41 protein-coding genes (2 of these 41 running past the window's edge) are annotated in these 57,671 nt (G+C 52.6%); 12 read left to right on the forward strand and 29 right to left on the reverse strand.

Features of this window, described 5'->3' with window-relative positions:
• From gnd to wbaP, 24 genes are all read right to left on the reverse strand, one after another.
• Positions 1–1,066 carry the 5' portion of an NADP-dependent phosphogluconate dehydrogenase gene (gene gnd, locus AC6I8V_RS13210; protein WP_497842697.1) on the reverse strand. Its footprint begins 344 nt before the window's first position, so the window shows 1,066 of its 1,410 coding nt (coding positions 1–1,066); it begins with the start codon at positions 1,064–1,066; its stop codon lies beyond the left edge, outside the window.
• 134 nt (positions 1,067–1,200) lie between these two features.
• Positions 1,201–2,316 (reverse strand): glycosyltransferase family 4 protein, encoded by a 1,116-nt coding sequence (locus tag AC6I8V_RS13215; RefSeq protein ID WP_497842698.1) that lies wholly within the window; start codon positions 2,314–2,316, stop codon positions 1,201–1,203.
• Positions 2,313–3,479 (reverse strand): glycosyltransferase family 4 protein, encoded by a 1,167-nt coding sequence (locus AC6I8V_RS13220; RefSeq protein ID WP_497842699.1) that lies wholly within the window; start codon positions 3,477–3,479, stop codon positions 2,313–2,315. Before AC6I8V_RS13220 ends, AC6I8V_RS13215 begins: the two co-directional genes overlap by 4 nt.
• Positions 3,455–4,357 (reverse strand): GDP-mannose 4,6-dehydratase, encoded by a 903-nt coding sequence (locus AC6I8V_RS13225; RefSeq protein ID WP_497842700.1) that lies wholly within the window; start codon positions 4,355–4,357, stop codon positions 3,455–3,457. Before AC6I8V_RS13225 ends, AC6I8V_RS13220 begins: the two co-directional genes overlap by 25 nt.
• 1 nt (position 4,358) lies before the next feature.
• Entirely contained in the window at positions 4,359–5,393 is a 1,035-nt protein-coding gene (gene gmd / locus AC6I8V_RS13230; RefSeq protein WP_497842701.1) for a GDP-mannose 4,6-dehydratase, read from the reverse strand.
• An 18-nt stretch (positions 5,394–5,411) separates the two neighbouring features.
• Complete coding sequence (locus AC6I8V_RS13235; RefSeq protein ID WP_497842702.1) at positions 5,412–7,952, reverse strand: glycosyltransferase family 4 protein; 2,541 nt, start codon at positions 7,950–7,952, stop codon at positions 5,412–5,414.
• A 6-nt stretch (positions 7,953–7,958) separates the two neighbouring features.
• The gene (locus AC6I8V_RS13240; RefSeq protein WP_497842703.1) at positions 7,959–10,196 is read right to left on the reverse strand and encodes a methyltransferase domain-containing protein; all 2,238 of its coding nucleotides are present in this window, start codon (positions 10,194–10,196) and stop codon (positions 7,959–7,961) included.
• Positions 10,197–10,210: 14 nt separating this feature from the next.
• Complete coding sequence (locus tag AC6I8V_RS13245; RefSeq protein ID WP_497842704.1) at positions 10,211–11,503, reverse strand: ABC transporter ATP-binding protein; 1,293 nt, start codon at positions 11,501–11,503, stop codon at positions 10,211–10,213.
• Positions 11,500–12,285 carry an ABC transporter permease gene (locus tag AC6I8V_RS13250; protein ID WP_497845840.1) on the reverse strand — a complete coding sequence of 262 codons (786 nt, stop codon included), beginning with the start codon at positions 12,283–12,285 and terminating at the stop codon, positions 11,500–11,502. Before AC6I8V_RS13250 ends, AC6I8V_RS13245 begins: the two co-directional genes overlap by 4 nt.
• Before the next feature lie 15 nt (positions 12,286–12,300).
• The gene (cpsG, locus tag AC6I8V_RS13255) at positions 12,301–13,677 is read right to left on the reverse strand and encodes a phosphomannomutase CpsG (protein ID WP_497842705.1); all 1,377 of its coding nucleotides are present in this window, start codon (positions 13,675–13,677) and stop codon (positions 12,301–12,303) included.
• A gap of 15 nt (positions 13,678–13,692) precedes the next feature.
• Positions 13,693–15,108: a mannose-1-phosphate guanylyltransferase/mannose-6-phosphate isomerase gene (locus AC6I8V_RS13260; RefSeq protein ID WP_497842706.1), complete on the reverse strand. Its 1,416-nt coding sequence runs from the start codon at positions 15,106–15,108 to the stop codon at positions 13,693–13,695.
• Between the two features lie 545 nt (positions 15,109–15,653).
• Positions 15,654–16,667, reverse strand: a complete 1,014-nt coding sequence (galE, locus tag AC6I8V_RS13265; protein WP_497842707.1) for a UDP-glucose 4-epimerase GalE — start codon at positions 16,665–16,667, stop codon at positions 15,654–15,656.
• Between the two features lie 48 nt (positions 16,668–16,715).
• Positions 16,716–17,612: a UTP--glucose-1-phosphate uridylyltransferase GalF gene (gene galF / locus AC6I8V_RS13270; protein ID WP_497842708.1), complete on the reverse strand. Its 897-nt coding sequence runs from the start codon at positions 17,610–17,612 to the stop codon at positions 16,716–16,718.
• 292 nt (positions 17,613–17,904) lie between these two features.
• Positions 17,905–19,245: a lipopolysaccharide biosynthesis protein gene (locus AC6I8V_RS13275; protein ID WP_497842709.1), complete on the reverse strand. Its 1,341-nt coding sequence runs from the start codon at positions 19,243–19,245 to the stop codon at positions 17,905–17,907.
• A complete protein-coding gene (locus AC6I8V_RS13280) occupies positions 19,242–20,465 on the reverse strand; it encodes a glycosyltransferase (RefSeq protein ID WP_497842710.1) in 1,224 nt (407 codons plus the stop codon). Before AC6I8V_RS13280 ends, AC6I8V_RS13275 begins: the two co-directional genes overlap by 4 nt.
• Before the next feature lie 4 nt (positions 20,466–20,469).
• Entirely contained in the window at positions 20,470–21,732 is a 1,263-nt protein-coding gene (wcaK, locus tag AC6I8V_RS13285; protein WP_497842711.1) for a colanic acid biosynthesis pyruvyl transferase WcaK, read from the reverse strand.
• 166 nt (positions 21,733–21,898) lie between these two features.
• Entirely contained in the window at positions 21,899–24,109 is a 2,211-nt protein-coding gene (locus AC6I8V_RS13290; protein ID WP_497842712.1) for a phage tailspike protein, read from the reverse strand.
• Between the two features lie 65 nt (positions 24,110–24,174).
• Positions 24,175–25,209: a glycosyltransferase gene (locus AC6I8V_RS13295; RefSeq protein ID WP_497842713.1), complete on the reverse strand. Its 1,035-nt coding sequence runs from the start codon at positions 25,207–25,209 to the stop codon at positions 24,175–24,177.
• Between the two features lie 49 nt (positions 25,210–25,258).
• A complete protein-coding gene (locus AC6I8V_RS13300) occupies positions 25,259–26,011 on the reverse strand; it encodes a glycosyltransferase family 2 protein (RefSeq protein WP_497842714.1) in 753 nt (250 codons plus the stop codon).
• 83 nt (positions 26,012–26,094) lie between these two features.
• The gene (locus AC6I8V_RS13305) at positions 26,095–27,012 is read right to left on the reverse strand and encodes a glycosyltransferase family 2 protein (protein ID WP_497842715.1); all 918 of its coding nucleotides are present in this window, start codon (positions 27,010–27,012) and stop codon (positions 26,095–26,097) included.
• 218 nt (positions 27,013–27,230) lie between these two features.
• Positions 27,231–29,414, reverse strand: a complete 2,184-nt coding sequence (gene wzc / locus AC6I8V_RS13310; protein WP_497842716.1) for a tyrosine-protein kinase Wzc — start codon at positions 29,412–29,414, stop codon at positions 27,231–27,233.
• A 12-nt stretch (positions 29,415–29,426) separates the two neighbouring features.
• Positions 29,427–29,861: an arsenate reductase/protein-tyrosine-phosphatase family protein gene (locus tag AC6I8V_RS13315; RefSeq protein WP_497842717.1), complete on the reverse strand. Its 435-nt coding sequence runs from the start codon at positions 29,859–29,861 to the stop codon at positions 29,427–29,429.
• 9 nt (positions 29,862–29,870) lie between these two features.
• Positions 29,871–31,010, reverse strand: a complete 1,140-nt coding sequence (locus AC6I8V_RS13320; protein ID WP_497842718.1) for a polysaccharide export protein — start codon at positions 31,008–31,010, stop codon at positions 29,871–29,873.
• Between the two features lie 297 nt (positions 31,011–31,307).
• Positions 31,308–32,741, reverse strand: coding sequence for an undecaprenyl-phosphate galactose phosphotransferase WbaP (gene wbaP / locus AC6I8V_RS13325; protein WP_497842719.1), 1,434 nt, complete (start codon positions 32,739–32,741; stop codon positions 31,308–31,310).
• A 55-nt stretch (positions 32,742–32,796) separates the two neighbouring features.
• On the opposite strand from wbaP, the gene AC6I8V_RS13330 reads away from it, so the two are divergent.
• Entirely contained in the window at positions 32,797–33,126 is a 330-nt protein-coding gene (locus tag AC6I8V_RS13330) for a hypothetical protein (protein ID WP_497842720.1), read from the forward strand.
• Positions 33,127–33,534: 408 nt separating this feature from the next.
• A complete protein-coding gene (locus AC6I8V_RS13335; RefSeq protein WP_497842721.1) occupies positions 33,535–35,100 on the forward strand; it encodes a TerC family protein in 1,566 nt (521 codons plus the stop codon).
• Positions 35,101–35,134: 34 nt separating this feature from the next.
• Here the strand turns inward: AC6I8V_RS13335 and asmA are convergent, their stop codons facing one another.
• From asmA to udk, 3 genes are all read right to left on the reverse strand, one after another.
• Positions 35,135–36,943 (reverse strand): outer membrane assembly protein AsmA, encoded by a 1,809-nt coding sequence (gene asmA, locus AC6I8V_RS13340; RefSeq protein WP_497842722.1) that lies wholly within the window; start codon positions 36,941–36,943, stop codon positions 35,135–35,137.
• A gap of 21 nt (positions 36,944–36,964) precedes the next feature.
• Positions 36,965–37,546: a dCTP deaminase gene (gene dcd, locus AC6I8V_RS13345; RefSeq protein WP_497842723.1), complete on the reverse strand. Its 582-nt coding sequence runs from the start codon at positions 37,544–37,546 to the stop codon at positions 36,965–36,967.
• 81 nt (positions 37,547–37,627) lie between these two features.
• Positions 37,628–38,269, reverse strand: coding sequence for a uridine kinase (gene udk / locus AC6I8V_RS13350; protein ID WP_497842724.1), 642 nt, complete (start codon positions 38,267–38,269; stop codon positions 37,628–37,630).
• Positions 38,270–38,507: 238 nt separating this feature from the next.
• Here udk and AC6I8V_RS13355 point away from each other — a divergent pair, with 238 nt between their 5' ends.
• The 3 genes from AC6I8V_RS13355 to yegD all read left to right on the forward strand — a co-directional run bounded on the left by AC6I8V_RS13355 (position 38,508) and on the right by yegD (position 43,266).
• Positions 38,508–39,122, forward strand: a complete 615-nt coding sequence (locus AC6I8V_RS13355; RefSeq protein WP_497842725.1) for a phosphatase PAP2 family protein — start codon at positions 38,508–38,510, stop codon at positions 39,120–39,122.
• Positions 39,123–39,282: 160 nt separating this feature from the next.
• Entirely contained in the window at positions 39,283–41,847 is a 2,565-nt protein-coding gene (locus AC6I8V_RS13360; RefSeq protein ID WP_497842727.1) for a diguanylate cyclase, read from the forward strand.
• Between the two features lie 66 nt (positions 41,848–41,913).
• Positions 41,914–43,266 (forward strand): molecular chaperone, encoded by a 1,353-nt coding sequence (yegD, locus tag AC6I8V_RS13365; protein WP_497845841.1) that lies wholly within the window; start codon positions 41,914–41,916, stop codon positions 43,264–43,266.
• A gap of 102 nt (positions 43,267–43,368) precedes the next feature.
• Here the strand turns inward: yegD and AC6I8V_RS13370 are convergent, their stop codons facing one another.
• Both AC6I8V_RS13370 and AC6I8V_RS13375 read right to left on the reverse strand, forming a co-directional pair.
• Positions 43,369–44,706, reverse strand: coding sequence for a carbohydrate porin (locus AC6I8V_RS13370; protein WP_497842728.1), 1,338 nt, complete (start codon positions 44,704–44,706; stop codon positions 43,369–43,371).
• Positions 44,707–44,924: 218 nt separating this feature from the next.
• Complete coding sequence (locus AC6I8V_RS13375) at positions 44,925–45,887, reverse strand: aldo/keto reductase (protein WP_497842729.1); 963 nt, start codon at positions 45,885–45,887, stop codon at positions 44,925–44,927.
• A gap of 240 nt (positions 45,888–46,127) precedes the next feature.
• On the opposite strand from AC6I8V_RS13375, the gene AC6I8V_RS13380 reads away from it, so the two are divergent.
• From AC6I8V_RS13380 to trhP, 7 genes are all read left to right on the forward strand, one after another.
• Positions 46,128–47,366: an MdtA/MuxA family multidrug efflux RND transporter periplasmic adaptor subunit gene (locus AC6I8V_RS13380; protein ID WP_497842730.1), complete on the forward strand. Its 1,239-nt coding sequence runs from the start codon at positions 46,128–46,130 to the stop codon at positions 47,364–47,366.
• A complete protein-coding gene (locus tag AC6I8V_RS13385) occupies positions 47,366–50,488 on the forward strand; it encodes an MdtB/MuxB family multidrug efflux RND transporter permease subunit (RefSeq protein ID WP_497842731.1) in 3,123 nt (1,040 codons plus the stop codon). The genes AC6I8V_RS13380 and AC6I8V_RS13385 overlap by 1 nt, the downstream gene beginning before the upstream one ends.
• Positions 50,485–53,562 carry a multidrug efflux RND transporter permease subunit MdtC gene (mdtC, locus tag AC6I8V_RS13390; protein WP_497842732.1) on the forward strand — a complete coding sequence of 1,026 codons (3,078 nt, stop codon included), beginning with the start codon at positions 50,485–50,487 and terminating at the stop codon, positions 53,560–53,562. Before AC6I8V_RS13385 ends, mdtC begins: the two co-directional genes overlap by 4 nt.
• Positions 53,563–53,577: 15 nt before the next feature.
• Positions 53,578–54,987, forward strand: coding sequence for an MFS transporter (locus AC6I8V_RS13395; RefSeq protein WP_497842733.1), 1,410 nt, complete (start codon positions 53,578–53,580; stop codon positions 54,985–54,987).
• Positions 54,984–56,369: an envelope stress sensor histidine kinase BaeS gene (baeS, locus tag AC6I8V_RS13400; RefSeq protein ID WP_497842734.1), complete on the forward strand. Its 1,386-nt coding sequence runs from the start codon at positions 54,984–54,986 to the stop codon at positions 56,367–56,369. Before AC6I8V_RS13395 ends, baeS begins: the two co-directional genes overlap by 4 nt.
• A gap of 9 nt (positions 56,370–56,378) precedes the next feature.
• Entirely contained in the window at positions 56,379–57,086 is a 708-nt protein-coding gene (gene baeR / locus AC6I8V_RS13405) for an envelope stress response regulator BaeR (RefSeq protein WP_497842735.1), read from the forward strand.
• Between the two features lie 143 nt (positions 57,087–57,229).
• Positions 57,230–57,671, forward strand: partial view of a prephenate-dependent tRNA uridine(34) hydroxylase TrhP gene (gene trhP / locus AC6I8V_RS13410; protein ID WP_497842736.1) — the start only. The gene runs 932 nt beyond the window's last position; the window shows 442 of its 1,374 coding nt (coding positions 1–442); its start codon is at positions 57,230–57,232; its stop codon lies beyond the right edge, outside the window.

Raw genomic sequence — 57,671 nt, forward strand, 5'->3', positions numbered from 1 at the left:
CACCGTAATGCAGATCCCAGTTGTACTGTTCAGACGCCGCACGCAGCTGAGAGAAGCCCTGCGCATAAGAAACGATTTTGCCCAGGTACAGAGCGCGACGTACTTTCTCTACGAATTCGGCTTTATCACCAGTGAACGCTTTCGCCTGCGGGCCGCTCAGAACTTTTGACGCCGCCACACGCTGAGACTTCAGAGAAGAGAGGTAACGCGCAAACACAGATTCGGTGATCAGAGACAGCGGCTCACCGAGATCCAGCGAGCTCTGGCTGGTCCATTTACCGGTGCCTTTGTTTGCTGCTTCATCCAGAATCATATCAACCAGGTATTTACCGTCTTCATCTTTCTTAGTGAAGATATCTTTGGTGATGTCGATCAGATAGCTGCTCAGCTCACCGTTGTTCCAGTCGGTGAAGGTTTTCGCCAGCTCTTCGTTGGTCAGGCCAAGCGCGCCTTTCAGCAGTGCGTAAGCTTCTGCAATCAGCTGCATATCGCCGTATTCGATGCCGTTGTGAACCATCTTCACATAGTGACCTGCACCGTCCGGACCGATATAGGTCACACAGGCTTCGCCATCTTCGGCGCGTGCAGCGATTTTATCCAGAATCGGTGCAACCAGTTCGTAGGCTTCTTTCTGGCCACCAGGCATGATTGAAGGGCCTTTCAGCGCGCCCTCTTCACCGCCGGAAACACCGGTACCGATGAAGTTGAAGCCCTGCTCAGACAATTCTTTATTACGACGGATGGTGTCTTTGTAGAAGGTGTTACCGCCATCGATCAGAATATCGCCTTTATCCAAATGCGGCGTCAGAGAAGCGATAGTCTTATCGGTTGCTTCACCCGCCTGAACCATCAGCAGGATACGACGCGGTTTTTCCAGCGAGTCAACGAATTCTTCAATGGTGTAGTAAGGCGCGAGCTTCTTGCCCTGGTTCTCAGCGATGACTTCATCAGTCTTCTCACGCGAACGGTTGAAGATAGAAACAGTGTAACCGCGGCTCTCGATGTTAAGAGCCAGGTTGCGGCCCATAACCGCCATACCTACAACGCCGATCTGTTGCTTGGACATTACATACTCCTGTCTGTGGTCTCGCATGGTGTTACCAGTAACACCATTCAATAAGTGACCGATATGTTAACTCAGGATAGCCGATTAGAGGTAATGATTGGTGCGATAGTCCGATGAATTTATCTGAAAAAAAATCACACATTTAACAAGGATTTATAGAGCCTTGAGTAACTTTCAATCATCTTGTCTGCGGTAAAAAGTGCTTCAAAGCGTTTGAATGCAGCCTGTCCATAGCTTTTAGCCTGTGCGGGATTGTGCCAAATACAATCCATCGCCTGGCGCAGGGCTTGAGGGTTTGAAGGGGGAACCACTAACCCGGTCAGTTTATCAATATTGATATAGGTTGTTCCGGTACCAATTTCACTTGAGATTAATGGTTTTGAATACAGCGCCCCTTCCAGCAGAGAGATACCAAATGCTTCAGAACGCAGATGGGAAGGAAATACCAGGCTGGTGCAGAGCTGGAGAAGTGCAGACTTGTCACTATCGCCAAGCGCGCCAGGGAAATGAATATTATCCACACCTAAACGCTGTGCCTGAGCTTTCAGCTCCGCCTCTATTGGCCCTGCCCCTACTACGACAATCGGATAGTGACTGTTCTGGGCTGCTTCAATCAGGATATGCAGCCCTTTGTAATAGCGGAATGTGCCGATAAATAGAAAGAAGCCCTCTGGAAATTGTGCCCGCCACTTTTCCAGCACGCTGGGATCATTATTTTGGTAAAAACGCTGATCAAGTCCGTAAGGAATGACTTCAACCTTATCTTTGAAATGCTGTAATACCGGGCTGCTCTCCACATAATTCGGGGAGGCCGCAACAATACGATCCACACTGGAAAGGAAACGGTTCATCAGTGGTGAGTAGAGCCGTAACAACGCCTTCTGTTTGACGATGTCTGAGTGATAACTCACCACGGACGGTTTTTTGATACCCGCAGCAAAATGCATGAAATCCATAAAAGGATAGGGGAAATGGTAATGAATAACATCAGCCTGCTGCGCTAATAGCTTGAATTCTTTAACCGCGGAAAGCGAAAAAGGGGTAGAAGCGAATTCACAGAGTGTCTTTACCCGATAAATTGAGTGATGATCTAATGTGGTGATTTTTTTCTCAAAACTGGGGCTATGGGTAAAAATTGTTGATTCGATATTCTGTTTAAGCCCCCCCTCTGAGAGCTGATAAATAACCTGCTCTATACCACCAAAAGTGTCGGGATAATAGGTCTTATAGCAGTGAAGAACTTTAATCATATAAATTTAGCAACCTGTTCATAGGCCTCTATTGTCTTATCTGCGCAATGTGACCATGAAAAATTTCGGGCGCGAGTCAGCCCCGAATAAATCATCCTCTCTTTCTGAGAGGCATCGTTTATCATCATTTGAATATATTTCGTCAAAGTCTCATCATCTTCAGGGTCGTGCATCAAAGCAGAATCACCAACAACTTCAGGCAACGATGTCGCGTTTGAACAGATTACCGGCGTACCTGAAGCCATCGCTTCAAGCACTGGCAGGCCGAACCCTTCATAGATTGAAGGAAATACAAAACTGGTGGCTGCGCTAAAGAGAACAGGCAGGTTTTTTCCGGGTACGAAGCCAAGATATTTTAACCAACCCTCGCGCTCACCTTTATGAAACAGGCGAAATAACTCTTCGTTTTCCCAACCTTTATAGCCACTGATTACCAGTGGATAAGATTGTTTGTCGTTGAGAGAAAGGCGATCATAGGCTCTCAGCAGAGTAAGGATATTTTTTCTCGGTTCTATTGTGCCAGTATACAGAAAAAAACGGCGCCACTTCAGCCGGTATTCATCCAGAACAGACTGCACTTCCTTTTCATCGCGCGGATGAAATTGCTCATTGCATGCCAGAGGTGCCACCATTATTTTTTCATCTTGCAGACCGAAAAATTCGATTAACTCTTTTTTTGTATAATGGGAGTCGGTCAGCAGCATGGTCGCGCGCGCCACCGTATTTCTGAGTTCTTTCTGCATCAAATGCACGCGCCCGGCCGGATGAAACTGCGGCCAGTGGAAAACGGACAAATCGTGAAATGTTGCGACCGTATGCTTAATACCAGGCGGCAAATAGTAATTGGGGCTATGAAAAATATGTCCTTTAAATTTCCTTAATACCATCGATTTCATGACAGGAAATGTCAGCCGATAGATTTCACTTACCGTTTTACTTTTTTGCAATTTCCGTTTGAAAGTCTGGACAGACTGCGCCGATTCACTGGCAATTGCCAGTGAATCGCGCACTTTAGTACCATGAAGATAAGTTAATGCAACCTTGTCTTCTCTGCGCTGAAGTTCTTTTGCAAGCTCAAAGGCGTAACGCCCAATACCTGTTAAAGGATATTTAATGCAGTCCGTTGAAAAGATGACGTCTAGTTTTTTGCTTCCAGCATCCATTTCAGCGTTTCTCTCAGTGGTACTTTTTGCAAGGTATTGCCTGTCAGAGTGTTCAACAGGGTAATATCCCCGCAAAGTTCTTTGATTTCATTGGCCCTGACAAACTGTGGATTCACTTCAATGATGATTTTATGGCCGGTTAACTCCTCGCAGAGATTGATAACCTGACGCAATGAATACATCTCACCTGAGGCCACATTGACAACCTGTCCGAATACAGATGACTGTAACAGTGCAGCATAGCTTTTAGTCAGAAAACGGACATCTGAGAAGTCACGCCATACATCGATATTACCTAACTCAATGACGCTTTTACGTTCACGGAAATGTTTAACTATTTTGGGGATGAGGAAATTTTCCGCCTGCCCCACTCCCGTATAATTAAAAGGTCTGGCAATAATGATTGGCAGTTTATCCTGAAAGAGTTTAGCCATATATTCCATGGCCAACTTACTGACAGCATAGTCATTGGCCGGATTAACCGGGCTATGCTCATTCAACTTTCCTGGCGTAGTATTGCCATAAACATTGGCACTACTGGCAATAAGTACCGCCTCCGGCTTTTTGCTTAAATCAGCCAAAACCTGAAGCAAATTGCGGGTGCCACACAGATTAACATCATAGAACGCCTTCGGATCTGCATGGCCGACAAAAGCAATCGCCGCAAGATGTACAATAACATCAGGCGCAACTTGCTCTACCGCATACTTAACCTGTGCAGCATCCGTCAGATCAACCTGAAAATAGTTTTCGGACCCCTGATCTGGAGTCGAGCCAAGGCCATAAACCTCATATCCGGCAGCGGAGAGTTCCGCTGCCATATAATGGCCGGTAAAGCCCTTGATACCAGTGATCAGTGCTTTTTTGCCATTTGTCATCTTAGAAAGAGAATCCTTGTTTGTTACGACGGAGATCTTCTTCAACCATCATAGCGCACAGTTCTTCCAGGGTCGTTTTGGGTTCCCAGCCGAGAATGTTTTTCGCGCGCTCAGGATTACCAATCAGCAGTTCAACTTCCGCAGGACGATAGAATTTCGGATTGACCTTAACCACGACTTTATTTGTCGCAACATCAATCGCAACTTCCTGCTCGTCTTTACCTTCAAAGCGCAGTTCAATTCCGACGGCTTTGAATGCCATGGAAACGAAGTCGCGTACTGTTTCGGTACGGTTGGTTGCCAGAACAAAAGTATCTGGCTCGTCGGCCTGCAGCATTAACCACATACCTTCAACATACTCTTTAGCAAAGCCCCAATCGCGTTTCGCATCAAGGTTGCCCAGTTCAAGCACATCCAGCTTACCGAGTTTGATTTTAGCGACGGAGTCAGTAATTTTGCGGGTAACAAATTCCTGACCACGTAATGGCGACTCGTGGTTAAATAAAATACCGCTGGATGCAAAGATATCGTAGCTTTCGCGATAGTTGATGGTCATCCAGTGCGCATAGAGTTTCGCAACACCGTACGGGCTACGTGGGTAGAAAGGTGTATCTTCTTTCTGCGGAATAGCCTGGACCTTGCCAAACATTTCTGAAGTTGAAGCCTGATAGAAGCGAATTTTCGGGTTAACGATACGGATGGCTTCTAACAGATTAACAGGACCGATGCCGGTAATTTCGGCCGTAGTTAATGGCTGGTCAAAAGAAACACCGACAAAGCTCTGGGCAGCCAGGTTATAGACTTCCGTGGCCTTACTTTCTTGCAGTAATCTAATGCTGGAAGATAAGTCGGTAAGGTCGTATTCAACAAGGTGCAATTGTGGATGATTTTTAATGCCTAACTCGTCAATTCGCCAAAAATTAACAGAACTGGTGCGACGATATGTACCGTATACCGTATATCCCTTGTTAATCAGCAACTCAGCCAGATATGCACCATCTTGTCCGGTAATACCGGTAATCACCGCAGATTTCATTTCATCATTCCTTATTTACTATTTAGCTTCAATAAAAGGAAGCTTTTCAATTAATTGTGACGCACTTTGCTCCCAGGTCAACCATGGGATGCTTGCTGATTGCGGCACAGCATTGCTTTTACTTAACTCTAACCATTCAAGCACTGCCTTTTCTATATCTTCAGCATCATTCCCCTGAAAATATAGTGCGTGCTCTCCTGCTACCTCACGAAGTACAGGAATATCTCGTGTAATGATAGGAAGTCCATATTGCGCGGCCTCGATCAGCGGCAAACCAAAACCTTCTGCATAAGAGGCAACTATCAATGCCTGCGCAGCTCCATAAAGCTCCGCTAAAAATTCATCACTTACACCCTGTAGCCAGAAAAATTGCGAATTGTTGCGGTTATGAATTGACATAGCCTCGCATAACTCTTCAACATGCCAACCCTTCTTACCCACAAAAACTAATGCACAATCAATATCATTTTCCCAAAGTTTATTAAAAGCTTCAAGAACTTGCTTGTGGCCTTTGCGTGGTTCGATTGTACTCACCATCAGGAAAACTGGACGCTTACTCAATTCATCAAGGATAAAATCGGCGTTTTCCGGACGACCTTTTGAAGGAACGCTACCCTTGAGGTCTGCACCGAGATGAAAATATTCAACCTTGATATGTTGATTGACAGGGAAAACATCCTCCCTTTCCTTCAAATAAAGTTCTACTTCATTCTTAACGGCCGCAGAAATGCATATAAGCCCATCGCTGTTATTAGCCAGTGATTTAATCCAGGGCTGGAAAGCTGCCCGAACACCCGCATCAGTCCAGTTGGGATACAGCAAAGGAATCAAATCATAAACAACATAATATATTAAAGCGCCACTACGTCTAAAAATATCTAGCTGTGTGTTTAAATAAGGAAAAAGATGGGCTGTTAGATCCAATCCTAAAAAAATATCGTCTTTTTTAATTAAAGCAACTTCATCAATGCCAAATTTTGTTCCATAGTTTTCATCAAGATAAGCATTGGCATACTTGAACAAACCATCCATTTCACAGTAAACAGCTCGTATTTCATATCCTTTTACAGTGCTGTTCATCAGACATGAAAGAATACTGCGCACGACGCGTTGTATTCCGGTTCTGGCATCATGTTGAACTAACACCGAAATATCAACCAAAAGCTGTTTCTTATGTGTCAAAAATCCATTTCTTGCCATTGCCCATGCAGTTCCCAGATTATCCACATCAGCTAAACCCTGTGCAGATACTTCATTCAGCTTGTTGATGGCCTGAGAAAGCAATTCAGATGAGGCAATTAGGGTATGCTTCCCTTCCGAAAGACTCGATTCAAAAGCAGAAATTGCTCTTTGCGCACATTTGTCCCAGGAAAAAATCGTCGCCTGCCGTTTGGCATTTTCTTTCAATTTATGATGAAAATCACCATCAACCAACGCTTTACAAATTAAAGCCGACATTTCACCAACATCATGCGGGTTAAACATGGAGCCATCCCACCCCATGACCTCAGGCAAACTTGACGTATTTGAGGCAATTGTAGCTGCGCCACAGCTCATCGCTTCGAGCGGAGGTAAACCGAAACCCTCATGAATCGATGGGAAAACAAAAAGCTTACATAAGTTATATAGCGCAACAAGATCACTATCTGGAATAAATCCAGTATAAATAATATCTTTCTCAGATAAGCCATACTGAGATGCAATCGCTGAAAGGCGTTCCAGATCATGTGGTTTAATTTGACAGGCTAACACCAGCACATGTGTTTCTTTTACTTCATCCGGTAAAAGACTATATGCCTTAATCAGAGCCTCAATATTTTTCCGAGGCTCAACAATGCCAATTGTCATCACAAAATCCCGCTCAACCCCATAGTTAAGCAGTATGTTTTGTTTTTCTACATCGCTGATATCAATAATCTTGAAATGATCATCTATCGCAGATGAAATATTAGTGATTTTTTCAAGTGGTACTACAAGATTTTCCTGAACTTCTCGTGCTGCTGATTCTGATATTGCTAATAAGCCATCAGCCATTTCCAACTCGCGAAGTTTGTTTATATAAAACTTCTTTAACTCTGGATCAGCAAGATAGACTTCCTGATTTAATAATGGAATCAAATCATAAACAATCGAGAAGACTTTTGCACCATGTGGATAATCTGTTATGGATACAACAAAATCATCATAAAAGCCTTCACTAAAATTCATATTACATACTATATCAGGCCTAATGTTAGCAATTGCATAATCTCGACATATTTTAGCTGCGCTATTTCTGTTCCTGTTAGCTGAGTCTATCCATGCAACGGGTCCTTGTGCAGAAAAAATATAAAACGACTCCTGGGGAATTAAGTTTTTGAATTCATCCTTGACCCTGTTAATAGTATCAACGGGATACATACCGTTAAGTAACAAGGTGATTTTATTATCAGGAGAATTTCGAATTATTGCTTTGGCCAGAGATAGCGTATAACGCCCAATACCACGAAAGCGACTTTCCGACTGGCAGCTTTGCATGTCAAGTAGTATGTGCAATTTTTTCTCCTTGAATAATTTCATTAAATTTTATTTTTTTAATTTTGAATATATATCCCAAACCACTGGGGGAAGATTCTGTTCTTTATTGTGTTTGTTCAATGTTTCGTTCTGTACCTGCTGGTCAACTATATTCACAGCATGTACTAAAGGAAAGCATTTCTGATATATCCGAATGCTGACATTATAGAGACCCAGGAATCGAAGAGCCTTGATAACTCTCGACTTCAATACGGGCCGTTTTTGAATATATTTCGCCGTATTTTTTAATGAATATTTTACTAACTTTTTCCCTGTTTGAGCTATTGGCTGTTTAGCTACCATTTTCACAGGGCGTCCAATAGCTCTCCACCATGCAGTCATTTTCCATGACCGACTTTGTTCGATGGCTTCAATATAACGATATAATCGCGCATTATCTTGTTGCAATTGCTCAATAAGTGCCTGGGCTTTTTCATATTCCGATGAAACATCGCCGAATATTTCCGGCGAGCCTGCATTGGATAATTGCTTTAATGTAATGCTATTAATTTCTTTATTAATTGAATGCACTGTCTCAATCTGTTGTTGCATTGAATTGAGTTTCTGCTCAAGGCCACGATTGAATTTCTCAATGCTGGCTTTAGTATTATATATTTTCATCTCAAGCTGCAATTCAATATTGTCTGCTAACGCCTTATAGCCTTCGCTTAATAAATTAACCTTATCGCTAATGGATGCATTAGCTTCTTCGAGTTGTCGTATCCTCAGGTTTAAACTTGCATTAGCCTGATTGTCAGCCCTGGTTAATCTTTTCTGACTATCCTCTAATAAAACATCAAACTTATGAATAAAAGCCTGATGCTGCATCACAACTTTCTCCTGAGATCCAATCCACTTTTCTACACCTGAAATTTCGTTCTCAGGTGAAACTAATTGGGTCCGGGTGTTGAACAAATCAAGTAATAGTTTGAAGGTCCATAATTCTGCAGGCTTTTTCCAGAATGCATAAATCCAGTTAGAATAGGGGGTAGGGAGTTGGAAGGGACTCACTGCCGCCGGCCTGAATATTCCCCCGGTGATAGAGTCAGGTATGATCATTTCATTGACTAATATCACGAATGATTGAAATATATTCTCAGGCCATACACAATCTTTTTTTGACGATGAAATAGACCCAAAATCAATAATATTGAGTTTATTATCATGATCGACCATTATATTCCAGGTTCTAATATCATCATGATATAGCCCGTTTTCTTCAAGAATAACGAGTTGTTCAAGAAGTTGTATAATGATTCCATCAACATCAAATGGTTCTTTTTCGTTTAAAATATCAAACAATAACCTTCCTGGTAAGCGATCCATCACTAACCAGCCCTCTTCGTAATTGCTCCCACTTAATATCATTTTGGGAATATTCATTCCCTCAGGAGGATTATTTAGAAAAGCAGTTTCTTGTTCAAGCTCTAAAAGGCTTCTTTCCTTTTCATAAGAAGAAAGCTCGCCATTCACTGTCGAAAACTGGTAAAATTTGCAAACTATTTTATCACTAAAATAATATCTTCTGCTACCGTCGTGAATACTGTTTGCAGTTTCGTAAGGCCGTTGTGTCCACTTATCGTACTCATAACAGCAATCATCGAATATTATGTGATTGTTGCTTATTACATACATTGGACGATTTATGTGTGAAAGATGAGTATCAAATCTCGCTATCAGACGATAAAAGCCACACTGCTCGATTAATTCACGCGGATCGAGAGGCTGTGATGGTCCCCAATATAAAGGTTCTTCCTGACGAGCCAACTCCAGGATGACGGCACGTACGCAATTCGTAAGCTTCAAAAGCCAATTTTGTACTTTATGCAGCCCGTGCTCATGAACAATATGATGAAAAACGCTTAGTCCAATAACAAGATCATAACTGTCGGGTTCTAATTGATCGATAAACTCTTCAATCCTGCCAACAGAAAATTTAACACTTAAATTCTTATTTTCTTCAGCGAGAAAATTACATAGATTGACGTTTTCCTGTAAAAAATCTATGCCTTGTACATTGGCACCAAGATTTGCCAAACTCATGCTAAAAAAACCTTGAGCACAACCCAGGTCTAACACTCGTAATGGACGACCTAACTTTTTTTCAAGAGTACGATAGATGTTAATGATCTTTTCAAGGCGCACATTTCCGTCACGAGACGCTTGTTTATCCCAGTTGGGATGTCCATAAATTGTTTGATATATTTCAGGGAGTGCAGAAACCAGTTGTTCCAATGTTTTTTTCATATGTATTACAAACCTTATTTATAATTCTCAAAGTCAGATTTGAGATCAACGACGCCCCAAAAAGTCATATGTTTTTTAATATGTATAATTATAGAATCGTAGCGTCGATCCAAAGGGCTCATTTCAGTTAGCGGGTCGCCTGAGGAGATCCCAAATGAAATCAGATAGTCACCCTGATTCAAATTTAGTGGAAAACTAAACTTGAATATATGAACTTCACCTTTTCGAGGTTGGATTTGACTCATTCCTTTCGAAGACAAGAATGAATTTGTTCCATAGAGAAAAAGGCCATCCAACGTTTTAATTAATATACCTGGCACCACATTATCAAAATCGTTTTCAAAATGAACCTTGAAGAGGAAATTAGTCATCGTATTACTTTCGATACTAGATGGGTAATCCTCTCCCTCTATTGATATAGCGTAATCGATTATTTTGGCCCCACCCACTCCCCAGCGATATTCCTCTTGTCGATAACCGCTACGAGTGTGAAAAACATCTTCTTCTCTTCCATGAGTTGCATTATCTGCTGCCAGAATAAATGTTTCTGCCGTTGGAATGAACTTTGAGTCTGACTTTCCAAAAAGCTCATCCATATATCGGTTTGTGACATCACGGGAAAGACCATCTAGCTCAATTTCACCATTTTTCAGGAAAATCGCCCTATCACAATGCCGCACTATATCTCCCGCACTGTGCGACACTAATAACAAAGTTGTACCTTGTTCTTTAAATTTGGCGATGCGTGCGTAGCATTTTGCCTGAAAACGTGAGTCCCCGACAGAAAGTGCTTCATCGACGATAAGAATATCTGGGCGTGAACATGTCGCAACTGCAAATGCGAGACGCATCTGCATCCCGCTTGAATAGATTCTTACAGGCTGATCAATGTATTCACCAATATCAGCAAAACTCTCTATCTCAGGCATTAATTGATTTATTTCGGATTTTGAAAATCCCATCATCAAACCGGACATAAACACATTCTGCCTGCCAGTAAAATCAGGATGGAATCCCATTCCTAATTCCAGCAATGCAGCAACACGTCCATTCGTGTGGATTGTTCCTTGCGTCGGTTGTGTCGTGCCCGTTAACAACTTTAACAACGTGCTTTTCCCGGCCCCATTAACACCAACAATCCCAACAGATTCTCCGGCTGCTATTTCGAATGAAATATCTTTCAGGACCCATTTCTTGTTGTGTCGAATGCTTTCACCCGGCATCATTTTTTCAATGATGCGATCCCATTTTGACGGGTAAAATTTATAGGCTTTCGAAACACCTGATACTGAAATACTAGTAGTCATAATTCATCCACAATATCTGAAGCATGTTTTCTAAACATTTTCCATCCAAGGAGGAATAGGATTACACCTATAATGGCCACTGGTAAAAGACTTATCCAGTCTGGTTCTTTTTGATATAAAAAGATGTTGTGATAGCTCTGAATGATCAACGCCATGGGATTATAATTAAGCGCGCCACGAGCCCATTCAGGCAAAGTATTGGTAACATACACGATAGGCGTAAACCAAAACCAGAACTGAAGCAATATAGTTATAAACTGACTCACATCCCTGACGAATACATTCATCACACCGAGAATAATGCCCAAGCCCGTCGTAAATACCATTTGCACTATCAGAACAGGAAAGATATACAAAAATGTATATAAAGGAAAATTACCAGTAACAATAAGAAAGACAATGAAAATTGAGAAAATAATTGCAAAGTTTATTGCTGCCGATAATACCACAATCAGAGGCAGGCAAACTCGTGGGAAATTTAGCTTTTTGAGCACATTGGAATTATTAAGAAAAACATTAACAAGTCCATTTAAGGTTTCGGAGAACAATCCCCATGTCAGAACACCAGAACATAGATAAATGCTATAGGCATAGGGTGATGACATATCAGATAGCCTGGCGCGCATAAGTTCTGAGAACACCAGTGTATAAACCGCAATCATTGCCATTGGCTGTAAAACCAGCCATAAGGCACCGAGAAAACTACTTTGATAACGTGATTGAAAATCTCGCTTCACGCTGTTAAATATAAAACCACGATAGCGACTTATACCACTAGCTATGCCATGTAACATTATTTACTCACCATTCAAATGTTGCAGGATTTCATCTACCTTTTCTGCCAATAACGCACTGTCACTTCGTGACTCAACATTCAGCCGTACTAAAGGCTCGGTATTGGAACTGCGTAAGTTAAAACGCCACTGTTTGAATTCAAAACTCACACCGTCTGTAGTATCAACTACGCTATCTTCTGTTTTATACTGAGCTTTGATATGTTCAATTCTGGCTGCAGCATTATTTATCTTAGAATTAATCTCACCACTACAAGGGAATGCCGCCATTCTCTCCGCAACCTGCTTTGAGAGAGATTCATTTTTGCTCGCCAGTAATTCCGCTACCAGCAGCCACGGAATCATTCCACTGTCGCAATAGGCGAAATCACGGAAATAGTGGTGTGCGCTCATTTCACCGCCATATACCGCATCTTCTTCACGCATACGCTCTTTAATGAAGGCATGACCCGTTTTTGACATCACTGGAATACCCCCTGCGCGAGTCACCACATCAATGGTGTTCCAGGTCAGGCGTGGGTCATGAATGATTTTTGCACCCGGCTCTTTCTTCAGGAACGCCTCAGCCAGCAGTCCGACGATATAATAGCCTTCGATAAATTCAGCGTTTTCATCAAACAGGAAGCAACGGTCAAAATCGCCATCAAAAGCGATCCCCATATCCGCTTTATGCTCACGCACAGCATCTGAAGTATCTTTGCGACATTCTGGCAGTAATGGATTAGGAATTCCGTTAGGGAAATTACCGTCTGCCTGATGATGAACTTTAATAAAGCTTACTGGCGCATTCGCTTGCTGGAAGCGTTTTTCAATTTCATCGATAACATGACCAGCGGCGCCATTACCGGAGTTAATCACCAGCTTCATCGGTCGCTTGAAGTTCGTCAGATCGATGTAACCCAGCAAATGGTCGACATAGGCATCAAGCACTGAAATTTGTTTGTAGCTACCGCGTTTTGCCTGATTAACCGGCGCGAACGCGTTGGCTTCCGCCAGACGTTGAACATCACGCAGACCGGTATCGCCGCTAATCGGGCGCGCGCCCTCACGCACCAGCTTCATACCGTTGTAGTTCATTGGGTTATGACTGGCTGTTACTTCAATGCCACCATCAATCCCCAGATGAAAAGTCGCAAAGTAAATCTCTTCGGTGCCGCTCATACCGATATCCAGCACATCGGTGCCGGAATCCATCAGCCCTTTTGCCAACGCCATTTTCAGCGCTTCACTGGTCAGGCGAACATCTCCACCGACCACAATAGTTTTTGGCTTGAGAAATTCGCCATAAGCGCGGCCAATGCGGTACGCAATATCTTCATTCAGCTCTTTGCCCAACTCACCACGGATGTCATAGGCTTTAAAACAGGTCAATGCTTCCATTATCTTCCAGGGTCCTTATTTACGGGCAAATTGCTCTTTGATCAGAATCAGGTCGTCATCACCCAGATAGGATCCAGACTGGATTTCCAGCAATTCCAGTGGGATTTTTCCAGGATTTTCAAGCGTGTGTTGGTGACCAATCGGAATAAAGGTTGACTGGTTTTCAGTGAGCAGCAGCGTTTTATCCTGAATGGTAACCTTGGCGGTGCCCGAAAGGATGACCCAGTGCTCGGTGCGGTGATAGTGCATTTGTAGCTCGAAAGATTCGCCAGGCTTCACCGTAATGCGATTTACGTTAAAGCGTCCGGTGTTAACCACCAGATCGCAACGCCCCCACGGCCAGTAGGTTTCGCGATGGCGACGATATTCGCTGCGGCATTCCCCTTTCAGGAATTCAACCACGCGTTTAACATCCTGTACCTGATCTTTACGTGCCACCAGCACAGCGTCTTTCGTATTCACAATAACCAGGTTTTCTACGCCAATCGCTGCCACCAGCTGATCTTCACTGTTGATATAGCAGTTTTTGGTGTTGTGCAGGAAAGTGTCGCCTTTCAGTGAGTTACCGGCGGCATCTTTTTCATTCACTTCCCAAAGCGCAGACCAGGAGCCGACATCACTCCAGCCAGCATCCAGCGGCACAACCACCGCAGCATCAGTCTGTTCCATTACTGCGTAATCGACTGATTCATCCGGGCAGGCGATAAAGTCGTCTTTATCGATACTAATAAAATCATTGCCTTCCTGGACATTTGCCATTGCACGGCGGCAGGCTTCCAGAATATCCGGGCGGTATTTTTCCAGTTCCTGCAGATAGCGTTTAGCGCGGAACATAAACATGCCGCTATTCCAGTAATATTCGCCGGAAGCCAGGTAATCCTGGGCAGTTTTCAGGTTGGGTTTTTCGACAAAACGCTGCACGCTAAACGGTGCATCGTCAGCACCCGATAACTGTTTGCCACGATGGATATAGCCATATCCGGTTTCAGGCCCGGTGGGCACAATACCAAAGGTGACCAGATGTCCCTGTTTCGCATACCTGGTTGCCGTGGCAATCGCCTGATGGAAAGCCGCACGGTTTTCAATCACATGATCGGCAGCCAATACCAGCAATACCGGGTCGTCCCCCTGCTCAATCGCGTTGATTGCTGCCAGTGCAATCGCTGGGGCGGTATTACGTCCGACCGGCTCCAGGATGATGTTATGAGAGAGTTTTTTTATTTGACGGAGCTGTTCGGCAACGAGAAAACGGTGTTCTTCGTTACAAATGACCAGAGGGGCGCGCGCTTCTATTCCCGCCAGACGATTAACGGTTTCCTGCAACATCGAGTGCTGTCCATGCAAGCTGATGAACTGCTTTGGATAGAGTTCGCGTGAAAGTGGCCACAAACGGCTGCCGGTTCCTCCGGCCATGATTACGGGAAGTAACATTCCACAACCTCTAATATGTCTTATTAAAATGCTATAACATTTATGAGCGGGTTATTTTTTCAGCAAAAATATAAAAAACAGCCACGCTACCGCCCTTGGTTTGCAGCAACCAATATGCTGTATAACAAGCGAATTTTCTATCTTCACCGCGAATTATCGCGGTGGTCAATTTTACAACAATCACCGTCAAAGTCTGAGACTGTCGCAAATAATACAATTTGTGCTACTGAATTAACATGGTTATTGTCTGATGTATTCAGTCATACCATTAATGTTTACTTACGCGATTGAATTAATTGCAACTCTTTGACGACAAACGTCTCACAGCTTAGCTCTGAATAACAAACTTTGCCTTGCGTGATCGCAAAACGTAAGAATAATTTTTTTAGAAGCGAATTCTACCGCTAAGTTCGCCCAGGAATATTCCTGATCTGAACTAACCCTGACGTGTATAAAAAAACAACAAAATGGAGCGGTGATTTTATTTAGATATAAAAAAACCCGGCCATTGCCGGGTTTTTCATCAACGCTCAGACTGCTAACTGTCAGTTAAACCCGTTCGGGTTCTTACTTTGCCAGTTCCAGGTATCGCGCATCATCTCGTCGATGCCGCGGGTGACTCGCCAGTCCAGCTCGGTGTTTGCCAGTGACGCATCCGCCCAGAACGCGGGCAGGTCACCCTCGCGACGCGGTTTGAATTCAAACGGAATCTGCTTACCGGAGGCTTTCTCAAATGCCTTGATCATCTCCAGCACGGAGAAACCTTTGCCGCCGCCGAGGTTATAGGCTTTGTAGCCGGTCACTTTTGGCAGATGGTCCAGCGCTTTCAGATGGCCTTCAGCCAGGTCAACCACATGGATGTAATCACGCTGGCAGGTACCATCCGGCGTAGCGTAGTCATCACCAAACACGCCCAGTTTGTCGAGTCGGCCAATGGCGACCTGCGCGATATACGGCAGCAGGTTGTTAGGGATGCCCGCAGGATCTTCACCAATCTCGCCGGACTCATGCGCGCCCACCGGGTTGAAGTAACGCAGCGCAATGGCGTTGAAGTTGCTATCGGCTTTGGCGAAGTCGCGCATCACCAGCTCAATCATCAGCTTGGAAGTGCCGTATGGGCTGGTGGTGCCGCCAATCGGCGTGGTTTCCACGTAAGGAACCGGCGCATCAGCGCCGTAGACGGTGGCAGAAGAACTAAAGATAAAGTTCCAGACGCCCGCAGCGCGCATCTCTTCCAGCAGCACCACGGTGCCCGCGACATTGTTGTCGTAGTATTCCAGCGGCATACGGGTGGATTCACCCACCGCTTTCAGCGCTGCGAAGTGAATGACGGCTGAGATATTGTTAGCTGCAAACAGGTCGCGCAGGCAGGCACGATCGCGGACGTCGCCTTCGACAAACACCGCTTTTTTGCCCGCCAGTTTTTCCACGCGATTGATGGCTTCGCGCGAAGCATTACAGAGGTTATCCAGGACCACAACGTCGTCGCCGCGCTGCAACAGCGCCAGCACCGTATGGGAGCCGATATACCCTGCTCCGCCCGTTACCAAAATAGCCATGCGTACTCCTTTCAGCCGCGCAAAGGCGCGGCACACAATGAGAAAAGGTTATTTCGCCAGGATGTTCTGAATGGCTGCGCGGAAGTCACGTCCCTGGCTATTGTTGCGCAGGCCGTAAGAAACGAATGCCTGCATATAGCCAAGTTTACGCCCACAGTCGAAGCTGGTACCAGTGAGCAGCGTCGCATCGACAGGTTTTTTCTTGCCGAGCGCGGCAATGGCGTCGGTCAGCTGGATACGGCCCCAGGCACCCGGTTCCGTACGTTCCAGTTCAGCCCAGATGTCGGCAGAAAGCACGTAGCGACCCACGGCGGCCAGGTCAGACCCCAGCGTATTGGCTTCTTCCGGCTTTTCAACAAAGTTGGTGATGGTGCTGACGTCGCCTGGGTTATCCAGCGCTTCTTCGGTGGTGATCACCGAGTATTCGGACAGGTCGGCACCTTTCATATGTTGTGCCAGCACCTGGCTGCGACCGGTTTCTTCAAAACGCGCTACCATCGCGGCAAGGTTATAACGCAGATGGTCAGCGGTAGAGTCGTCCAGCAGCACGTCTGGCAGCACGACCACAAACGGGTTGTCGCCAATCATCGGACGGGCGCAAAGCACCGAGTGGCCAAGACCCAGCGGGTTGGCCTGACGCACGTTCATGATGGTCACGCCCGGCGGACAAATTGATTGCACTTCGCTCAGCAGCTGACGTTTTACGCGTGCTTCAAGCAGCGCTTCTAGCTCGTAAGTGGTATCGAAGTGGTTTTCCACTGCATTTTTGGAAGCATGGGTGACCAGCACAATCTCCTTGATGCCTGCAGCCACGCACTCATCGACGATATATTGGATCATCGGTTTGTCGACGACAGGCAGCATCTCTTTCGGAATGGCCTTCGTCGCAGGGAGCATATGCATACCGAGACCCGCTACCGGGATTACAGCTTTAAGCTTGGTCATATTTATTCCATTTCATGAAGTGAATACGTGGGTCGATTATGCAGGATCGGCCGGAACAGCAAGTATAATCTTTATCTGAAAAACCGGCACTAACTCTCTGTCACAACATCAAAAATTGCTTTTTTGACTCCCCACCGTTACGCCAGTTGACGGGAAAATCACAGCGTTAACCTACTGTAAAACAGCGGAAGGGATTGAGGTAAGTGAGATCTGACAAGACCACGCATTTTCAGACTATTTTGCGTAAGCAGCGACGCGATAAATCGCGCCGCTATGTGAAAGACCGTGATAATCAGAGCCAGCCTTCAAACCATTCCGGCATCACGAATAGATTGAAATGATTGACCAGCAGCATCAGGCCGACAAACACCACCGACACCGATACCCACTGACGGGCATACGGCATAAAGCGAATGCCAATCACCGGTTTGATAAAGAATGGATGGGCAAATGCCGAGATCAGCACCTGCGAAATGGACAGCGTCAGCGCCACATAGATCACGTTCGGCCAGATATAGGTGGTTGCCAGCACCACCACCACCACCAGGCTGGCGACGATATTCCAGTAGAACTCGACGTTGGTACGCCCGTTCGCCTGCGAAATCGCCCCGGTCAGGCCGCCCATCGGACGCAACATGCCAAACAGCAGCATCAGCGGGATCAGATGGTAAACCTGCTCATGCGCTGCGCCATACAGCACGCGCACAATCACCGGCGACAAAATACCAATCGCCAGATACATCACGCTGCTGAACAACATGATGACGAAGGTGCCGCGCAGGAACAGTTTCTTCAGCTGCTCCGGATCGTGCTGCTTCTCGGCAAAGCGTGGCAGCGCCAGACGGTTAATCACCGGTGAGACCAGTTTCAGCGGTTGCAGAATCAGTTCTTTCGCCAGCGAGTAGATCCCCAGCATATCCGCACCCATCACTTTACCGACAATCAGCGCATCGGCCTGGGTACGCAGCTGATTGATGGTCTGCGATCCCAGCTGATAGATGCCATAGCGCACCGCAGCAACAAAGGTGGGACCATCAAACTCCCAGGTCGGACGCCATGATTTCTCGCCAAAGTAGATCATGCAGAGAATGCGGGTGAAGGCGTTGATAAACAGACCGAGGATCGCCGCCGCAACCGTCAGCGAGGTGAAATAGAGCATCGCCACGGTACACAGGAAGGCAAACAGCTTGGTCGCCATCTCAATCTTCGCCAGCGTCACCATGCGTTTCGATTTCACATAGTGGGCCTGATACTGAGAAAGATGCCCCAGCACGAGGAAGTTCAGGCTGGTCAGCATGATCAGCGCGGTCAGTTCCGGCAGATGATAGAACCAGGCTACCGGCCAGGCGATCATCAGCATGATCAACCCGGTACAGAAGCTGAGCGAGACGTTCACCCAGTAGATGGTGCTCTGCTGGCGGCGCGAAATATCCTGACGATGCACGATATAGCTGCTCATGCCCATATCCTGCAACACCGTCGCCACCGCCAGAATGGCGTTGATAATCGCCAGTAAACCCAACTCATGCGCTTCCAGCTTACGCGCCAGCACGCTGAGCTGTAATACCTGCAACACTGCGGCAAAGCAGGTGCTGCCAAACAGCCAGATGGCCTGTGACTTTAATCCGCTCACACCATGCGCTCCAGAATTTTTGCCAGCTCGCCATAGGCGATGTGCTGATTGAACTCGGTTTCCACTTTGTGACGCGCGGCGGCGACCACCGGCGCAACGTCCACATCCCCGCGTGACAGACGCAACAAGGTTTGCGCCAGCTCCTCGGGATCGTTCTCAGAAACCAGCCAGCCGCTGACGTTGTTCTGAATCAGCTCAGGAATGCCGCTGTGGAACGTCGAGACCACGGGCAGCCCCACCGCCATCGCTTCCATCAGCGCCACCGGAATGCCCTCCATATCGCCATCCGCGGCGGTTTTTGAAGGCAGCAGGAAGATGTCCGCTTCGCTCAGCGCCTGGCGAATCTCTTCCTGAGGTTTAAAGCCCGGCATACTGACGTACTCTTCCAGACCGGCGCGTACAATGTGTTCGCGCATCATGCCGTCCTGTTCACCGTTACCGATAATGGTGAACTGGAACTGGCCGCCCTGGTTGCGCAGGATCTCACTGGCTTTGACCGCCACATCTAACCCTTTTTTCTCGGTAAGGCGCGCCACCGAGACGATGCGCAGCGGGGAATGGAAGGCCTGACGCGGTCGGAAATGAAACTTCTCCGGCTCAATACCCATACGCGTGACATGCACCTTTTCCGGCGGGCAGCCCATCTCAATCAGCTTGCTCTCCCACAAGTGGCTGATGGGCAGCATCAGCTCGCTCTGCCGGAACAGGTTGATGTAGTCAAGTTTGTGCTCTTCCAGAATATGGCGACGCGAAATATCGGCCCCGTGGAACACCGTGGCCTGCTTGCCTTTCAGCACGCCCAGTTCGCGCAGTTTATTCGCCAGCGCACCGGCATAGCCAAAGTGCACCAGAAACACATCTGCGCTGAAGGTTTGCTTCGCATTGGCGACAATCGCCGGCAGCAGCAGTTTGCTGGCCTGTGCGCCATAGCGGCGCACGTTGAGGGATTTCAGCAGTGAAGGTTTGGCGATTTTCGGCAGCATCAACCCGATACGCTGGGTGAGCTTGTCGAGGTTCGATACCTTCTCTTCCGGCAGCAGATAGTGCGTTTTTGCTGCCAGATTGTAGTCATCAAACGCGGCATGACGGTTAATCATGTCGCCCGGAAACACAGAGATAACCTCCACGTCGTAGCCGGCATCGATGAAATGCGTTACCTGATTGAGGACAAACGTCTCAGAGGCAACCGGAAAACGCATGGTGAAAAAGGTCAGCTTCATCACTTCACCCTAAGACGTTGAGAATTTCTTCAGTGATTCGGTTGCCAATCTCACGCTCCTGCGCCACCGCCGCGTCAACTTTCTGTTTCACGTTGTCGTAGTCGGCCAGCACCGTCTGCACTTTGTCGATGAGCGAGCCATCCATCAGGCTTTTCACATCGGTCGCCATCTGCGGCAGGCCAAGCTGGTTCATTACGCCCAGTGACTTGTGCTCGTAGTTGATGGCGACGGCAGGCGTGCCGAAATTCATCGAGATAATGGCGGAATGCAGGCGGGTGCCAATCGTCAGATGGCAGTGGCTTAACAGAATGCCGAGTTCGAGGTCGTTAAACTCGTCCATGATCACATGGTAATGCTCGGGGTGATCCACGCGATCGCGCAGCTGAAGCGCCACCATCCGGTCATCTTTGGCGTAGCTGTCGATACCGGTACAGGTCGAGAAGGCCACCACCTGATAGCCGTCAGCGATCATCGCATTGATCACCCGGCCAAACGCCGCCTCGTACTCTTGCTGGGTGACACCGAGACGTTTGTCGAACGGGGCCAGCTCACGCACGGTGATCGCGATGGTTTTGCGGGCGCTGATGATGTTTTTCCAGTGCAGCAGGTTGTGGCTCGGATTTTCCACCTCGCGCGCCTTCACCAGAAACGCGGTGTCCACGCCCTTCTTCACTTTGCTGGTGGTCACGCCATCCTGCTTGAGACGGTCATGGCTGACCTCTTCACGCAGCACCAGGCTATCAACGCGGTCAAACACGAAGTTTGCCAGCGCATTGACGCGTGGATTTTCAAACGGTCCCACCGAATGCCCAATCATATGCAGCGGTTTTTTCGCCATCAGCGCGCACAGCGCGTGATCAAACTGAGTCACGCCGTAGAGATCGACGAAGAACGAGCCGCCGACCTGAATAATCGCATCATAGGGTGCCAGGCTTTTGGTGAACTCGGCCAGATGCGGCGGGACCGAGAACGATTTGTACAAGCCGCCTTTGCCCAGATGCGCCATCATGATATCCGGCATCAGACGGTTGGCGACTTTACGCTTTACGCTGCCCACCAGCCCTTTTGCCGATTTGCTGTTATGCAGAAACAGGGAATCCTGCTGAATATCCTGTTGGAGTAAGTACCCAGAGCTGGTTGGATAACGACTGATAACGTCGATATCCAGATCACCACGTACGGACTTCAGTGAATCGATCAGTCCACGTAAAATCGCGCCATCCCCACGATTTCCACAGGTATGGTTACCCACCAATAAAATTTTCATAACAACTCCAGATAAATTTTTGTAATTCTACAAGCCGCCATTTTCCCGAACTGGCAAAGTGAACTCTGTGTAAAAAGAACTGCAATAGAGGCGAAACGCCTGGAAAAGACCCGCTCCCTTTATCCCGGCCGCTCTCCTGATCGCGGCCGGTCTGCTGATTAATGCGTTACGATTTCACGGCAAAATACGGCAGCGCACAGGCCTCCCCGTTGATCACCACCGAGACATAACCTTTGGGTTCACGCGTATCGACCTGCTCCGGTTTCAACATGCGCGACGCCATCAGCAGGTCTCCCTGCTCGTTACCGCCAATCCCGGCTTTGCCGTTGTGCAGGCTAAAGCGCTGCGGTGCCTGTTGGCTGCCGCTGGCCGGACTGCCCTGCGTCATGGTGGCATCAACGCGGGCGCAGCGACCGGCGAGGAAGCGATCTTTGGCGGTGCTTTTGATCAGCACGGCCGTGGTCGGCGTCCAGCCCGCCAGCTTGACGAACACTTTGGTGTCGGTGTCGGTACGCGGCTCAATGCGCACATCCACCACCGGCGCGCTTCCCTCCGCCGACCAGCTGGCTTCCGCTTTGTTCTTCTTACGTTGCAGATGGATTACCGCCCGCCCGCCGGTGCCTTTGCCGTCAATCAGGTTCATCAGCGGCTGATCGTCCGTGCCGTTGCTGAACTGCGACTGACCAAACACCTCGATCTCCCAGCTATCGCCAACGGCAGGTGAGAAGAAGTTGCCCAGCTCAAACCAGGTTTCCTGGTTGGTGTTGTTGGTCAGGCGGAAACGCGAGGTGATGTAGTTGTATTTCAGGCTGCCATCAATGGCGACGCCGTAGGACTCGACCCGCGTCGAACCCATTTCCCAGATATTCAGCCAGCGCTCGCCTTCCAGCGAGTTGTCGATCCAGCTACCGGCCTGCAAATTGGTCTGGCGCATATTCAGACGCGAGTTGTGGGCAATCAGCGGGTTTTTACAATCTTCCAGGCTCAGCGCATCGATAATCCACTGGCCGTTAGAGATATCACCCGGATGTTCGGTGTGCTCGATCCAGCCGTTATGAATAATCGACTGGCTGCAACGCGGCAGATTCAGCACCATGCCGCCTTTACAGTGCTGCGCATTGAAGTTGGAGAGTTCAATCGCGGTGCTGTGGTCCCAGCTTCCCGCCTTCTGACCGGACCAGCTGGCTTTGATCACATCGCCGGTACAGGCGTTGGCGTACCACTGGTCGATTTTGCAATCCAGCGTATCCAGCAGGCTTAGCGAAACGCCGCCCACCTGGTTAAAGCGCAGACAGGCGCCGCGGAAGAACTGGCCGCCTGGGCAGGTGTTGCGGAACAAGCCCTGCTTATTGGGACTTTTATCGGTGTTACCGTTAAAAATCAGGTTGGAGATTTCGGTCCAGCGCGCATTCACCTGGAACAGGAATTCGGAACGCCCATCCGATACCAGCGTGGTCGCCGGGAAATAGCCAAAGTTGACCATCGCGCCGGAGATGCGGAAAAAGCGCTGCTGCTCGTCACCAAAATCACACCCGGAGACAAAGAAAGTGCCCGCCGGGAACTGCACGCAGATCGGCTGGTTGGCCTGTTGCGACCAGTGATACATCGCTTTAATCGCCGGTGCGGCATCGGTTTTGCCGTCGGCGATGGCGCCGAAATCGAACAGCGACAGGCGGTTAAAGTCCTCCACCACGCGACGCCAGTAGAAGCCGTTGCCGCTGAAGATCACGCCGTTATCATCGTTACCGTTACCAAACGCGCCGACGAATTCGCCCCCCCCCACTTCCAGCCCTTCGTGCCAGCTTTTCAGCTTGATTTTGGCACCAGCAAACAGCGGGCGGGTTTTACGCAACTCCTCCACCGAGGGAATCTCGCCAATCAGCTGATAACCGTTCGGCTGCGCCAGACGCTGGCTAAAGTTGCTTTGATTCGGACGGCTGACATCATCAATGGAAAACAGGGTGTTGCCGCTGTTATCTTCCACCGTCATTGAATGTGATGGATCGGCGATTAACGCCGCATTATCGTGAATAAACTGCGCAAAGTTGCCCTTATTCAGCGCAATCGGCTGGCTGATTTGTGACAACTTGCCGCTGGCGTCGCGCAGATAAACCGGGATCTGGTTGCCCGTTTTGCTGGCATCGCTACCGGCTTTACCAATCCACAATTTGCCCTCGAAGTTCTGCCAGAACTGCGGCGGCATGGTGTACACATTTTCCGGGGTGAGAATCGGCACATCCCCTTTCGGCACGCTGGACGGGTCTACCGCTTTCAGCGTGGGCTGGCCACTTTTTGCTGCGTAGCTGGAAAACGCACTCACCGAGAGCGCGGCAACAATGGAGGAGGCTGCGGTCTGCAAGACTTCTCTTCTTTTCATGCATCAAATCCCGTGGTCATTGGGGCCGCTAAGCGGCCATAAGTGTGTCCCCGGAGGCTTTAAGGCTATACAAGCGCCAGCCAGCTTTGTTTGATCTCGTTGCCGTCAAACTTCAGCGCGGTTTCTTTGGTTTTTTCGCTCATGGCGTAGAACAGGCCATCGTCGCTGGCGAGCTGATCCATGCGTGCCAGGAAAGTACCTTTGTCATTCATCGGCACCAGGAAGCCATCCTCACCGTGGTTGATGATCTCCTGCGGCCCGGTCGGGCAGTCATACGCCACCACCGGCAGCGACCAGGATTTGGCTTCCAGCAGCACCAGCGGCAGCCCTTCATAGCGCGAAGTCATCAGCGCCATGTCGCTTTCGCGGTAGTAATCATTGATATTGCTGACTTTGCCGACAAAATTAACGCTGTCGGTGATGCCTAGGGCCGCAGCCTGATCGTGCAGCTGCTGGCGCAGTTCGCCGTCACCGGCAATCACCAGTTTCCACTCCGGGTGGGTTTTGCTGAAGTCGGCCCAGATATCCAGCAGCAGATCGAAGCCTTTCTGGTTATCGAGTCGTCCCACCGCCAGCGCCTGACGGCTCCGCGCGTTGCGCTGGAACGCTTTGTACACCACCGGGTTGGGGATCTGCTGGCTGCGAATATGCCAGCGGCTGAATACCTGATGATCTTTGTCGGTCAGCACAATCACCTGGTCATAGAAGCGCAGCAGCAGCCACTTCAGCAGTTTGATCGGCTTGCTGAACGAGTTAATGGCGATATGTTCGCAGGCATAGGCTTTGAAGCGCTTCTTCTTCAGGGACATCATGTTCCAGAAGGCAAACATCACGCTCAGGCGGCCCATGCTGATCAGAAACACGCTGTCGAAACCTTCCTGCTGGATGCGAGCCACCGCGCTTTTAATCGGGTTGCTGTGGCCGGCGAAGCTGACGATCTGTTTTACATGGGCGAAGGGATAGAAGGTTTTACCGCTGCCTTCCAGCGAGTAAATGGTGACGTCATGCTGCTCGCCGAGGCACTCCGACATAAAGTTGCAGATGTTTTCCGTACCCGCGTACGAATAGGCATCTTTAATCACCAGTACGATTTTTTTCATGAAACGCTTTCCACCTCAAAATGGGTCAAAACATCCATTACGCCGGATATCAACGATGTTTCAGGGTGAAAAGCACACCGTTCACCATATACCAGCCGTAATAGTAATAGATTTTTAACGGATTGTTTTTATAGATAATTCTTAATAATTCGAGGTGCCATTTTGCCGCTTTGTTTTTGTTACGAGACAGCGAATCGCCCAGTTCGTAATAGTTAACCAGCGTCTTCTGAATTACCCTGGCTTGCTTGTAGCGGAGGAACAGCTCGTAGAGGAACAGGAAATCTTCATGGCCTTTACGCTGGAAGAAGATGCCCTGAGGAGGACGGCGAAAACAGACGGAGGAGAAGCAGACGCGATACTGCTTCTTCACGAAGTTTTCCTGTTGCAGATAGGGTTTGTTGTAGTTGATATCGTGGTCAGCGCTTTTGGTTTTGTAGTGGTAATGGGTGATAACGAAATCGTCGCCCGCCGCGATGGCAGCGGCCTGCTCCGCCAGTTTCTCCGGCAGCCACTCATCATCGCTGTCGAGAAAGGCGATGATCTCTTCCCGTGCAGCGCGCAGACCGACGTTACGCGTTTCCGCCGCACCCAGATTCATGTCGTTATCCAGAATGGTGATGCGCGCGTCCTGGCAGTGCTCACGCACGAATTGTAGGGAGTCGTCGGTCGATTTGTCGTTGATCAGGTAGATATGCCAGTCGGTGTAGGTCTGATTGATCACCGACTGCACGGCGCGCAGCACTGTCTGACGCGCGTTATACATCGGCATCACAATACCGATGGTGCCAATAGGATTTTTCATCTGAATACCCAGGATAGGAGATGACAGGAACCAAAAAATTGCCCCCGATACGGGAGCAAGTGAAGTCGAAATAAAAGGTGAAATCAGGACACGGCCCGGCTGCCTGAGAAGCGGGACTTCACCTTATCCAGCAGGCGACTCATAAAGTACGCCTGGTTATCCTTGTTGGTGAGGAAGAAGTAGCGCGCGAAACTGACGCTGGCCAGCAGCGAGTTTCCATCCATTTTGTAGCGTAGCGGCAGCTTGAACGCTTTGTAGGTATGGATATCGCGCGCGGTCAGATAAGGTTTCATGGTGTCGAGCCAGAAGAAGGAGTATTTCACTGACTCCCCTTTGTGTTTCGAGCCGAATTTGGTCACCAGATGGTAGGTAGCCAGCGGCTTATCAATCATGACAAATTGATAGCCCATGCGATCGGCGCGGATGCAGAAGTCATAATCCTGATGGCGGATATAGCGTGCGTCGAACTGAATCTGTTCGGCATCGGCACGCTTCAGCACGATGGTGCTGGTCTGAATAAAGCCATAACAGCCAAACAGATACTCCGCCACGGTTTCGTTTTTGCCCGGCGGCTGCATCGGCATCACTTTCAGGAAGCTGCCGTCCTGATGGATATTGACCTGGCTGAAGATGACATAACGGGATTTGCCCTGTGCCTCAAGGCTGGCGATGGTGCGGGTGACTTCCAGCAATTTGTCCGGATGCCACTCATCATCGGCATCGAGGAAACTGATGAAATCGCCGCTGGCGAGTTCAATACCCTTGTTGCGCGCGCCGGCACCGTTGAGTTTCACCTCAGACAGTTCCAGTTTGATGTCCAGATCCTGATAGCGATCGCTGCGCACCACCTGCGCGAGATCGGCCGCATCGGCCGATTTGTCATCAACGATAATGACTTCAAAATTGCGATAACTTTGCGCATTGACGCAATCCAGCGTCGTTACAATCGACTTCGACGCGTTATAGGCGGGAATTACAATTGAGAAGCGGATGTCCTGCATTGCCAGCACCTCTTAAACAGCTGTTCCAGATTCAACGGTATAACGAACAGGCTCCTGACAGGAATCGGCTTTCGTCTGAAAAATCATGCCGTTAGCTCCATTATTCAGTGAGTCAATGTTAACCATGATGGTCCTAAGTGTGTGCTGTGTGTCTGTGTCGGTCTGTGCAAAAAGCACGATAAAAAGGGGGCGGATAAACCGCCCCTGAAATGTGTGACTTAGCTTTTGGACTTGGTCTCTTTGCCGTATTCGTAGTTGTAGTAGTCGTAGCCATAACCATAGGCATTTGACGCTTTACGTACCACGGCGTTGAGGATGACGCCTTTAATCTCGATACCGTTCTGCGCGAAGCGTCGGTAGCTGACATCCAGCTCTTTGGTGGTGTTGGTTTCGAAACGCGCCACCATCAGCGAGGTGCCTGCCAGCTTACCGATAATGGAGGCATCGGTGACGGCCAGAATCGGCGGGGTATCAATCAGTACCAGGTCATAGTTTTTGCTTGCCCAATCCAGCAGCTCGCTCATGCGACGATGCATCAGCAGCTCAGACGGGTTCGGCGGCACCTGACCACGCGGCATAAAATCAAAGCCATACACGCCTTTCTGAATCATCGCCGGGGAGAATTCGCTCTTACCGGACAATACGTTAGACAGGCCAACTTTGTTTTCCGCACCCAGCAGTTCATGGGTATAGCCACGACGCATATCACCATCGATGAACAGCACGCGCTGACCCGCTTTCGATACCAGCGTTGCCAGGTTGGCACAGATAAAGGTTTTACCAATACCCGGACTGGCGCCGGTGATCATCAGGATGTTGTTCTTCGCTTCCATCATCGCGAAGTGCAGGCTGGTACGCAGGCTACGAATCGCTTCGATGGAGAGGTCAGTCGGGTTACCCAGCGCCAGCAGCGTATTGTGCGGGTCGCTTTTCTCTTTGTGACCACGACGCGCCAGCGCTTCGGTGTCCTTTTTACGCTGCCAGTCAGACAGCGGCACGCTGGCATAGACGTTCATGCCCAGTTCTTCCAGCTGCTCCGGGTTTTCGATGCCGTGGTGGAACACCGCTTTCAGCAGCACCAGACCCACGGACAACATCAGACCCAGAATCAGGCTGGCGGCGATGATCAGCAGTTTCTTCGGTGCCACTGGCGAGGTTGCGGTCTCGGCCTGGTCGATGATACGGACATCGCCCACGGTACTGGCTTTACTGATACCCAGCTCCTGCTGACGATTCAGCAGCTGCATGTAGATCTCCTGCCCTGCCTGCACATCACGCGTCAGACGCAGAATCTCCTGCTGGGTTTGCGGCATCTGCGCAATTTTCTTGTTCAGATTCGCCTGCTCATCTTCCAGCGTTTTACGTTTTTCCAGCAGCGCACGGTAGGTCGGGTGATCTTTGGTGTAAAGCTGCGACACTTCAGCTTCGCGGAAGGTCAGCTCGTTCAGCTGGCTCTGCACGCTGACGGCGGAATCCAGCGCGGATTTCGCTTCCAGTGACATATCTACTGACTCGTTCTCGCGACGGAAGGTGTTCAGCTTGTCTTCCGCTTCGTCGAGACCGGTACGCACTTGCGGCAGCTGATTGCGCAGGAACTCAAGGCTTTTCTCAGCCTGCTCCGACTTGCGCTCCACGTTCTGCAACAGATAGTTATTCACGATCTGATTCAGCACGCGGCTGGCCTGCTCCTGATCTTCGTCCTGGTATTCCAGACCCAGTACGCCGGTGTCTTTACCTTTGTCCGCTACGGTCAGGTTGCCAAGTACCGATTTGATCGCTTGCAGGTCAGTCAGTTTGGTGACGCTGAAGCTGGTGCCCTGATCCGCTTCAATGCCACTTACCAGCATTGAGACGTCGCCATGCTGCTCCAGCTGACCGACGCGGCCTTTAAACAGTTCGTCACCATCTTTGCTGACGGTGTAGGTCTGCGGGCCGGTCACTTCCAGCTCAACGGTGCGCTTGTCAATCGAACTCGGAATTTCCAGGCGCGAGATGGCGATTTGTGCCGGTTTGGTTCCCATCAGACGCGACAGGCCTTTACCGATAATCGGGAAATAGTTCTGCTGCACCACGGTATCGAGGCTGAGGTCGTTGACCGTTTTGCCGATGACCATGCGCGATTCAAGGATCTGAATCTCGGTGTCAGAGGCCGGCGTTGACGGCAGCATTTCCTGCAAGTCATTCAGTACCGAGTTGGTATTCTTCTGCTCGACCTGAACCATCGCATCCGCGCTAAAGATCGGCGTGGCAAACAGTGTGTAGAGGGTTGCCACCAACATGAAGAAGGCGGTGACGGCAACAATGATCCAGCGATGATCAATAAGTTGTCCCACAAGATGCGCCAGATCCCATCCATTCGAATCCTCTTTTGGCGCTGTCATAACCTTGTTTTTTATATTCATGGATAATCCCAACTATCGGCTTAGTACGTTGACCCATTTCTGGGTAGCGTTTTCCAGTAACCCGTAAACCTCTTCAAAGGCCTCACGGCTTTTTTTGTACGGATCCGCTATTTCCTGTTGGTTGAGCCAGTGCCCAAGCAGCATGGTTTTCCCGCGAGCGGCTGGATCGATGCGATTCACCTGCTCAACGTGGCGCTTCTCCATCACCAGAATCAGGTCGTAGTTACGGCACATGTCAGCCGTTAACTGCTGAGCATGATGGCCGTCCAGCGACAGGCCGTGGTTGGCGGCCACATCGCTGGCGGTCTGATCTGCCGGAGAGCCACGCAGAGCGCCCAGCCCTGCGGAAGCAACCCGGGTTTGAGGCAGAGCGCGTTTGAACAGACGCTCCCCGGTTGGGGAGCGGCAAATGTTGCCGACGCAGACGACTAACACGGACGTAATCATGGAGAAACCTTAGTTATCCCATGTATGGAAACGGAGTGCCGCGGAGCTTGCATCGTCGATACCGACAATGGTTGGCAGCAGCGCAGAAATCACGCGGTTCCAGCGGGTGAGCGGGGTGGAGGTGACATACACAATATCGTACGGCTCCAGTTGGAATTCGGTGCCCATCACCATGGACGCCGCATCTTTGGTATTCAGCTGATAGATGTTGGCAATCTTGGTGCGGTTGGCGCCACGAATCGGACGGATGACGAACACGCCGGTAGCATCTGACGTGGTCTGATCCATGCCCTGAGCATTGCCCAGTGCTTCGGCCAGCGTCATGCCGCTACGATCCATTTTCAGCGTGGTCTGCTGTTTCACTTCACCCATCACGAAGATTTTCAGGTCATCGTTACGCGGCACGTAAAGAATATCGCCCGGATACAGCAGATGGTTCTGGCTGAGGTCGCCGTTCTGCATCAGTGCCTGCAACGAAATGCGTTGCTCCTGGCCATTATGCGTCAGCACCACGTTGCGCCAGTCGGCATCCGCCGTCAGGCCGCCTGCGGCGTTGACCGCGTCCAGTACCGTAAGCGGTACGTTGGTGATGGCCTGCTGGCCCGAAGTGGTGACTGAACCACTGATATAGGTTTTTTGCGAGCGGAAGGCCGCGACGTTGACATCCACCTGCGGGCTTTCGATGTACTGCGCCAGACGACGCGCGATTTCGGCACGGATTTCGGTGACGGTACGGCCAGCCACGCGCACTTTGCCGATATACGGATAGAAGATGGTGCCGTCGGCCTGCACCCAGTTACCGGTGTCGCTGGCGCTGCGGTACTGACCTGCCGGGGTGGTTAACTCAGGGTGATCCCACACGGTCACGTTCAGCACGTCGCCAATGCCCACACGATATTCATAGCTCTGAATTTCGTTCTGCAACATTGGGTTAGCCTGCGCTACCAGCGGCTTCGGACGCATCTGCTCAACCAGACGCGGCGTTAAAGGAAAGACGTTGACGTATTTATCGATGTCAAAGTTACTGTCCTGCTGCTCGATGACATCTTTTCCGCTAGTGGAAAGGCGCTGACCTGGTTCGATCGTGCACCCGGAGAGAATAATGGCGGATACCATTAACGGTATCATTTTAATTTTCATTGTAATCATCTGGATCTTCGCTATCAGTAAATGATTGATAGTGGCGAAAACGCCGCTGTGTAAGCGTCCTACAAAATTAAAGCCGACGGGTTAAACACTGAAACTGTGGGTCATTATCATTTGCTCCCTATGTTTTATGTTGTCACCGTGCCCTCAGGACGACATGAATTAAAGTGAGTTATTAACTGGTCAGGTAATAACCCGCTTTACGCAGGCTCGATAATGGCAGTTATCAGGCAAGACACTCCCAACACCGGCAGTTCTCAGGCGGATGAGGTTATTTCCTCACCCTGCCCTCGCTGTCTATCAATAGGCGCCGTCGCGTTTCAGCACCACGCCAATCGTCTTGAACAGAATCGCGATGTCATTCCACAGCGACCAGTTCTTGACGTACCACGAATCGAAATAAACGCGTGTTTCATAGTCAACGTCGTTACGACCGCTGACCTGCCACAGTCCCGTCATGCCTGGTTTCGCCATCAGGTAATAATCGACATCACCGGCATAACGGCATAGCTCATCTTCAATCACCGGGCGCGGCCCCACCAGGCTCATATCGCCACGTACCACGTTCCACAGTTGCGGCAGCTCATCCAGACTGGTTTTACGGATGAAATGGCCGACTTTGGTAATACGCGGGTCGTTCTTCAGTTTGAAATCTTTGTCCCACTCGGCGCGCGCCACCGGATCGGTGCGCAGCACCTCTTCCAGCACTTCTTTGGAATTGATCACCATCGAGCGGAACTTGAGGCATTTGAATTTGCGGCCATTCAGACCTACACGCTCATGGCCGTAAATCGGATTGCCGCCGTCACGTCCAACAAGGAAACCCAGCACCAGCAGGGCTGGCGACAGCGCAATGATGATGCTCAGCGCGCCGACGATATCGAACACCCGCTTCAGGAAACGCGAGGTGCGTTTCGCCAGGTTGTTGTTCACACGCAGAATCATCACTTCATGGCTGAAGATATAGGCCATATCTGTGCCGTAGAGCGGCACGCCACGCAGCGTGGGGATCACGGAAACCGAGCGGCAGTTGTGCATTGCCAGAGTCTTCAGCCAGTTATCACGATGCTGGCTCTGCTCAAACTCAACCGCGACGATAAACTGGGTTTCATTGTGGGTCAGCTGCCACAGCTCCTGCTCGTTGCGCAGCACCGGAACACCGGAGATGCTGGCCTGCGGGCAGCTGCCGTCAACGTCAAAAAAGGCAATAACATCAAAACCCATTACCTCTTCGCTTTGCAGCGCCTGCCAGGCTTCCTGCGCATTTTTGCTGCTGCCGATGATAATGGTCTGTTTTTTCCACATGCCAAAATGGTTCAGCACGCGTTTTGAAATGGCGCGAGCCAGCGGAATCAGCATTAATGCCAGCAGCCAGGTCAGCACCCAAACAAAACGCGACATCTGCCACTGCGACAGTGCGGTAATTGACAAATCGATGACAGAGAAAATAAGAATGGTACGAAAGATCTCTTTCAGCTCGAACCAGAATGGCTTGCGGTAGGTGAAATGTCGCAGGCGCACCCAGAACCAGCCAACGCAAATAATCGACAAACAGATGTGTGTGGCGATTTTTAAATGAAGGTCTTTTTCAGAAATATCTGCCAATGGAGAATTAGTGAGCGAATTAATCAGCGCCAGAGCAATAAACAACGCTGCGTTGAAACAAATTAAATCCGAGCACGCCAGTAAAATTTTAGTGAGAAGACTTTTATAGGTAAATTCGTTATCGCGCATATTTAACTCTTTATTTTATTTCCCTAATCCTTAACGCCTCAAGCCTGTGTAATAAATGAGCGATATTGAAACTGTCACGGAAGAGGCAATTTGCAGGGAAAATCGCCGGCGTTTATGCCAATTCCCTTACTGGTTATGCAAGAAAATTGTGATAAATACCAACAGATTAGTCCGACTTCCTTCGTCAAGCCTGCTGACCCTATTCCTGGAGAGGAAAGCACTTCGGACACGCTACCGCCCTTGGCTGTCGCTGCCAATACCGCTTTACTCATCCTATTTCCTGCCTGCGTTTACCGGCTTTGCCATGACAATAACTGGCCTTAACCCGGTCACGATCACAATTCTCGACATTAAGAAGCTAAACAGCACGCTATTAACAACATAAGCGCAGACATTTACTAACACGTTGCTATACTAGTTATTACTGGCTTGTTTACAAGTAGGCCCCGTCTTCCCTGCACTATTTTAGGAAAAAGACTACCAGCCATTAGTATTGGTGCCAGCCCTTTCAGGCCTTTCCCACGCAAAATTCAGAATAATTCGATACTCACCTTCTGAGCACGTCGCATTAAAAATGTACGTTGCCGCGCAGTGAAAACAATTAATAGCCTCGATCTCAGATGCATGTTGTTTATCCATACATTCAACTTATCGTCTGGAAATCGTGATTAGGAATATTCTCTATTTCCACGGCCAACCAGGGAAATAGGCGATACGGGAGGTATTTGTACCCAGGGGCGTGATTAACTATCATAAGACTAAGCTCATTTTCAGACATTCAGGTGATGAAAGCATGTTGGAGTGGATCGCTGATCCCTCGCTCTGGGTCGGATTAGTCACGCTAATCGTTCTTGAGCTGGTGCTGGGCATTGATAACCTGGTTTTCATTGCCATTCTGGTCGAAAAATTACCGCCGACGGTGCGCGATCGCGCCCGCGTGATTGGCCTGCTGCTGGCGCTGGTGTCGCGTCTGCTGCTGCTGGCCTCGCTTTCCTGGCTGGTCACCCTGACACAACCGCTGTTTACCCTGTGGCAACATAGCTTTAGCGCACGCGATTTGCTGCTGTTCGCCGGGGGCGTTTTTCTGCTATTCAAAGCCACCACCGAACTGAACAGTCGGCTGGAAGGCAGCGATGATGAGGACGGTCAAACTAATAACGGTGCTAAATTCTGGCCAGTGGTGGCCCAAATCGTGGTGCTGGATGCCATCTTCTCGCTGGATGCCGTGATCACCGCCGTTGGTATGGTTAATCAATTGCCGGTGATGATGACGGCGGTGACGGTCGCGATTCTGCTGATGCTGCTGGCGAGTAAACCTTTAACACGCTTCGTTAATGGCCACCCCACCATCGTTATTCTGTGTCTCAGTTTTCTGCTGATGATTGGTTTTAGTCTGGTGGCGGAAGGTCTCGGTTTTATTATCCCCAAAGGTTATCTGTACGCGGCGATTGGTTTCTCGATCCTGATTGAGATGTTCAACCAGCTGGCGCTGTTTAATCGCCGCCGTTTTCTCTCCGCCGATCGCCCGTTACGCCAGCGCACCGCTGAAGCCGTATTGCGTATTTTACGCGGCGAGGCGCAGCGTGCCGAACTGGATGCCGATACCGCCTCGCTGCTGAGCGACAGCGAGGAAGGCGCGCTGTTTAACCGCCAGGAACGCCGTATGATCGCGCGTGTGCTGGGCCTGGGGCAACGGCAGATCAGCAGCATCATGACCTCGCGCCATGATGTCGAACATATCGATCTGAGCGAAGACCCGGCTGCCATTATGGCGAAGCTCGATGCCAATCAGCACACCCGTATTCTGATCACCGAAAAAAGTAATGAACCGCTCGGCGTGGTGCATGTGATTGATTTGCTGCATCAGTCACTTCATGCCAAATCCCTCGATTTACGCTCGCTTATCCGTCAGCCGCTGATCTTTCCCGAGCGAGTCACGCTGTTGCAGGCGCTGGAGCAGTTTCGCCAGGCGCGCACCCATTTTGCTTTCGTCGTGGATGAATTTGGCTCGGTAGAAGGCGTGGTCACGCTGAGCGATGTGATGGAAACCATCGCCGGTAATCTGCCGAATGAAGGAGAAGAGATTGATGCCCGTTACGATATTCAGCCTGGTCCGCAGGGCGGCTGGATCGCCAATGGCCATATGCCGCTGGAAGATTTGGCGGTGTATGTCCGCCTGCCGCTCGACGAAAAGCGCAGTTACCATACGCTGGCCGGTTTGCTGATGGATAGCCTGCAACACGTACCGCAGGAAGGCGAGGAGTTACGGGTGGGCAATTATTTATTGCGTACCCTACAGGTGGAAAATCATCGCGTGCAGAAGGTAGAGATTGTGCCACTGGCATCAGAAAACGGGTGAGTCAGGTCGCCAGAAATGGCGACCTGAGAGGGAATTACGGCTTCTGCTTAGAGGACTGCTGTCGATCCAGCCACTGATCCAGACGGCTTTTCGCTTCGCTCTGCAACTGCTGACGCAGCACCTGATCCACCGGCAATGAATATTGCAGATTTTCCCACTTGCCATACATCCGCAGCGGGATCGTCTGGTCATTCAGGGCCGCGGACAGCCGGTCATCGCCTTTCCAGCCACGCAGCATCATATTAATGGTGACATCCAGCTGCCGATTCACCAGATTGACATTGCCCTGGCTCTGCACCGCCAGATGATCGTTGCCACCCTCCAGATCAGGTAACGCAATGACGCCCTTGTCCAGACTGATGCGGCCGCTCAGCTGCTGAATGCTCTGATCGTCACCCTCATCGTTGGTCACGCGATTGCTGACACGCGCCACCGCACGACGCACCATCTGCGGCAGATTAATCTGCGCCAGTTGCAGGTTATTTGCCGTCAGTTCCGCACTGCCCTGCCAGTTTTGTTTCGCATCGTCCACGCTCAGGCCGCTGCCATTCAAATCGCCTTTCAGCGATACCGTTCCCTGCAACGATTCCGGCAGTTCAAAGGCTTTCAGCAGCGGTGCAATCGCCACCTGTGTCAGTTCAGGCTGTAATGTCACCGTGGTAACTGGCTCGCGGATATCCACCGAGCCAGGAATAGAGAATTCGCCATCACCCAGTTTGCCCTTTAGCTGGCTCAGGGTCATCAACCCTTCCTGATTGCTGGCCGCGAGTTGCAGATTGCTCAGCGTCAGCCCGCGCCACACCGCTTTGTCCGCGCTGAGATTAAGTGACAGGTCCATCATATTCAGCGGCGAATCGCTGTTATCGCGCTGACGTGGTTCAGCGATAACCGGGGTACGTATCACGCTGGCATGTTGCGTCGCACTACCGTTGCTGTCGCCAGCCGGTGCGCTCGCCATCAGGCTATCGAGATTCAGTGCCGTGGCATGGAGCTTCAGGTCGAGCTGCTGCGGCAGGCTGATACGCCCTGTTGCGCTGCCATCCAGCTGACTATCATTGGCGCTCAGCTGCATTTTGCTCAGCTGGAACTGCTGCTGGTCGCTGTTCCATGCCCCCGCGCCACTCAGGGTACCTTTGATGCCCTGCGGCGGCAGATTGGCGCCGTCCAGCGTGTAATCCAGCGCATCAATCTGCCCGTTCAGGCGATGCGGATACTGGGCAGCATCCAGCTCACCTTTCAGGTTTACGGCAAGATTGCGCTGATTACGCGAAATGCGGGTGCTGAGGTCGATACTGGCTTGTTTGCTGCTATCCTGGCTCAGGCTGAGGTTGAGATCGCGGAAGTTATACTCATCGCCGCCCTGCTGCTGCCAAATCAGCAGGCTATCCGACAGACGCAGTTTACCGATATCAAACGACCAGCCGTTGTTGTTGCCGGAAGCGGGTTCTGCATCACCAGGCCCGACCGGCGCGCCGCCAGGCTTCTGCGCATCGCTGTCTGGCGTGACGCGGATGATCGCATTTTTCAGCATCACCTGGCTGACGCTGAGCTGATGCGAAAGCAACGGCCAGAGATTGACGTCGAGACGCATATTTTCCGCCGTCACCACCGGCTGGCTGGCACCCGGTGCGGTCAGGCTCATTCGCCCGGCCAGAATGCTCAGCTGCGGCCACACATGCCATCGCAGGTCACCATTGACCTGAAGCCGATAACCACTGCGTTGTTCCACCTGCTGTACCATATAGGTACGAAAGTCGTTGGGATTCACCAGCAACACCAGTGCGGTCATTCCCGCTACGACCACCACTAACAGGATGGCCAGCGTGGTTATCACTCTTCTCATTACATCCCCAATCTACGTCGATCAATCTTTGTCGATACGGCTGGCGTCAGCACCCTGCTGACCGCGGTATTTCGCGTCTTCACGACGGTTATACGGGCGAGCAGCCGGACCGGAAAGCGGCTCAAAGCTCAGCGCGCCAATCAACATGCCGGGGCGCAGCGCCAGCGGCAGTTTCCCGGAGTTGTAGAACTCCAGCACGATACGTCCCTGCCAGCCTGGATCGATACGGTGCGCGGTGACGTGCACCATCAAACCGAGGCGGGCCAGCGATGAGCGACCATCCAGCCAGCCCACCAAATCATCCGGCAGCGTCACCGACTCCAGCGTCACCGCCAGCGCCAGTTCACCCGGATGCAGGAAGAACGCTTCGCCTTCCGGCAGCACGATTTCATCGCTCATCACGCGATCCAGCGCGGCACTCACCTCGTGTTTTGGACCACTTAAATCGATAAAGGGCGCGGTGTGGCCGCTAAAGGTGCGGAACTGATTGCCAAGGCGCACATCGACCGTGGCACCATTAATTCGCTCAACCGGCGGGCGTGGCGAAATTGCCAGTTTGCCGCTATCCAGCCAGGCTTCAATATCGCGATCGCATAATCTCATCGCTGTGACTCCATGATTTAAGTGTAGCGAAGGGCTGCCATTGTTTGACAACCAAAGCCGCGCACGTCCATCCGGACGCGGTTATTCAAAGAACTGATTAATCTTGGCCTTGAGGATATCAATGGCGATGCGGTTTTTCCCGCCGCGCGGCACAATAATGTCGGCATACTGCTTGGAAGGCTCGATAAATTGCAGAAACATCGGACGTACTGTCTTCTGGTACTGGCTCATCACCGAATCCATTGAACGGCCGCGCTCGTTAACATCACGCTTCATACGGCGCATCAGGCAGATATCCAGCGGGGTATCGACGAAGATCGAGAAATTCATCTCCTGACGCAGACGCGCATCAGTGAGCAGCAAAATCCCCTCCAGAATAATCACCTTCTTCGGTTTCAGGTGGATACTCTCCGTGGTGCGGGTATGCTCAACATAGCTATAGACCGGCAGATTAATGTCCTGCCCTGCCTTCAGCGCCTGCAAATGCTGCAACAGCAGGTCATGATCCATTGCGCTGGGGTGGTCATAGTTGGTTTTTACCCTCTCTTCCATGGTGAGGTGGCTCTGATCTTTATAGTAGGCATCCTCGGGGATCACACCGATATGCTCGTCACCGACCTGGTCACGGATTTCACGATAGAGCGTGCTGGCAATAAGACTTTTTCCGGATGCGGATGCACCTGCGATGCCAACGATCACGCACTGATGAGACTTGTCAGTCATACTTTTTTAAGACCTGATAACTGGAGCCTGTCAAAGCAAACGCCTCGACGGGCCGATAATGAGAGGGTTTAGTTGGCGGCAATTATAGGTATTTCACCGGTTTGATGCCAGAGAAATGCGGTCAGCGGCTTTTCAGAATATCCCCTTTTGCAGCAAGCCGCATAATAGATACACTGTTCACCTGCCAACGCTGCGCGCAGTGTTGAGCCTGCCTGAACGTAAGCCCGCAAGGAGAAGTATGAGCTGGAAAACCCTGACCTATTTCGGTGACAGTATGTTGCTGATCCCCACAGCGGTGATTATCGCTCTGGTGTTGCCGTGGAAAAGCGACGACCGCCGTACCGTCTGGTATTGGCTGCTGGCGTTTGGCCTCGCCGGTTTGCTGGTCAGCATTTCGAAAATCCTGTTCCTCGGCTTTGGCATTGGCAGCGCCAGATTTAACTTCACCGGATTTAGCGGCCACAGCGCCATGTCCGCCACGCTCTGGCCGGTGATGATGTGGTTGGTTTCCGGCCGCTGGTCCGGCTTCTGGCGTGCCTTCACTATCGCTATCGGCTATCTGATCCCGCTGATGGTTGGCCTCTCGCGTCTGGTTATCCACGCGCATTCACTGAGCGAAGTGCTGGCTGGCCTGCTGTTAGGATTCACCCTGAGTAGCGCTTTCCTGCTCAGCCAGCGCGATACCGCATTGAAAGGGTTTAGCCTGCTGCAAATGGGCGTCGCCTTTCTGGTGCCGCTGTTGCTGATGAGCCACGGGCGTGTTGCCACGACCCAGCAATTTCTTGAACGCTTCTCCGCTAACATCGCCGGGCTGGAAAAACCCTTTACCCGCGCTGACCTGTTTCGCCAATAATTTTGCCCGCCCTTTGTTAACAAAGGGCCAGCCAATACATTGAATAACGGCCTAAAGTGAATTCGCGGCAGACATATTTGCCAGATGTGCTAGAGTGCCAATTAGAGAATGACTGGCGCATTTTTCATCATGTAACGAATGCGCGCTGCTGGATTCGTGCATGACCCTCGAAATATTGACCTCGCAGGATGGCGCAAAGAAACATTGGTTACATGCCCTGTATCTGGGGGTAATCGCGTTTCTGCTGACGCTGTTTTGTCTGGAACTGATCATTGTCAGCGGACGTATCTCCCCTCTGTGGTACTCCACCGCGCTGATGACCATTGTGGTGTTCCGTGCCAGGGGACAGCATGTTCCGCTGCTGCTGTTTGGCTGTCTGGTTGGCACCGCGCTGGCTAACCTGCTGGTGATTGGCCCGGCACTCAGCAATATTAAATTTGCCTTATTAAACGTGTTGCAGGCGCTGATGGGCGGCATGATGTTGCGCGCCCTGCTCGATCGCCGCGCCCCGCTCAATTCCCTGCTCGACTGGGCGCGTTATGTGATCAGCGCAGGCATTATTGCCCCGCTGGTTGGCGGCGTGCTGGCATTATGGATGCTGCAAGTCAGTGGCAAAGCCTCGCTGCCTTTCTTCTCCACCTGGGTGATTTCTGAAGTCATCGGTATGCTGGCGTTAGGTCCGGTGCTGCTGCTGTGGCCGTTACGGATGCAGGAAAACCCGGTGGCGCGCCATCGCGGTCTGGAGACCATCGTTACCCTGGCGGCTACCCTGCTCGCCAGCTATTTCTCACTGCGCTACCTGCCGTGGCCGTTCACCTTTATCGTGGTGATCCTGTTCTGGTGCGCGGTGCGCCTGCCGAAATTCGAGGCTTTCTTACTTTTCCTGCTGAACTCCAGTTTTATTTCGCTGCTGCTGGCCTTCAATCTGATCAACCTCGGCAATGACGATCGTACCCTCGGCCAGGCCAGTACCTGGCTGCCATTCCTGCTGGTGCTGATCCCCAGCCATATGATGGCGCTGGTGATGGATGCGTTCCAGCGTGAGAAAAACCATATCAGCGAGAGCGAAACCCGCTTCCGTAACGCCATGGATTATTCCGCGATTGGTATGGCGCTGGTATCACCGCAGGGTGCCTGGTTGCAGGTGAATCAGTCGCTGTGCCGTACCCTGGGGTTCCCGGCGGACGAGCTGAAAAAACTCACCTTTCAGCAGATTACCCACCCCGACGATCTGGATGCCGATCTCCAGCAGGTGAAGCGATTGTTGTCGGGCGAGATCCTGACCTACACCCTTGAGAAGCGCTACTTCCGCAAAGATGGCGAAATCGTCTGGGCGCGTCTGACGGTCTCGATGGTGCGCGATGCCCAGCAGCAGCCGCACTACTTTATTTCACAAATTATCGATATTTCCGAGCTGAAGCAGAGCGAGCAGGTCAATCGTCGTCTGATGGAACGTATCACGCTGGCAAATGAGGCGGGCGGCATCGGCGTGTGGGAGTGGAACCTGCTGAGTGGCGAGCTGATGTGGGACAAACGGATGTATGAGCTTTACGGTCTGGCGCCCCATGAAGTACCGACTTACGATCTGTGGCTGCAACGCGTCCATCCGTCCGAGCAGGAGTATGCCGCGCTGACCATTCAACGCGCCATTGAGCGCCGCAGCGCGTTTCATATGGAGTACCGCATCGATCTTCCCGGCGTAACGCGCTATGTCCGCACCGAGGCCAATCGTATTCTCAGCCAGGATGGACAGATCGAACGTATGCTCGGCATCAGCCAGGACATTACCCATCTGCGCGCCCTGAACGACGCCCTGTTCCAGGAAAAAGAGCGTATGGCGATCACCCTCGACTCCATCGGTGAGGCGGTGATCAGCACCAGCGATGATATGCACATCACCTTTATGAACCCGGTGGCCGAGAAGATGACTGGCTGGACGCAGGCGGCAGCGACCGGCTTACCTATTTCCGAGTTACTGAATATCACGCGCGGCCCGAACGGGCCACGCATCGAAAACCTGCTGCTGTGCCAGTTACCCAGCGAAAAAACCACCCCGGACCTGGAAGAGGATCTGGTGCTGCATACGCCAGACGGCGGCGTGTTTGAAATCCACTACAGCATCACCCCGCTGAAGACCCTGACCGGTGAAAACATTGGCGCGGTGATGGTCATTCAGGACGTCAGCGAATCGCGCCAGATGATGAAACGTCTGAGCTACAGCGCGTCACACGATATGCTGACGCGCCTGCCGAACCGTCTCAGCTTCGAACAGCAGCTGAAGCGGCTGCTGAGCGATGCCGCAGTAAACCAACATCAGCACGTACTGGTATTTATCGACCTCGATAAATTTAAATCCGTCAACGATACCGCAGGCCACGCTGCCGGAGATGCGCTGCTGCGCGAACTGGGCGAACTGATGCAGCACCATATGCGCAGCAGCGATTTCCTTGCCCGGCTTGGCGGGGACGAATTTGGTCTGCTGTTGCCAAACTGCGATGTGGATCAGATACGCGAAGTGGTACAGCGGCTGGTCAGCGCGGTGAATGAATATCGCTTTACCTGGCTGGATAGCGTCTATCAGGTTGGCGCCAGCGCCGGTGTGACGCAGATTGATGAACACAACTGCATCAGCAACCTGGTGTTGTCACAGGCGGATGTCGCCTGTTATAGCGCCAAACACGCCGGACGCGGCCAGTATCGTGTCTATCAGGAAGTGCAGATGTAATCTGCCTTGCCTGCCCGCGTCAGCTGCGCTAAAGTCGCCCCCTTTTTTCAGGCATGGGGGAAAATGATGTTTATCGGATTCGATTATGGCACCGCCAACTGTTCCATCGCGGTGAGCGATCAGGGCACACCACGGCTGCTGACACTGGAAAACGGCCAGCGCCTGCTTCCCTCCATGATTTGCGCGCCAACGCGCGAAGCCATCAGTGAATGGCTGTATCGTCACCATCAGGTACCCACCCCGGACAGTGAAGGCCAGGCGTTGCTGCAACGCGCGCTGCGCTATAACCGCGAAGAGGATATCGACGTCACCGCCGGTAGCGTGCAGTTTGGTCTGACCGCGCTGCAAAACTATATGGTCGATCCCGAAGAGGTGTGGTTCGTAAAATCACCGAAATCCTTTCTCGGCGCCAGCGGCCTGAAACCCCAGCAAATCGCGCTGTTTGAAGACCTGGTGTGCGCCATGATGCTGCACATCCGTCAGCAGGGCGAAAGCCAGCTGGATCAGCCGATTGAACAGGCCGTGATTGGCCGTCCGATCAACTTCCAGGGGCTGGGCGGTGATGAAGCGAATGATCAGGCGCAGGGCATTCTGCTGCGTGCGGCAAAGCGCGCCGGTTTCCGCGATGTCGAATTTCAGTTCGAGCCGGTCGCCGCCGGTCTGGATTTCGAAGCCACGCTAAGCAAAGAGACGCGCGTGCTGGTGGTGGACATCGGCGGCGGCACCACCGACTGCTCGATGCTGTTGATGGGACCGGAGTGGCGCAACCAAGCCGATCGTCGCGACAGTCTGCTCGGCCACAGCGGTTGCCGCGTCGGCGGTAACGATCTGGATATCATGCTGGCGTTCAAAACCCTGATGCCGCTGCTCGGACTAGGCGGCAATACGCAGAAAGGCATCGCCCTGCCTGCCCTGCCGTGGTGGAACGCAGTGGCGGTCAACGATGTTCCGGCACAGAGCGAGTTCTACTCGGCCGCCTGCGGCAAGCTGCTGCGCGACCTGATCCGCGATGCTCAGGACCCCGATAAAGTGGCTTACCTGTTGAAAGTGTGGCAGCAGAAGCTGAGCTATCGCCTGGTGCGCGCGGCGGAAGAGAGCAAAATCGCCCTTTCCGGGCAACCGACCACCTCGGCCTCGCTGGCGTTTATCAAAGCGGAATTGCAGGCAGACACCAGCGCGGCGCAGCTGGAAGAGGCGATTAACCAGCCGCTGGAGCGCATTCTCGAGCAGGTTCATCTGGCGCTGGCAACCTGTGCGACTAAACCGGAAGTGATCTACCTGACTGGCGGCAGCGCCCGCTCGCCGATATTGCGCGCGGCACTGCAACAGGCGTTGCCGGAGACCCCGATTGCCAGTGGCGATGATTTTGGCTCGGTAACTGCCGGTCTGGCGCGCTGGGCCGAAGTGATGTTCGGCTAACCAAATATCACCTCTGCTGCGGCGCATCTATCGCGCGGGTTTTAACGGTGGTCATGTCATAAAAAAGGCGTCCCGCAGGACGCCTTATCAGCAAGCCATTAATCAGAAATTAATATTTGCCGCAATACCGCCAATAAACGCATCTTTCACTTCGCTTACCGCACCCGGTGCTGCAACATATTGCAGGTTCGGACGCAGTTGCAGCCATTTGGTCAGCTGAGCGTTGTAATAGATTTCATAGTTGTACTCTGAACCATCCTGAATCGGCAGATAGAGCGGGCTGTTGTAGTCCGTTTGTCCGTTGTCCGCATTCTGCTGGCGTAATGCATTGGTATAAGAGCTGTTGACGTGAATACGTGCGGCACCAATACCAATTTCGTCGGCAGGACGCGCATCAAACGGACCTTTCCAGGTAAAGCTGATGGACTGATAATTGTCCGTTTTCGAGGTTTTGTGGTCGTTCTGCACCGCCTGAACGGTCACACCGAGACCACGGCTGGCATCGCCGCCCTGCGCAGTCAACTGTTGCTGCAACAGCACATAACCACCGTAGGCATGGGCCTGGTCCTGATAGGCGCCATTGCTATAGCTGCTATAGACATCGCCATCAACGGACGAGTAGTAATAGCCGATACGGTAATTACCCGGCAGCTTGTCCGGACCGAACGTCGGTTTCCAGCCCAGTTCTACCGGGACCATGTTGCCGATAGAATTGCTGGTATCAAGGCGGAAGCCGTTGCCGGTATCGTAGTTTTTCGGGTTGTCGTTATAGATACCCACCTGGAAGAACACTTCCGGTGTGATGTTGAACTTGATGCGGCCGCCCCACTGGGAAATCGGCCAGTTGTACCAGCGGTCGCCACGCCAGTTACCTGCCTGGCCGCTACCAAACGCCAGGTTCTGGAACTTGCTGTCGAAGTTATCGAAATCTTCACCAACGGTGACACGACCGGCTTTGATATCGACCACATCATCAAACAGTCCCTGACGTAACCAGAACTGGGTTAAACGCGTGGTCTGTCCACGTCCATACACTTCCTGCACCGAGGAGAGCATACCGCTACGTGGGTCTCCCACCTGATCGGAAATGTTCTGACCGTTACGGTCGGTGATGGTCATCTGGAATTCTGCACCCTGCCAGTTCAGCAGTTTTTCCAGGTCTAAATTGACCCCAAACGCCCATTGGTCGCTGTAGCGCATTGAGGTGTTGGTATCATATCCGCCTCCAAGGTTAGAGGCGCTTTCCATGGTGTAGTTAACATCAAATTTAACGCCGTCATTCTCCAGCTGAGTTCGGTAACCGCCCCAGTCGCCGAACATGTAAGGTGAGTCGTAGCTGAATGCATCGGCTGCCACGGCAGATGCGCTCAGCAGAGCAAACATGATAGTTCCCGCGGCCAGACGGCCAGGGAGGCGCTGCACTGCTTCTTTTCTGTTCATGATGATTATTCTTTTGTGAGTTACTGGGAAGATCGTGCAGAGAATAGTTCTGAGGCAGGGCGGGATTTTGCAAATATGTGCGCAAAGTTCCGTGGAGTTACAGTTATATAACGCAATTGTGACAGCGATCTATGAATGAATATCTTTTGTCGAAAATGGCATTTTTTGACTGGAAAAAATGCCGAAACAAGCTGGGACGCTGAGCGTCCCATCAGACTTTAGGCCACGCTGGCGCGCGATAATTCTTCAATCTCCTGCTTACTCAACGTCAGCTGAGTCGCTTTCACCAGTTCATCAATCTGTTGCAGCGAGGTCGCACTGACAATCGGTGCGGTGATACTCGGCCGCGCAATCTGCCAGGCCAGCGCTACCTGCGTTGGCGACGCATCGTGTGAATCCGCCACATCATCCAGCGCTTCCAGAATACGTAAACCAAGCGGATTGAGATATTTATCCACCACGCCCTGCCCGCGTTTGCTTTTGCTGGCATCTGCCGCTTTGCGGTACTTGCCGCTAAGGAAGCCGCTGGCCAGTGAGTAGTAGTTAATGACCCCCAGACCATGCTCAACCGCAACCTGCTCCAGACCTTTTTCATAGCCCTGACGATCGTACAGGTTGTATTCGGGTTGCAGCGTTTCATAGCGCGCCAGACCCTGTTGTTCGCTGATTTTCAGGGCTTCCTGCAAACGCTCCGCGCTGTAGTTGGAAGCACCGATGGCGCGCACTTTGCCTTCTTTGATCAGTGAATCAAAGGCTGCCAGGCTGTCAGCCAGCGGCGTATCCTGATCGTCGCGGTGCGCCTGGTACAGATCGATATAGTCGGTTTGCAGACGGCGCAGCGAATCTTCTACCGCCTGACGAATATATTGTGGCTTCAGCCCGGTTTTCTCTGGCGACAGCTCCATGCCCACTTTGGTGGCAAGAATGATGTTGTCGCGTTTACCGCTTTTTTTCAGCCATTTACCGATGATAGTTTCCGATTCACCGCCTTCGTTGCCTGGCGCCCAGCGCGAATAGACATCGGCCGTGTCGATAAACCACAGCCCCTTCTCCACCAGTGCATCCAGCAGGGAAAAGGAGGTCTTCTCATCGACGGTCCAGCCAAAGACGTTACCGCCGAAGGTGAGAAGCGGAACAGCAATACCGGTGTCGCCTAGCTGGCGGGTTGGTTGTTGACTCATTTATTTCTCCTTAATAGAAACGAGACGGATCAGCTATTTATCTTAGCAAAGGAAAAATCCCCGCTTATGCGGATTCCTGCCAGAATAATTACAGAATATGAATACTTAGCATCAGCCGGACGATATTCTTATTTCCTTCAATTTTCGCCCATGCCAGGCGACTACAATTCTTCGTTTGCGCACCGGCCGGTTGGGTCGCGCAGTTTGGGAAAACGAATCCGCTGGAGAGCATATAAATTCATGAACACCCGACATCCTTTGTTGAAGAAAAGTCTCATCACCCTGGCGATCGTTGCCGTGCTGGCTGCCGGTTATTACTGGTGGCAACATCCGACGCAACCGGATCAACAACCGCAGGCCGAGGGCCAGCGCCATCACGGCAAAGGTGGCGCAGGCGGGGAAAATCGCCGCCCGCTGGCGCCGGTTCAGGCCGCGACCGCGGAATTACAGAGCGTGCCGCACTATCTGAGCGGGCTGGGCACCGTCACCGCCGCCAACACGGTCACCGTCCGCAGTCGCGTAGATGGTCAGTTAATGGCGCTGCATTTCAGCGAAGGACAGCAGGTAGCCGCTGGCGCGCTGCTGGCCGAAATCGATCCCCGTCCCTATCAGGTGGCGTTGACTCAGGCAGAAGGACAACTGGCGAAAGACCAGGCCACGCTGACCAACGCACGCCGTGATTTAGCGCGCTATGAAAAACTGGCGAAAACCTCGCTGGTCTCGCAGCAGGAACTGGATACGCAACGTTCGCTGGTGAGTGAAACCCTCGGCACCATCAAGGCGGATGAAGGTAACCTCGCCAGCGCGCAGCTTAACCTGACCTACAGCCGCATCACCGCGCCGGTTTCCGGTCGTGTCGGTTTGAAACAGGTCGACGTTGGCAACTACATCACCTCCGGCGATACCAATGGGCTGGTGGTGATCACCCAAACGCACCCGATTGACGTGATATTCAGCGTGGCTGAAAACAACATCAGCCAGATCCTCAAGGCACAGAAAAGCGGCCAGCCGCTGGTGGTCGACGCCTGGGATCGCAGCAATACCACGCTGCTCACCTCCGGTGCGTTGCTGAGTATTGATAACCAGATTGATGTCACCACCGGCACCATCAAGATGAAGGCGCGCTTCAGCAACGAGGATGACACGTTATTCCCCAACCAGTTTGTTAATGCGCGGCTGAAAGTTGATACCTTGCAGGATGCGGTGGTGATCCCGACGGCCGCGTTGCAGATGAGCAACGAAGGGCATTTTGTCTGGGTGGTGAACAGCGAGAACAAGGTGAGTAAAAAACGCGTCACCGCCGGTTTGCAGGATAGCCAGAAAGTGGTGATCAGCGCCGGGCTGGAAGCGGGCGAACGCGTGGTCACCGACGGTCTGGATCGTCTGACCGAGGGCGCAAAAGTGGAGATTGTCGCCCCGCAAAGCAGCGCCCCGCACAGTAGCCGCGCCACACAACCGGCACGCGGAGATCGTCAATAATGCAGGTGATGCCCCCCGACAACAATGGCGGACCCTCTCGCCTGTTTATTCTGCGGCCGGTGGCGACCACGTTGTTGATGATCGCCATCCTGCTGGCCGGTATTCTTGGCTACCGTTTCCTGCCGGTATCGGCGCTGCCGGAAGTGGATTATCCCACCATTCAGGTCGTTACGCTTTATCCCGGTGCCAGCCCGGATGTGGTCACCTCGTCGATTACCGCCCCGCTGGAGCGCCAGTTTGGCCAGATGTCCGGCCTGAAACAGATGGCATCGCAAAGCTCCGGCGGTGCTTCGGTCATCACCCTGCAATTTCAGCTAACGCTGTCGCTGGATGTGGCCGAGCAGGAAGTGCAGGCGGCGATCAACTCCGCCACCAACCTGCTGCCCAGCGATCTGCCCAATCCACCGGTGTACAGCAAAGTTAACCCGGCAGACCCGCCGATTATGACCCTCGCCGTCACCACCACCAGTATGCCGCTGACCCAGGTGCAGGATATGGTGGAAACGCGCGTGGCGCAGAAAATTTCCCAGGTCTCCGGTGTCGGTCTGGTCACCCTTTCCGGCGGGCAACGCCCGGCGGTGCGGGTGCAGATGAACGCGCAGGCGCTGGCGGGGCTAGGGCTGACCAGCGAAACGGTGCGCACCGCCATCAGCAATGCCAACGTTAACTCCGCGAAAGGCAGCCTCGACGGCCCGACGCGCTCGATTACCCTGTCGGCCAACGACCAGATGACCTCCGCCGAGGATTATCGCAAGCTGATTATCAGCTATAACAACGGCGCGCCGGTGCGTTTAGGCGATGTCGCCACCATTGAACAGGGGGCGGAAAACAGCTGGCTGGGCGCCTGGGCCAACCGCCAGCAGGCGATTGTGCTTAACGTACAGCGTCAGCCTGGTGCCAACATCATTGCCACCGCCGACAATATCCGCGCGCTGCTGCCGGCGCTGACCGCTGCGTTACCCAAATCAGTTGAAGTGAAGATGCTCACCGACCGCACCACCAACATTCGCGCCTCGGTGGCGGATACCCAGCATGAGCTGATGCTGGCGATTGGTCTGGTGGTGATGATTATCTATCTGTTCCTGCGCAACGTCCCGGCCACTCTGATTCCAGCCGTCGCGGTGCCGTTGTCGCTGGTCGGCACCTTCGCCGCGATGTATTTCCTCGGCTTCTCCATCAACAACCTGACGCTGATGGCGCTGACCATCGCCACCGGTTTCGTGGTGGATGACGCCATCGTGGTGATTGAGAACATCTCGCGCTATCTGGAGAAAGGGGAAAAACCGCTTACCGCAGCGCTGAAAGGGGCTGGCGAGATCGGCTTTACCATTATCTCCCTCACCTTTTCGCTGATCGCGGTCCTGATCCCGCTGCTGTTTATGGGCGATGTGATCGGCCGCCTGTTCCGCGAGTTTGCTGTCACCCTGGCGGTGGCGATCCTGATTTCCGCGGTGGTGTCGTTAACGCTGACGCCGATGATGTGCGCGCGTATGCTCAGCGTTGAATCGCTGCGCAAACAGAACCGCTTTTCGCGCGCCAGTGAAGCGATGTTTGATCGGGTGATTGCCGGTTACGGTCGCTGGCTGACGCGGGTGCTGCAACATCCGTGGTTAACGCTGTCAGTCGCCATCGGCACCCTGCTCCTCACCGTGCTGTTGTGGATCGTCATTCCGAAAGGCTTCTTCCCGCAGCAGGATAACGGCATTATTCAGGGCACTTTGCAGGCCCCGCAGTCGGTGTCGTACGCCAGCATGGCGCAGCGTACCCGCGATGTGGCATCGATTGTGATGAAAGATCCGGCGGTGCAAAGCCTCACCTCATTCGTCGGCGTTGATGGCACCAATGCCGCTCTGAACAGCGCGCGGTTGCAAATCAACCTGAAACCGCTGGCCGAACGCGATGATCGTATCCCGGCGGTGCAGAAACGCTTGCAGGATGCGGTGGCGAAGGTGCCGGGCGTGTCGTTATGGCTCCAGCCGGTACAGGATCTCACCATCGATACCCAGGCCAGCCGTACCCCTTATCAGTTCACGCTGCAATCGGGTTCGCTGGAATCGCTCAGCACCTGGGTGCCCGCGCTGCTAAATCAGCTTGCTACCCTGCCCCAGCTGCGTGATGTCAGCAGCGACTGGCAGGATCAGGGGCTGGAAGCCTTTATTCGCGTCGATCGCGACAGCGCCAGCCGCCTCGGCATCACCATGGCCGATGTTGATAACGCGTTATATAACGCCTTCGGCCAGCGCCTGATCTCCACCATCTACACCCAGGCCAATCAATATCGCGTGGTGCTGGGGCAGGACAGCGACGCCACGCCGGGTCTCGCCAGCCTTGACGGCATTCGCCTCACCAGCAGCGCTGGCGCCAGCATTCCGCTTAGCGCCTTTGCGCAGGTTGAAGAACGTCACGCCGCGCTAAGCATTAACCATCTGGATCAGTTCCCTTCAGCCACCTTCTCGTTCAACGTGGCCGACGGCTATTCGCTCGGCGATGCGGTAAAAGCCATCAGCGCAGCGGAAGATCAGCTGGGAATGCCGACCGAACTGATGACCCAGTTCCAGGGCAGCACGCTGGCCTTTGAAGCAGCGCTGACCAGCACCATATGGCTGATCGTTGCGGCGGTGGTGGCGATGTATATCGTGCTCGGCGTGCTGTATGAAAGCTTTATTCATCCGATTACCATCCTGTCAACGCTGCCCACCGCTGGCGTGGGTGCGCTGCTGGCGCTGATGCTGACCGGTAACGAGCTGGATATCATCGCCATTATCGGCATCATCCTGCTGATTGGTATCGTGAAGAAAAACGCCATCATGATGATCGACTTTGCGCTGGCCGCCGAACGTGAACAGGGTATGGCGCCGCGTGACGCGATTTATCAGGCCTGCCTGCTGCGTTTCCGTCCGATTCTGATGACCACGCTGGCGGCGCTGCTGGGTGCGCTGCCGCTGATGCTCAGTACCGGCGTTGGCGCGGAGCTGCGCCATCCACTCGGCATCGCCATGGTGGGCGGTCTGATCCTCAGCCAGATCCTGACGCTGTTCACTACGCCAGTGATCTACCTGCTGTTTGATCGCCTGGCGCACGCCACGCGTCGCCGCTTCCGCCGTTCGGAGGCGCAGTCGTGAAATTCTTTGCGCTGTTTATCCACCGGCCGGTCGCCACCACGCTGCTGACGCTGGCGATTGCGCTGGCGGGTATTCTTGGCTTCCGCCTGTTGCCGGTAGCGCCGCTGCCGCAGGTGGATTTCCCGGTGATCGTGATTTCCGCCTCGCTACCGGGCGCCTCGCCGGAAACCATGGCGTCGTCGGTCGCCACGCCGCTAGAGCGTTCGCTCGGACGTATCGCCGGGGTGAGCGAGATGACCTCCACCAGCTCGCTGGGCAGTACGCGCATCATTCTGGTGTTTGATTTTGACCGCGACATCAACGGGGCCGCGCGCGATGTGCAGGCGGCCATCAACGCCGCGCAAAGCCTGCTGCCCACCGGGATGCCGAGCCGCCCGACCTATCGCAAAGCTAACCCTTCCGATGCGCCGATCATGATTCTGACGCTGACGTCGGACATTTATAATCCCGGTCAGCTGTATGATTACGCCTCAACTCAGCTGGCGCAAAAGCTGTCGCAGATTGATGGTGTGGGTGATGTGACGGTCGGCGGCAGTTCGTTACCGGCAGTGCGCGTCGAACTGAATCCGCAGGCGCTGTTTAACCAGGGCGTCTCGCTGGATGCGGTGCGTACCGCGATTGCCAACGCCAACCAGCGCCGCCCGCAGGGCGCGATTGACGATAAACAGCAGCGCTGGCAGCTGCGCACCAATGATGAACTGCAAACCGCCAGCGATTATCAGCCGCTGGTGGTGCATTACAACAATGGCGCGGCGGTGCGGCTGCGCGACGTCGCCGAGGTGCATGATTCAGTACAGGACGTGCGCAACGCCGGGATGACCAACGGTAAACCGGCGGTGCTGCTGGTGATCCGCAAGTCACCGGATGCCAACGTCATCGACACTGTCGATCGCATCCGCGCCGAACTGCCGGAGCTGCATGAGGTGATCCCGGCGGCTATCGATTTGCAGGTCGCGCAGGATCGCTCCCCGACCATCCGCGCTTCGCTACAGGAGGTGGAGCAGTCGCTGGTGATCGCCGTGGCGCTGGTGATTCTGGTGGTGTTTGTCTTCCTGCGCGACGGTCGCGCCACGCTGATCCCCGCAGCGGCGGTGCCGGTATCGCTGATTGGTACCTTCGCCGCCATGTATCTGTGCGGCTTTAGCCTGAATAACCTGTCGCTGATGGCGCTGACCATCGCCACGGGCTTTGTCGTCGACGACGCTATCGTGGTGCTGGAGAACATTGCGCGTCACGTTGAGGCCGGGATGAAACCGTTACAGGCGGCACTGCGCGGCGTGCGCGAGGTGGGCTTTACCGTGCTGTCGATGAGCCTGTCGCTGATTGCGGTCTTCCTGCCGCTGCTGATGCTCGGCGGCATTATTGGCCGTTTCTTCTCCGAATTCGCCATTACGCTGTCGGTGGCGATCCTGATTTCGCTGTTTGTCTCCATCACCCTGACGCCGATGATGTGCGCGTACCTGCTGAAACCCCATGCGCCGCGCGCGCAACCCCGTCTGCGCGGAACAGGACGTCTGCTGATGGCGGTGCAGAACGGCTATGCGCGTTCGCTCGGCTGGGTACTGGATCATGCGCGTTGGGTCATTCTGGTGCTGCTCGCCACCGTCGGGCTGACCATCTGGCTGTTTATCTCGATCCCCAAAACCTTTATGCCGGAGCAGGATACCGGGCGACTGACCGGCTCAATCTCCGCCGATCAGAGCATCTCCTTCCAGGCGATGCGCGGCAAGTTGCAGGATTTTATGAACATCATCAAGGCCGATCCGGCGGTGGATAACGTCACCGGCTTTACCGGCGGCTCGCGCACCAACAGCGGTTCGATGTTTATCTCGCTCAAGCCGTTGTCGGAGCGCAGCGAAAGCGCCCAGCAGGTGATTGCCCGCCTGCGCGTCAAGCTGGCGAAAGAGCCGGGAGCTAACCTCTATCTCAACGCGGTGCAGGATATTCGTATCGGCGGTCGGGAATCGAATGCCAGCTACCAGTACAGCCTGCTGTCGGACAACCTTGCCGATTTGCGTACCTGGGAGCCACAGATTCGCCAGGCCTTCTCTGACCTGCCGGAGCTGGCTGACGTCAACTCCGATCAACAGGACAAAGGCAGCGAAATGGCGCTGATCTATGATCGGGCCAGCATGGCGCGGCTGGGCATTGACGTGTCCGATGCCAACGCCTTGCTGAATAATGCTTTCGGTCAGCGTCAGATTTCGACCATTTATCAGCCGCTTAATCAGTACAAAGTGGTGATGGAAGTCGATCCGCGTTATACCCAGGACATCAGTTCGCTGGATCAGATGTTTGTGATCAATAGCGACGGCAAAGCCATCCCGCTGAACTGGTTTGCCCGCTGGCAGCCCGCCAACGCGCCGCTGTCGGTCAATCATCAGGGATTATCAGCCGCGTCCACCATTTCGTTTAACCTGCCGGAAGGCGTGTCGCTGTCGCAGGCGTCTGATGCGGTCGACCGCACTATGACCGCGCTGGGCGTGCCGACCAGCGTGCGCGGCAGCTTTGCCGGTACCGCGCAGGTGTTCCAGCAATCGCAATCCAGCCAGCTGTACCTGATTCTGGCGGCGATTGCGGCGGTGTATATCGTGCTGGGTATTCTGTATGAGAGCTACGTGCATCCGCTGACGATCCTCTCCACCCTGCCCTCGGCGGGCGTCGGCGCGCTGCTGGCACTGGAGCTGTTTAATACCCCCTTCAGCCTGATTGCGCTGATCGGTATTTTGCTGCTGATTGGCATCGTGAAGAAAAACGCGATTATGATGGTCGACTTTGCGCTGGAGGCGGAGCGTAACGGCAACCTGACGGCGCGCGAAGCGATATTCCAGGCCTGCCAGCTGCGTTTTCGCCCGATTATGATGACCACGCTGGCGGCGCTGTTTGGCGCGTTGCCGCTGGTGCTGACCAGTGGCGACGGTGCCGAACTGCGTCAGCCGCTGGGTATCACCATCGCCGGTGGCCTGGTGATGAGCCAGCTGCTGACGCTCTACACCACCCCGGTGGTGTATCTGATGATGGATAAGCTGCGGCGCAGGAAGCGTCCGGCTCTGATCAATATTCAGGAGAATTAACGGGATGAAGAAACCATGACCACTCAGAACGCGACGGTTCGCTGGCAACTGTGGATTGTCGCTTTTGGCTTTTTTATGCAGTCGCTGGATACCACCATCGTTAACACCGCCCTGCCTTCGATGGCGCACGACCTGAATGTCAGCCCGCTCCATATGCATTCGGTGATTGTTTCTTACGTGCTGACAGTGGCCGTTACCCTGCCGATGAGCGGCTGGCTGGCGGATCGCTTTGGCGTCCGCAATATCTTCTTTACCGCTATCATCCTGTTCAGTATCGGCTCGGTCCTGTGCGCCTTCTCCACTTCGCTGGATCAGCTGGTTATGTCGCGGGTATTACAGGGCGTCGGTGGGGCGATGATGGTGCCGGTCGGGCGTCTGACGGTGATGAAGATTGTGCCGCGGGAACAATATATGTCGGCGATGACCTTTGTCACCCTGCCCGGCCAGGTTGGCCCGCTGCTCGGCCCGGCACTGGGCGGTATCCTGGTGCAATACGCCAGCTGGCACTGGATTTTCCTGATCAATATTCCGGTCGGCATCGTCGGCGCGATCGCCACCCTGGCTATCATGCCCAATTACACCATGCAGACCCGGCGCTTTGACTTCCTCGGTTTTGCCCTGCTGGCCGTTGGCATGGCGACCCTGACGCTGGCGCTGGATGGGCAGCGCAGTACCGGCGGCTCGGCGCTGTTGCTCGGCGCGTTGATTATGATCGGCGTGCTCTCGCTGTTGCTCTATTTAATGCATGGCCGCAACAACGACAACGCGCTGTTTAGCCTGAAATTATTCGATAACCGTATCTATGCCATTGGCCTGCTAGGCAGTTTTACCGGACGTATCGGCAGCGGGATGCTGCCGTTTATGACGCCGATTTTCCTCCAGGTGGGTCTGGGCTTCAGCCCGTTTCACGCCGGGCTGATGATGATCCCCATGGTGCTTGGCAATATGGGGATCAAACGCGTGGTGGTCCGCATCGTCAATATGTTTGGCTATCGCAACGCGCTGGTAGGCGGCACCATGGCGCTGGCGCTGGTGGTACTGCTGTTCCCGGCGGTGGCACTGCTCGGCTGGACCTGGCTGCTGCCGGTGGTGCTGCTGTTGCAGGGCATGGTCAACGCCATTCGCTTCTCCTCCATGAATACCCTGACGCTCAAAGAGTTGCCGGATGAGCTGGCATCGAGCGGCAACAGTTTGCTGTCGATGATTATGCAATTGTCGATGAGTATCGGCGTCACCGTCGCCGGTCTGCTGCTGGGCGCTTTCGGTCATGGCGCGATCACCAACAGCGAAGCAACCCATCAGATCTTTATCTACACCTACCTCTGTATGGCCGTGGTGATTGTCCTGCCTGCGCTGGTGTTCTGGCGTGTGCCAAAAGAAGTGAGCAAAAACGTCGATCTGCGACGCAGGAGAAATGAAGGATGAAGCGGCCGATCAAACTGGGTATCGGTGCCAAGCTGTTTATGGCCATTTTCTCCACCTGCATGTTGGTGATCATTACCATGCATTGGGGGGTGCGGCTGAGCTTTGAACACGGTTTTGTTGATTACATCAAAAAAGGCAACGAACAGCGTTTAACGCTGCTGAGCGATGCGCTGGCCGATCAATACGAACAGCACGGCAACTGGGATTTTCTGCGCAATAATGACCGGCTGGTTTTTACCATCCTGCGTTCGCTGGAGCAGAACCCTGGCAGCAATAATCAACTGCCGCCGCACGGCTGGCGCACCCAGTTCTGGATTATCGACCAGCAATACAAAGTGCTGTCCGGGCCGCGTTCGCCGGTGCCGCCAGAAGGTACGCGCCGTGATATCACCACCAGCACCGGCAAGGTTGTCGGCTGGGTGATCGGCTCACCGGCAGAGCGCCTGACGCGCAGTACTGATATTAATTTTGACCAGCAGCAACGCCGCACCAGCTGGATGATTGTGGCACTCACCGCGCTGCTGGCGGCACTGGTCACCTGGCTGATGGCGCGCGGTTTTCTGGCGCCGGTGAAACGGTTGGTGGATGGCACCCATCACCTGGCGGCGGGTGATTTCGCCTCCCGCGTCGAGGTAGGCAGCAGTGACGAGCTGGGACAGCTGGCACGGGACTTCAACCTGCTGGCGAGTTCGCTGGAGAAAAACGAAAGCAATCGCCGCGCCTTTATGGCCGATATCTCTCACGAACTGCGCACGCCGCTGGCGATTTTACGCGGCGAGCTGGAAGCGATGCAGGATGGCGTGCGGAAGCTGACGCCGGAAGCCATCACCTCGCTGCAAACCGAAGTGGTGGTGCTGACCAAGCTGGTTGAAGATTTGCACCAGCTGTCGCTGTCCGATGCCGGCGCCCTCGCCTACCGCAAACAGGCGGTGGATCTGGTGCAGCTGCTGGAAGTGGTGGCGGGCAGTTTTGCCGAACGCTATCGCAGCCGCCAGCTGTCGTTGCAGATGTCGCTGCCAGCCCACGCGCCGGGCTTTGGCGATCCCGATCGTCTGATGCAACTGTTCACCAATCTGCTGGAAAACAGCCTGCGCTACACCGATGCCGGTGGTCAGGTACGTGTGACGATGAAAAACAGTGGCGACGACTGGCAACTTTTCTTTGCTGATAGCGCCCCTGGCGTCGATCCGGCCCATCAGGCGCAGTTATTTGAACGTTTTTTCCGGGCCGAAAGCTCGCGCAATCGCGCCAGCGGCGGCTCGGGCCTGGGTCTGGCCATCTGCAAAAATATTGCGGAAGCGCATGGCGGTAGCATTAGTGCAGATCTGTCTGATTTAGGTGGCCTGCAAATCACGCTAAACTTGCCTTATGTTCCCCACTAAGCGCAGCCTATGAGCACGGAAAAGCACGACCCTTTAATCCTTGTTGTTGAAGACGAGCCAAAACTGGCGCAGCTGATGATTGATTATCTGCAGGCGTCAAATTATCGCACCCATCACATTGCCGATGGCGCTGAGGTGCTGAGCTATGTACAACAGTCGCCGCCGGATTTGATGCTGCTTGATTTGATGCTGCCCGGCCGCGATGGCTTAACCCTGTGCCGCGAAATCCGTCGTTTCTCCGATCTGCCGATCATTATGGTGACGGCACGTACCGAAGAGATCGATCGTCTGCTGGGACTGGAAATTGGCGCCGACGATTATATCTGTAAGCCCTTCAGTCCGCGTGAAGTGGTCGCACGCGTCAAAACTATTCTGCGTCGGGTAAAACGTTCGCCGGAAGAGGCGCAGCAGGCGTCCCATCTGCTGATTGACGAAAGCCGCTTTCAGGCCAGCTGGCGTGAACAGCAGCTGGAACTGACCCCTGCCGAGTTCCGACTGCTGAAAACCCTCGCCCTCGAACCCGGCAAAGTGTTTTCACGCGAACAGCTGCTTAACCATCTCTACGACGATTACCGCGTAGTGACAGATCGCACCATCGACAGCCACATTAAAAACCTGCGCCGCAAGCTGGAAAGTCTCGACGCCGAGCAGCCATTTATCCGCGCAGTGTATGGCATGGGGTATCGCTGGGAAGCCGATGTCTGCCGCTTACTGTAGCAAGTCACGCCTTACCTTGATCCAGGTCAATTTACTTGTTCGCGGCCCTGCCTAAAATTCCCCACCTTTTGCAGGGCCGTCCGACGCGGCCGCTGCACCTGCCAGCGCCGCTGGCATGCTGACCTGACATCAGATGAGATCCCATGTTTAAACCTGAACTGCTTTCTCCAGCGGGAACGCTGAAGAATATGCGCTATGCCTTTGCCTATGGTGCCGACGCGGTGTATGCCGGTCAGCCGCGCTACAGCCTGCGCGTACGTAATAACGAATTCACCCACGAAAACCTGGCAAAAGGCATCGATGAAGCCCATGCCCTCGGCAAGAAATTCTATGTGGTGGTAAACATCGCGCCGCATAACGCCAAGCTGAAAACCTTTATCCGCGATCTGACGCCGGTGGTGGCAATGCAGCCGGATGCGCTGATCATGTCCGATCCCGGCCTGATAATGCTGGTACGTGAGGCCTTTCCCGCGATGCCAATTCATCTCTCCGTGCAGGCCAATGCGGTCAACTGGGCGACGGTGAAGTTCTGGCAGCAGATGGGGTTAACACGCGTCATTCTGTCGCGCGAGCTGTCGCTGGAAG

Source organism: Pantoea sp. X-Soil-TKNS-1207 (assembly GCF_059730485.1).

What these genes read in the sequence shown, in the direction of transcription:
- AC6I8V_RS13215 (WP_497842698.1), bottom strand. Translation starts at nt 2,316, where the DNA reads ATGATTAAAGTTCTTCACTGCTATAAGACCTATTATCCCGACACTTTT.
- AC6I8V_RS13220 (WP_497842699.1), bottom strand. Translation starts at nt 3,479, where the DNA reads ATGGATGCTGGAAGCAAAAAACTAGACGTCATCTTTTCAACGGACTGC.
- AC6I8V_RS13225 (WP_497842700.1), bottom strand. Translation starts at nt 4,357, where the DNA reads ATGACAAATGGCAAAAAAGCACTGATCACTGGTATCAAGGGCTTTACC.
- gmd (WP_497842701.1), bottom strand. Translation starts at nt 5,393, where the DNA reads ATGAAATCTGCGGTGATTACCGGTATTACCGGACAAGATGGTGCATAT.
- AC6I8V_RS13235 (WP_497842702.1), bottom strand. Translation starts at nt 7,952, where the DNA reads ATGAAATTATTCAAGGAGAAAAAATTGCACATACTACTTGACATGCAA.
- AC6I8V_RS13240 (WP_497842703.1), bottom strand. Translation starts at nt 10,196, where the DNA reads ATGAAAAAAACATTGGAACAACTGGTTTCTGCACTCCCTGAAATATAT.
- AC6I8V_RS13245 (WP_497842704.1), bottom strand. Translation starts at nt 11,503, where the DNA reads ATGACTACTAGTATTTCAGTATCAGGTGTTTCGAAAGCCTATAAATTT.
- cpsG (WP_497842705.1), bottom strand. Translation starts at nt 13,677, where the DNA reads ATGGAAGCATTGACCTGTTTTAAAGCCTATGACATCCGTGGTGAGTTG.
- AC6I8V_RS13260 (WP_497842706.1), bottom strand. Translation starts at nt 15,108, where the DNA reads ATGTTACTTCCCGTAATCATGGCCGGAGGAACCGGCAGCCGTTTGTGG.
- galE (WP_497842707.1), bottom strand. Translation starts at nt 16,667, where the DNA reads ATGGCTATTTTGGTAACGGGCGGAGCAGGGTATATCGGCTCCCATACG.
- galF (WP_497842708.1), bottom strand. Translation starts at nt 17,612, where the DNA reads ATGACCAAGCTTAAAGCTGTAATCCCGGTAGCGGGTCTCGGTATGCAT.
- AC6I8V_RS13280 (WP_497842710.1), bottom strand. Translation starts at nt 20,465, where the DNA reads ATGAAGCTGACCTTTTTCACCATGCGTTTTCCGGTTGCCTCTGAGACG.
- wcaK (WP_497842711.1), bottom strand. Translation starts at nt 21,732, where the DNA reads ATGAAAATTTTATTGGTGGGTAACCATACCTGTGGAAATCGTGGGGAT.
- AC6I8V_RS13290 (WP_497842712.1), bottom strand. Translation starts at nt 24,109, where the DNA reads ATGAAAAGAAGAGAAGTCTTGCAGACCGCAGCCTCCTCCATTGTTGCC.
- AC6I8V_RS13295 (WP_497842713.1), bottom strand. Translation starts at nt 25,209, where the DNA reads ATGAAAAAAATCGTACTGGTGATTAAAGATGCCTATTCGTACGCGGGT.
- AC6I8V_RS13300 (WP_497842714.1), bottom strand. Translation starts at nt 26,011, where the DNA reads ATGAAAAATCCTATTGGCACCATCGGTATTGTGATGCCGATGTATAAC.
- AC6I8V_RS13305 (WP_497842715.1), bottom strand. Translation starts at nt 27,012, where the DNA reads ATGCAGGACATCCGCTTCTCAATTGTAATTCCCGCCTATAACGCGTCG.
- wzc (WP_497842716.1), bottom strand. Translation starts at nt 29,414, where the DNA reads ATGAATATAAAAAACAAGGTTATGACAGCGCCAAAAGAGGATTCGAAT.
- AC6I8V_RS13315 (WP_497842717.1), bottom strand. Translation starts at nt 29,861, where the DNA reads ATGATTACGTCCGTGTTAGTCGTCTGCGTCGGCAACATTTGCCGCTCC.
- AC6I8V_RS13320 (WP_497842718.1), bottom strand. Translation starts at nt 31,010, where the DNA reads ATGATTACAATGAAAATTAAAATGATACCGTTAATGGTATCCGCCATT.
- wbaP (WP_497842719.1), bottom strand. Translation starts at nt 32,741, where the DNA reads ATGCGCGATAACGAATTTACCTATAAAAGTCTTCTCACTAAAATTTTA.
- AC6I8V_RS13330 (WP_497842720.1), top strand. Translation starts at nt 32,797, where the DNA reads ATGAGCGATATTGAAACTGTCACGGAAGAGGCAATTTGCAGGGAAAAT.
- AC6I8V_RS13335 (WP_497842721.1), top strand. Translation starts at nt 33,535, where the DNA reads ATGTTGGAGTGGATCGCTGATCCCTCGCTCTGGGTCGGATTAGTCACG.
- asmA (WP_497842722.1), bottom strand. Translation starts at nt 36,943, where the DNA reads ATGAGAAGAGTGATAACCACGCTGGCCATCCTGTTAGTGGTGGTCGTA.
- dcd (WP_497842723.1), bottom strand. Translation starts at nt 37,546, where the DNA reads ATGAGATTATGCGATCGCGATATTGAAGCCTGGCTGGATAGCGGCAAA.
- udk (WP_497842724.1), bottom strand. Translation starts at nt 38,269, where the DNA reads ATGACTGACAAGTCTCATCAGTGCGTGATCGTTGGCATCGCAGGTGCA.
- AC6I8V_RS13355 (WP_497842725.1), top strand. Translation starts at nt 38,508, where the DNA reads ATGAGCTGGAAAACCCTGACCTATTTCGGTGACAGTATGTTGCTGATC.
- AC6I8V_RS13360 (WP_497842727.1), top strand. Translation starts at nt 39,283, where the DNA reads ATGACCCTCGAAATATTGACCTCGCAGGATGGCGCAAAGAAACATTGG.
- yegD (WP_497845841.1), top strand. Translation starts at nt 41,914, where the DNA reads ATGTTTATCGGATTCGATTATGGCACCGCCAACTGTTCCATCGCGGTG.
- AC6I8V_RS13370 (WP_497842728.1), bottom strand. Translation starts at nt 44,706, where the DNA reads ATGAACAGAAAAGAAGCAGTGCAGCGCCTCCCTGGCCGTCTGGCCGCG.
- AC6I8V_RS13375 (WP_497842729.1), bottom strand. Translation starts at nt 45,887, where the DNA reads ATGAGTCAACAACCAACCCGCCAGCTAGGCGACACCGGTATTGCTGTT.
- AC6I8V_RS13380 (WP_497842730.1), top strand. Translation starts at nt 46,128, where the DNA reads ATGAACACCCGACATCCTTTGTTGAAGAAAAGTCTCATCACCCTGGCG.
- AC6I8V_RS13385 (WP_497842731.1), top strand. Translation starts at nt 47,366, where the DNA reads ATGCAGGTGATGCCCCCCGACAACAATGGCGGACCCTCTCGCCTGTTT.
- AC6I8V_RS13395 (WP_497842733.1), top strand. Translation starts at nt 53,578, where the DNA reads ATGACCACTCAGAACGCGACGGTTCGCTGGCAACTGTGGATTGTCGCT.
- baeS (WP_497842734.1), top strand. Translation starts at nt 54,984, where the DNA reads ATGAAGCGGCCGATCAAACTGGGTATCGGTGCCAAGCTGTTTATGGCC.
- baeR (WP_497842735.1), top strand. Translation starts at nt 56,379, where the DNA reads ATGAGCACGGAAAAGCACGACCCTTTAATCCTTGTTGTTGAAGACGAG.